General features: G+C 68.2%; 57 protein-coding genes and 1 pseudogene (1 of these 58 running past the window's edge). 22 read left to right on the forward strand and 36 right to left on the reverse strand.

The annotated features are described in order from the left end of the window. Nucleotides 1–214: 214 nt before the first annotated feature. The 4 genes from B2742_RS14920 to B2742_RS14935 form a co-directional block, all read right to left on the reverse strand. Nucleotides 215–517, reverse strand: a complete 303-nt coding sequence (locus tag B2742_RS14920; protein WP_292067846.1) for a DUF7662 domain-containing protein — start codon at nucleotides 515–517, stop codon at nucleotides 215–217. Between the two features lie 261 nt (nucleotides 518–778). Next, entirely contained in the window at nucleotides 779–925 is a 147-nt protein-coding gene (locus B2742_RS14925) for a hypothetical protein (RefSeq protein WP_292067848.1), read from the reverse strand. Between the two features lie 48 nt (nucleotides 926–973). After that, entirely contained in the window at nucleotides 974–1306 is a 333-nt protein-coding gene (locus tag B2742_RS14930; RefSeq protein ID WP_292067849.1) for a hypothetical protein, read from the reverse strand. A gap of 173 nt (nucleotides 1307–1479) precedes the next feature. Continuing rightward, nucleotides 1480–1977, reverse strand: coding sequence for an SRPBCC family protein (locus B2742_RS14935; protein ID WP_292068019.1), 498 nt, complete (start codon nucleotides 1975–1977; stop codon nucleotides 1480–1482). Between the two features lie 1003 nt (nucleotides 1978–2980). On the opposite strand from B2742_RS14935, the gene B2742_RS14940 reads away from it, so the two are divergent. Together B2742_RS14940 and B2742_RS14945 are read left to right on the forward strand one after the other, a co-directional pair. Next, on the forward strand, nucleotides 2981–3790 hold the full coding sequence (locus tag B2742_RS14940; RefSeq protein WP_292067851.1) for a universal stress protein: 810 nt from the start codon (nucleotides 2981–2983) through the stop codon (nucleotides 3788–3790). A gap of 785 nt (nucleotides 3791–4575) precedes the next feature. After that, nucleotides 4576–4734, forward strand: a complete 159-nt coding sequence (locus B2742_RS14945) for a hypothetical protein (RefSeq protein WP_292067853.1) — start codon at nucleotides 4576–4578, stop codon at nucleotides 4732–4734. A gap of 245 nt (nucleotides 4735–4979) precedes the next feature. On the opposite strand, the gene B2742_RS14950 is transcribed toward B2742_RS14945, so the two are convergent. Further along, nucleotides 4980–5426 (reverse strand): MerR family transcriptional regulator, encoded by a 447-nt coding sequence (locus B2742_RS14950; protein WP_292067855.1) that lies wholly within the window; start codon nucleotides 5424–5426, stop codon nucleotides 4980–4982. A gap of 98 nt (nucleotides 5427–5524) precedes the next feature. Between B2742_RS14950 and B2742_RS14955 the strand changes: the two genes are divergently transcribed. The 5 genes from B2742_RS14955 (at nucleotide 5525) to B2742_RS14975 (ending at nucleotide 8279) form a co-directional block, all read left to right on the forward strand. After that, the gene (locus tag B2742_RS14955; RefSeq protein WP_292067857.1) at nucleotides 5525–5872 is read left to right on the forward strand and encodes a hypothetical protein; all 348 of its coding nucleotides are present in this window, start codon (nucleotides 5525–5527) and stop codon (nucleotides 5870–5872) included. A 2-nt stretch (nucleotides 5873–5874) separates the two neighbouring features. Next, a complete protein-coding gene (locus tag B2742_RS14960; protein ID WP_292067859.1) occupies nucleotides 5875–6267 on the forward strand; it encodes a hypothetical protein in 393 nt (130 codons plus the stop codon). Continuing rightward, nucleotides 6264–6548, forward strand: a complete 285-nt coding sequence (locus tag B2742_RS14965; protein ID WP_292067861.1) for a hypothetical protein — start codon at nucleotides 6264–6266, stop codon at nucleotides 6546–6548. Before B2742_RS14960 ends, B2742_RS14965 begins: the two co-directional genes overlap by 4 nt. A gap of 53 nt (nucleotides 6549–6601) precedes the next feature. After that, nucleotides 6602–7591 carry an arsenic resistance protein gene (locus B2742_RS14970; RefSeq protein WP_292067863.1) on the forward strand — a complete coding sequence of 330 codons (990 nt, stop codon included), beginning with the start codon at nucleotides 6602–6604 and terminating at the stop codon, nucleotides 7589–7591. 259 nt (nucleotides 7592–7850) lie between these two features. Next, nucleotides 7851–8279, forward strand: coding sequence for a DUF411 domain-containing protein (locus B2742_RS14975; protein ID WP_292067865.1), 429 nt, complete (start codon nucleotides 7851–7853; stop codon nucleotides 8277–8279). A 32-nt stretch (nucleotides 8280–8311) separates the two neighbouring features. Here the strand turns inward: B2742_RS14975 and B2742_RS14980 are convergent, their stop codons facing one another. Further along, nucleotides 8312–10471: a heavy metal translocating P-type ATPase gene (locus tag B2742_RS14980; protein WP_292067867.1), complete on the reverse strand. Its 2160-nt coding sequence runs from the start codon at nucleotides 10469–10471 to the stop codon at nucleotides 8312–8314. A gap of 217 nt (nucleotides 10472–10688) precedes the next feature. On the opposite strand from B2742_RS14980, the gene B2742_RS14985 reads away from it, so the two are divergent. Beyond that, nucleotides 10689–11105, forward strand: coding sequence for a Fur family transcriptional regulator (locus B2742_RS14985; protein WP_292067869.1), 417 nt, complete (start codon nucleotides 10689–10691; stop codon nucleotides 11103–11105). A 23-nt stretch (nucleotides 11106–11128) separates the two neighbouring features. On the opposite strand, the gene B2742_RS14990 is transcribed toward B2742_RS14985, so the two are convergent. Further along, the gene (locus B2742_RS14990) at nucleotides 11129–12292 is read right to left on the reverse strand and encodes an acyltransferase family protein (RefSeq protein WP_292067872.1); all 1164 of its coding nucleotides are present in this window, start codon (nucleotides 12290–12292) and stop codon (nucleotides 11129–11131) included. Nucleotides 12293–12421: 129 nt separating this feature from the next. Between B2742_RS14990 and B2742_RS14995 the strand changes: the two genes are divergently transcribed. Continuing rightward, on the forward strand, nucleotides 12422–13045 hold the full coding sequence (locus B2742_RS14995) for a methyltransferase family protein (RefSeq protein ID WP_292067874.1): 624 nt from the start codon (nucleotides 12422–12424) through the stop codon (nucleotides 13043–13045). A gap of 96 nt (nucleotides 13046–13141) precedes the next feature. Here B2742_RS14995 and B2742_RS15000 read toward each other — a convergent pair whose 3' ends face one another. From B2742_RS15000 to B2742_RS15060, 13 genes are all read right to left on the reverse strand, one after another. Then, nucleotides 13142–13774 carry a DsbA family protein gene (locus B2742_RS15000; RefSeq protein WP_292067876.1) on the reverse strand — a complete coding sequence of 211 codons (633 nt, stop codon included), beginning with the start codon at nucleotides 13772–13774 and terminating at the stop codon, nucleotides 13142–13144. A gap of 4 nt (nucleotides 13775–13778) precedes the next feature. Beyond that, the gene (locus B2742_RS15005) at nucleotides 13779–14429 is read right to left on the reverse strand and encodes a DsbA family protein (protein WP_292067878.1); all 651 of its coding nucleotides are present in this window, start codon (nucleotides 14427–14429) and stop codon (nucleotides 13779–13781) included. A 570-nt stretch (nucleotides 14430–14999) separates the two neighbouring features. Beyond that, nucleotides 15000–16322 (reverse strand): peptidoglycan DD-metalloendopeptidase family protein, encoded by a 1323-nt coding sequence (locus B2742_RS15010; RefSeq protein WP_292067880.1) that lies wholly within the window; start codon nucleotides 16320–16322, stop codon nucleotides 15000–15002. Nucleotides 16323–16555: 233 nt separating this feature from the next. Next, the gene (gene copM / locus B2742_RS15015) at nucleotides 16556–16999 is read right to left on the reverse strand and encodes a CopM family metallochaperone (protein ID WP_349681137.1); all 444 of its coding nucleotides are present in this window, start codon (nucleotides 16997–16999) and stop codon (nucleotides 16556–16558) included. Beyond that, nucleotides 16996–19086, reverse strand: a complete 2091-nt coding sequence (locus tag B2742_RS15020) for a heavy metal translocating P-type ATPase (RefSeq protein ID WP_292067883.1) — start codon at nucleotides 19084–19086, stop codon at nucleotides 16996–16998. The genes copM and B2742_RS15020 overlap by 4 nt, the downstream gene beginning before the upstream one ends. Then, complete coding sequence (locus tag B2742_RS15025) at nucleotides 19083–19379, reverse strand: hypothetical protein (protein WP_292067886.1); 297 nt, start codon at nucleotides 19377–19379, stop codon at nucleotides 19083–19085. Before B2742_RS15025 ends, B2742_RS15020 begins: the two co-directional genes overlap by 4 nt. Next, entirely contained in the window at nucleotides 19339–20247 is a 909-nt protein-coding gene (locus B2742_RS15030; RefSeq protein ID WP_292067889.1) for a cation diffusion facilitator family transporter, read from the reverse strand. Before B2742_RS15030 ends, B2742_RS15025 begins: the two co-directional genes overlap by 41 nt. After that, entirely contained in the window at nucleotides 20244–21146 is a 903-nt protein-coding gene (locus B2742_RS15035; RefSeq protein ID WP_292067891.1) for a cation diffusion facilitator family transporter, read from the reverse strand. The genes B2742_RS15030 and B2742_RS15035 overlap by 4 nt, the downstream gene beginning before the upstream one ends. 47 nt (nucleotides 21147–21193) lie before the next feature. Beyond that, nucleotides 21194–21550 (reverse strand): DUF190 domain-containing protein, encoded by a 357-nt coding sequence (locus B2742_RS15040; RefSeq protein WP_292067893.1) that lies wholly within the window; start codon nucleotides 21548–21550, stop codon nucleotides 21194–21196. 65 nt (nucleotides 21551–21615) lie between these two features. After that, nucleotides 21616–24861: an efflux RND transporter permease subunit gene (locus B2742_RS15045; RefSeq protein WP_292067894.1), complete on the reverse strand. Its 3246-nt coding sequence runs from the start codon at nucleotides 24859–24861 to the stop codon at nucleotides 21616–21618. Between the two features lie 3 nt (nucleotides 24862–24864). Next, nucleotides 24865–26022 (reverse strand): efflux RND transporter periplasmic adaptor subunit, encoded by a 1158-nt coding sequence (locus B2742_RS15050; RefSeq protein ID WP_292067897.1) that lies wholly within the window; start codon nucleotides 26020–26022, stop codon nucleotides 24865–24867. Next, a complete protein-coding gene (locus B2742_RS15055) occupies nucleotides 26019–27275 on the reverse strand; it encodes a TolC family protein (protein ID WP_292067899.1) in 1257 nt (418 codons plus the stop codon). The genes B2742_RS15050 and B2742_RS15055 overlap by 4 nt, the downstream gene beginning before the upstream one ends. A 57-nt stretch (nucleotides 27276–27332) precedes the next feature. Beyond that, a complete protein-coding gene (locus B2742_RS15060; protein ID WP_292067903.1) occupies nucleotides 27333–27683 on the reverse strand; it encodes a hypothetical protein in 351 nt (116 codons plus the stop codon). 569 nt (nucleotides 27684–28252) lie between these two features. On the opposite strand from B2742_RS15060, the gene B2742_RS15065 reads away from it, so the two are divergent. Beyond that, entirely contained in the window at nucleotides 28253–28867 is a 615-nt protein-coding gene (locus B2742_RS15065; protein WP_292067905.1) for a cation transporter, read from the forward strand. A gap of 302 nt (nucleotides 28868–29169) precedes the next feature. Continuing rightward, a pseudogene (locus B2742_RS15070) lies at nucleotides 29170–29316 on the forward strand (signal peptidase II); the annotation flags it as partial. Between the two features lie 46 nt (nucleotides 29317–29362). On the opposite strand, the gene B2742_RS15075 reads toward B2742_RS15070, so the two are convergent. Both B2742_RS15075 and B2742_RS15080 read right to left on the reverse strand, forming a co-directional pair. After that, nucleotides 29363–30046 (reverse strand): class I SAM-dependent methyltransferase, encoded by a 684-nt coding sequence (locus tag B2742_RS15075; RefSeq protein WP_292067908.1) that lies wholly within the window; start codon nucleotides 30044–30046, stop codon nucleotides 29363–29365. After that, the gene (locus B2742_RS15080; protein ID WP_292067910.1) at nucleotides 30043–30177 is read right to left on the reverse strand and encodes a hypothetical protein; all 135 of its coding nucleotides are present in this window, start codon (nucleotides 30175–30177) and stop codon (nucleotides 30043–30045) included. Before B2742_RS15080 ends, B2742_RS15075 begins: the two co-directional genes overlap by 4 nt. A gap of 158 nt (nucleotides 30178–30335) precedes the next feature. Here B2742_RS15080 and lspA point away from each other — a divergent pair, with 158 nt between their 5' ends. From lspA to B2742_RS15110, 6 genes are all read left to right on the forward strand, one after another. Next, nucleotides 30336–30860, forward strand: coding sequence for a signal peptidase II (gene lspA, locus B2742_RS15085; RefSeq protein WP_292067913.1), 525 nt, complete (start codon nucleotides 30336–30338; stop codon nucleotides 30858–30860). Then, complete coding sequence (locus tag B2742_RS15090; RefSeq protein WP_292067915.1) at nucleotides 30857–31399, forward strand: MAPEG family protein; 543 nt, start codon at nucleotides 30857–30859, stop codon at nucleotides 31397–31399. Before lspA ends, B2742_RS15090 begins: the two co-directional genes overlap by 4 nt. An 85-nt stretch (nucleotides 31400–31484) precedes the next feature. Further along, nucleotides 31485–31889: a helix-turn-helix domain-containing protein gene (locus B2742_RS15095; protein ID WP_349681138.1), complete on the forward strand. Its 405-nt coding sequence runs from the start codon at nucleotides 31485–31487 to the stop codon at nucleotides 31887–31889. A 489-nt stretch (nucleotides 31890–32378) separates the two neighbouring features. Further along, the gene (gene lpdA, locus B2742_RS15100; protein WP_292068026.1) at nucleotides 32379–33779 is read left to right on the forward strand and encodes a dihydrolipoyl dehydrogenase; all 1401 of its coding nucleotides are present in this window, start codon (nucleotides 32379–32381) and stop codon (nucleotides 33777–33779) included. Between the two features lie 170 nt (nucleotides 33780–33949). After that, nucleotides 33950–35881 carry an FTR1 family protein gene (locus B2742_RS15105; protein WP_292067918.1) on the forward strand — a complete coding sequence of 644 codons (1932 nt, stop codon included), beginning with the start codon at nucleotides 33950–33952 and terminating at the stop codon, nucleotides 35879–35881. Between the two features lie 245 nt (nucleotides 35882–36126). Beyond that, entirely contained in the window at nucleotides 36127–37236 is a 1110-nt protein-coding gene (locus B2742_RS15110; RefSeq protein ID WP_292067921.1) for a Fic family protein, read from the forward strand. 269 nt (nucleotides 37237–37505) lie between these two features. On the opposite strand, the gene B2742_RS15115 is transcribed toward B2742_RS15110, so the two are convergent. From B2742_RS15115 to B2742_RS15130, 4 genes are all read right to left on the reverse strand, one after another. Continuing rightward, nucleotides 37506–37715 carry a hypothetical protein gene (locus tag B2742_RS15115; RefSeq protein WP_292067923.1) on the reverse strand — a complete coding sequence of 70 codons (210 nt, stop codon included), beginning with the start codon at nucleotides 37713–37715 and terminating at the stop codon, nucleotides 37506–37508. Between the two features lie 101 nt (nucleotides 37716–37816). Continuing rightward, nucleotides 37817–38413, reverse strand: a complete 597-nt coding sequence (locus tag B2742_RS15120; protein ID WP_292067926.1) for a DUF6088 family protein — start codon at nucleotides 38411–38413, stop codon at nucleotides 37817–37819. A gap of 450 nt (nucleotides 38414–38863) precedes the next feature. Next, nucleotides 38864–40192, reverse strand: a complete 1329-nt coding sequence (locus B2742_RS15125) for a type II toxin-antitoxin system HipA family toxin (RefSeq protein WP_292067928.1) — start codon at nucleotides 40190–40192, stop codon at nucleotides 38864–38866. Next, the gene (locus B2742_RS15130) at nucleotides 40192–40443 is read right to left on the reverse strand and encodes a helix-turn-helix domain-containing protein (RefSeq protein WP_291838469.1); all 252 of its coding nucleotides are present in this window, start codon (nucleotides 40441–40443) and stop codon (nucleotides 40192–40194) included. Before B2742_RS15130 ends, B2742_RS15125 begins: the two co-directional genes overlap by 1 nt. A 351-nt stretch (nucleotides 40444–40794) precedes the next feature. Here B2742_RS15130 and B2742_RS15135 point away from each other — a divergent pair, with 351 nt between their 5' ends. After that, complete coding sequence (locus B2742_RS15135; protein WP_292067930.1) at nucleotides 40795–41067, forward strand: helix-turn-helix transcriptional regulator; 273 nt, start codon at nucleotides 40795–40797, stop codon at nucleotides 41065–41067. Nucleotides 41068–41255: 188 nt separating this feature from the next. Here the strand turns inward: B2742_RS15135 and B2742_RS15140 are convergent, their stop codons facing one another. The 3 genes from B2742_RS15140 to B2742_RS15150 all read right to left on the reverse strand — a co-directional run bounded on the left by B2742_RS15140 (nucleotide 41256) and on the right by B2742_RS15150 (nucleotide 43749). Further along, complete coding sequence (locus tag B2742_RS15140) at nucleotides 41256–42779, reverse strand: tyrosine-type recombinase/integrase (protein ID WP_292067934.1); 1524 nt, start codon at nucleotides 42777–42779, stop codon at nucleotides 41256–41258. 194 nt (nucleotides 42780–42973) lie between these two features. Continuing rightward, complete coding sequence (locus B2742_RS15145; RefSeq protein ID WP_292067936.1) at nucleotides 42974–43399, reverse strand: pilus assembly protein TadG-related protein; 426 nt, start codon at nucleotides 43397–43399, stop codon at nucleotides 42974–42976. Then, nucleotides 43399–43749 (reverse strand): hypothetical protein, encoded by a 351-nt coding sequence (locus tag B2742_RS15150; RefSeq protein WP_292067937.1) that lies wholly within the window; start codon nucleotides 43747–43749, stop codon nucleotides 43399–43401. Before B2742_RS15150 ends, B2742_RS15145 begins: the two co-directional genes overlap by 1 nt. Nucleotides 43750–43943: 194 nt before the next feature. Here B2742_RS15150 and B2742_RS15155 point away from each other — a divergent pair, with 194 nt between their 5' ends. The 3 genes from B2742_RS15155 to alr all read left to right on the forward strand — a co-directional run bounded on the left by B2742_RS15155 (nucleotide 43944) and on the right by alr (nucleotide 48468). Further along, a complete protein-coding gene (locus B2742_RS15155) occupies nucleotides 43944–46178 on the forward strand; it encodes a DEAD/DEAH box helicase (protein ID WP_292067939.1) in 2235 nt (744 codons plus the stop codon). 123 nt (nucleotides 46179–46301) lie between these two features. Further along, on the forward strand, nucleotides 46302–47384 hold the full coding sequence (locus B2742_RS15160; protein WP_292067941.1) for an ABC transporter ATP-binding protein: 1083 nt from the start codon (nucleotides 46302–46304) through the stop codon (nucleotides 47382–47384). Nucleotides 47385–47430: 46 nt separating this feature from the next. Next, on the forward strand, nucleotides 47431–48468 hold the full coding sequence (gene alr / locus B2742_RS15165) for an alanine racemase (protein ID WP_292067943.1): 1038 nt from the start codon (nucleotides 47431–47433) through the stop codon (nucleotides 48466–48468). A 57-nt stretch (nucleotides 48469–48525) separates the two neighbouring features. Here alr and B2742_RS15170 read toward each other — a convergent pair whose 3' ends face one another. Continuing rightward, on the reverse strand, nucleotides 48526–49734 hold the full coding sequence (locus B2742_RS15170; RefSeq protein WP_292067946.1) for an acyl-CoA dehydrogenase family protein: 1209 nt from the start codon (nucleotides 49732–49734) through the stop codon (nucleotides 48526–48528). A 76-nt stretch (nucleotides 49735–49810) separates the two neighbouring features. After that, nucleotides 49811–50116 (reverse strand): SCP2 sterol-binding domain-containing protein, encoded by a 306-nt coding sequence (locus B2742_RS15175; RefSeq protein ID WP_292067948.1) that lies wholly within the window; start codon nucleotides 50114–50116, stop codon nucleotides 49811–49813. Nucleotides 50117–50467: 351 nt separating this feature from the next. Between B2742_RS15175 and B2742_RS15180 the strand changes: the two genes are divergently transcribed. Continuing rightward, nucleotides 50468–50992, forward strand: a complete 525-nt coding sequence (locus B2742_RS15180) for a hypothetical protein (RefSeq protein WP_292067950.1) — start codon at nucleotides 50468–50470, stop codon at nucleotides 50990–50992. A 114-nt stretch (nucleotides 50993–51106) separates the two neighbouring features. Here the strand turns inward: B2742_RS15180 and B2742_RS15185 are convergent, their stop codons facing one another. The 5 genes from B2742_RS15185 to gspL all read right to left on the reverse strand — a co-directional run. Then, nucleotides 51107–51661 carry a hypothetical protein gene (locus tag B2742_RS15185; RefSeq protein WP_292067952.1) on the reverse strand — a complete coding sequence of 185 codons (555 nt, stop codon included), beginning with the start codon at nucleotides 51659–51661 and terminating at the stop codon, nucleotides 51107–51109. Nucleotides 51662–51773: 112 nt separating this feature from the next. Then, nucleotides 51774–52229: a hypothetical protein gene (locus tag B2742_RS15190; protein WP_292067955.1), complete on the reverse strand. Its 456-nt coding sequence runs from the start codon at nucleotides 52227–52229 to the stop codon at nucleotides 51774–51776. Between the two features lie 578 nt (nucleotides 52230–52807). After that, complete coding sequence (locus B2742_RS15195; protein WP_292067959.1) at nucleotides 52808–53125, reverse strand: hypothetical protein; 318 nt, start codon at nucleotides 53123–53125, stop codon at nucleotides 52808–52810. 138 nt (nucleotides 53126–53263) lie between these two features. Continuing rightward, on the reverse strand, nucleotides 53264–53755 hold the full coding sequence (gspM, locus tag B2742_RS15200; protein WP_292067961.1) for a type II secretion system protein GspM: 492 nt from the start codon (nucleotides 53753–53755) through the stop codon (nucleotides 53264–53266). Then, nucleotides 53752–54802, reverse strand: partial view of a type II secretion system protein GspL gene (gene gspL / locus B2742_RS15205; protein WP_292067964.1) — the 3' portion only. It continues 53 nt past the right edge of the window; the window shows 1051 of its 1104 coding nt (coding positions 54–1104); its start codon lies beyond the right edge, outside the window; its stop codon occupies nucleotides 53752–53754. The genes gspM and gspL overlap by 4 nt, the downstream gene beginning before the upstream one ends.

Below are 54802 nucleotides of genomic sequence, written 5' to 3' on the forward strand. Positions count from 1 at the left end.
CTGGCCGCCGAAGGCTGCGAGTGCTGCAGGGACATGGCTGCGGCGCAGCCGTAAGCTGGTGCGACGAGATGAAGACCGACCCGGCCCCGGCCGAACCCGCTCCGCCAACCCCGGCTCCGTCGGGCACGCCCGCGCCTCAGGCTCCAGCTGACCACAACTGATCGCCCGGGTCTGGTCCGCCCCCGGTGAGTTTCTCGCCGGCGGCGAACCGGCGTCACTTCCCCGGCTCTCGTACGTCAGCATGCGCCCGCTCATCGGGGGACGGTGCGGCGGCCGCCACCCGGACAAAGCGGACGGTTTCGGCCTGGATTCTTGGTTCGGCGACGAACCCCGCCTTCGCGAACGCGACGTGTTGAGGCATTAGGGGTCTGGACGGATCCGCTCGCCACCATCCGTTCACAACCGCGGCTTTCGGCAGAATGCCGCCCACGATCCGTTCGATGTCCCGGAAGGTTAGATCCACTTCAATCCGCTTCTGGCGTCGAAGGAAGGATGCAAGGGGGTCGTATTTGGCCATCGGCGTGTTTTCCTCCCGCGACGTGACAGGTCAAGCCCAACGCAAAATCCGATCGGAGACGGACGGGTCGTCCGAACGCCGGGACATCCGGATCAGCCGCGGGTCGAGGAACACGGCGGAGCGCGGGCCGGGAGTTTCCAGCTCGAGAATGCGGGCGAGGCTCTGTCACGACGCGCCAGGGTGACGGCTCGAAAACAACGAACCCTTAGTCCGCGGCCGGCAGACGCCCGCGCTTTCGCGCGGGCGTCCCCCTTCAGCGGATCAGCAGCAGGGTCCGCCGTTGCAGCAGGCCGCGAGAAGCTCGCAGCAGGAGGCGGCGGCCTTGACCACCGAGTCGGGCGCAGCCGCGAAGGCAGCCGAGGCCGAGGTCAGCAGCCCGAGGGCCGCAAGCGAAAAGGCACGTTTCATTGTTGATCTCCATGGATCGGTTTTCTGAGAAAGGATGGTCGGTGGAGATCAGGCTCGAGGGGGCGGGTCCTCCGCTTCCGGATCGACCCCGGCGAGGGGATCGACCGGCGACCAGGGACGCGGGCCGGCGGCGGGCGTCACGGCCGGGATCGCGGCCGGCGTCGGAACGAGCCCGTGGCAGAGCACGGCGCACAGTCGGGCGCAGGTCATTTTCACGGGATCGCAGGGGCTGTCCGAGCCGGTGTCGTCGGCGGGCGCCATGGCCATCGCCATGGGCGCGGCCGGCGTCTGCCAGGCCATGACGGGGCTCGACGCGAACAGCAGGGCGAACACGGACAAAATGGCCGGCGCCCAGGCTGCGATTGTTCGACGTCCGGTCATGGCGTGCAAATCGTCCAGCGCAGCCCAAAGGTTACAACCGTCGCCGAGCGCACGCCAGCCATCATCTCTGCGCGCGACGCCATGCCTCGCGGGCCGGAGATCATATTTCCGGCCGAAACCGCACCGCCGGAGATACTGACAGAAATCCGGGGATCGGCATCCTCTCCGGCGGATCATCGGAAGCGGCGCCGCGGCTTGTTGATCCTCGACCTGGCGGGGGCATGCGGACGCGAGTGAACTTTGCCGCTCTCGGCCGCGCGTTTCAGATCGCGCAGCGTTCCCGCCATCGGATCCGCCACCAGCCGAGCGAGACGCCCCCGGGCGAAGGGAGCTGCGAGTCCCTTGATCCGCAAGCTGAACCGAACCCGGGTGTTCGGACCCTGTGGCTCGAGGTCGATCGCCATGTCGAGGCCGAGGACGCCGCCGACGCCCAGCCACCATGCGACCTGCTCAGGCTCGCGGAACGGACGCAGTTTTCCCGCCAGCCGCCATTGATGCGGCGTTCCCGCCCGGGTGGCGGCGGCGACGCCCAAGGTGACGAAATCCCGCCCTTCCTCGTCCAGGGTCAGTTGCATGGAGCGGTTCCACCGCGGATATCCTGGGATGTCGCTGAGGATCGCCCAGACATCTTGCGGGGACGCCTTGATTTCGATGTCGTGTTGAACGTCCATCCGTCGCAAATCCTGCCCGACCTCATCGGAGACCCATCCTTAGGCCAGTCGCGCCGTCAGTTGAATGGCCCCGCCCGGTTCTCGCAGTCGCACTCGCACCCACGGCGTCAGGCGCCGACCCGGCCTGGAAGAAGACGGCCAGGATCGCTACGCCGGCGCTGTTGCAGCGGGCCGAATCAGGACGTCAGAATGCGGCTTCACAGCTTTGAGCGTGGGCTCGTTTGCCCGGTCTGTCCCTCTTCGTTGTCGACGCCCCGTGCCGAGGTCCGCGTCCAGGACCGTGGGAGAAGTCAGCCTGATGATCGTGCGAGCCAGGCTGAACCTGATACTCCGCCGGGCTGGGGCCCGCCCGTCCTGTGGAGCTTCTGCCCCTCAGGGAGCGCGCCCGCGTCGGGGTCGCGTTCGACGCGAGTGCTCGCCGCATCGGATGCGGGGGTTTCCCGTGCAAGCGCCAGCGTATCGCTAATCTCGTCGCCGATGACCACTCCCTTGAATTGACGGCTGCGTGACTTGCGTCTTTCCGGCGTGATACGCAGCCGAAGGCATGATTGCCTGACCAGAGGCCCGGCCAAGGTCCGATCTCGTGTTTTTGAGTTGCGCAGTCCGCCGGCCGCCGATCTGCCACAAGCCCGGTGGGGCCATCCCGCAGCGCGTTCACAGATCGAGGCCGCGTCTGAGTTGATCGAGATCAACGCAGACGCATGAGAAGGCGCCTATTCTAGATTCTGATGAGCCAGGTTCGGAACGCCGAGCAGCCAGATCCGCGTGAAAACGCCTGCCGCCTGGCGAAAACGTCTTCAGATGACAGTATACCCTTCCTGAGTTTTCGAACGATCCTGCTTAGATCATAGGCCCAAGAGGTTTGAGTTTTCAGTCATTTTCACACGGCATACCGATTCCGCGCATTGACCCGTATATTAAGGACGGCAAATCATTGATTGGGTGTGATAGTGTGGCCTTGTCGCCAAGCTCTCGGAAAACTGCAGGAAGAGGACTTTATATCATGAGCTTTCGCGATATCGTTGTTGATGCGTGCCCAAAGAGCGACATACAGCGGACGCTGGAACTCTCGCGCCAAATGGCTATCGAGTTCGGAGCGAATCTGACCGTCGTTTCCTACGCCTGGCCGCGGACGTCCATTGTGGGCGACGTTTTGGCGGGGAACGCGCTCTCCGTCCAGGAGCAAACACGGGCGATGGAAGACGCTCTGGACGCCACGCGCAGGGCTTTCGACAGCGTGTTTGCGGCGAAACCGGCCGAGGTCGAGTGGTGCTCCGCCATTGTCGAGCCGACCGCGGCGCTGCTTGACCATCTACTCTCCGCAGATCTGTTCATCACCAGCGCGTCTCAGGAAAAAACCTGTGTCTCTCCGGATGCGGCTGAGCTTGCCTTGCGGTCAGGAACGCCCGTTCTTCGTCTTGGCCGGAACCTGACGACATGCCGCTTCCCCAGCGTCGTGGTGGCATGGAAGGACTGTTCGCAAGCTCGCCGGGCCTTGCATGATGCACTGCCCATTCTCAAGCGTGCTGATCGTGTGACGATCGTCGGGATTGGAGATGAGGTGTCCATCGACCGCCTTGAAGCGGTGGACGAACATTTGCGTCGTCATGAGGTGACCACGACCGGTCATCTGCATGTACCGCGGTCTGAAGGAGATATATGCGGCGATCTGCTCACCCAGGCACAGCGCGAGGGCGCAAGCCTGATTGTCGCCGGCGTTTATAGCCGTGGTCCCTTTGCGACGCGCGTGCTGGGCGGAATGACGCGCGAGATGCTGAAAAACACCGAGACATCCTGGTTCATGGCTCATTGATCGGGTCGTATCGAAACGGTGATATCGACGCTCGCGACTTCGTGCGCCTCCATCGCCTAGGCCTGTTCCAGTCGGCTCCGGGGGGATGCGGCCTGATATTCGCCGCGCCATCTCGAGCGAAGCCTGTCGCGAACACCGAAGACAAACACGCGCCGCTGAGGCTCCGAAACTCACAGTTGGAAACGACATCCGGAAGAAGTGTGATCCTTGAGAACCCGACTGCGCGAACCGCCTCGACTGAAGGCCGGCCGTTGCGGTCGCAGACACACCTTCGAAAAGGCAGTCCCCGCTTCGTCGACTGAGGCTGATCAAGACCTATGACGGCTTCCATGCCGCTCTCGACCTGCCCGCCCCTGCCCGGGCGAACCCTTTTCGTTGTGGTCTGCTGCCTGCCTGGATCCCTGTCCAGGACCGTGGGTGAAGTCAGCCTGGTGATCGTGGGAGCCATGCTGAGCCTGATACTCCGCCGGGCTGAGCCCCCTGCCCGTCATATGAAGCCTCGGCCCCTCAGGGGGCACGGAGGCGTCGCCGGGGTCGGATTCGACGGGAGGGCTCACCGCATCGGGCGCCCGGGTTTCGCCTCCAACCGGCGTATCGCGAATCTCGTCGCCCATGACCATTCCCCTGGAAATCGACTGCTGCCTGACCTGCGTCTTTCCGGCGCAATACGTAGGCGCGGGCATGGTTGCCTGACCAGAGGCCCGACCCACGTTCGATAGAGTGTTTTTGAGCTGCCGCGCCCGCCCGCAAGGCGTTGCTTCCCCGCTCTGAGGGCGAAGACTGTCATGATCGAGGCGGTGGAAATCAAAACGAACGCCGCCAAGCGTCGCGGAACCAAGATCGCGCGGGTCGCGCGAGACCTGGCCGGTTGCGGCTTCTATGTGAGGGACGCGCGGCTGCCCGACGACGTCCGCGCGGCGGCGAACCCTCGAGATCGCCCCTGAGGGCGCGCCGCCTTACCGGGAACGAGCCCCCGCGTGCAAGCTGGACGCTTGGGCGACTGGTCTCGATACGCGGTTGCTGCGTTTGACCTTGCCCGGGTTTGGCCACCCCCGGTCATCAAGCGGGTCATTTTGCGTACCTCTGAGCACACCGCTGCGGTTTATGAAGTGGGCGCTTAGCAAGATCATGAGCAACCGAGATGGCGTAACACGCGGAGGGGAACCTCAGCTTATGCCCGGGGTGCCCTTCAGGCGGCCTTGGGCCCGCAGCGGGAGCGCGCGCGGGTTTGGGTGAGATCCTCCAGGATCACGCAGTCAGGCCCCGGGCCGCCGACACAGGCGGCGTCGCAGTCATTCACCAGCTTGGCCAGATCGGCTTCCAGCGCCTTCAGTTCGGAGAGCTTGGTCTGGACGTCCTCCAGGTTCCGCCGCGCCAGATCGCGGGCGTCGAGGCAGGAGCGGTCGCCGTTCTCCAGCAGATCGACCAGGCTGCGCACCTGATCGATGGGAAAGCCCAGCTCGCGGCAGCGGCGGATGAAGGTCAGGCGTTTCAAGTCCGCGTCGGCATAGGTGCGATGCCCGCCGTCGCGGCGCTCGGCGCGGCGCACCAGACCGATCTCTTCGTAATAGCGGATCGTCGGCGGGTTGGTCCCGCTGCGCTTGGCGAGAGCTCCGATCGAGAGAGCACGGTCCATGTCGTCATCCGGAAAATAGGGCTTGAAGCTAAAGTTACTTGAAGTCCTACAAGGCGTCCAACGGGAACGACCTAACCGCCCGCGCAGGAGACTGAGACATGCTGTCGAAGGACGTTCCGATCGCCTGCACCCTCGGGGCCGGCGACTATCAGGCCCGGATGCGGTGGATCTCCGATCTCAACCAGCGCAGCCTTCAGAGCCATCGCCGGGACGACCTGACGCTGTCCGTCGACTATGAGGCCGGCGCGCTCGCCGATGTCGAAACCCTCGTCCGCCAGGAAGCCGCCTGCTGCGCCTTCCTGACCTTTGAGATCGAGCCGCGGCCCAAGTCGGTCCGTCTCGTCGTCACCGCGCCGGAAGACGCACGCCTCGCCGCCGACACCCTGTTCGAAGACTTTATCGCCTCGGGTCCGTCGATCCCGGCCCAAACCTGTGGATGCTGCTGATCATGACCTCCCTGAACCCCGGCGCGCCGTTGAACGCCGAGCCCGCCAAGGGCGACCCGAACCAGAAGGCGGTCGGCGTCGGCTCCATCGTCGCGACCTCGGGGGCGCTGCTCGGCTGCGCCGCCTGCTGTGTCGTGCCGCTGGCCTTCCCGGTGCTGGCCCTCGGCGCGTCCGGCGCGGTCCTGGCCTGGTTCGCGGGCGCCCATATGTGGATCAGCGGCCTCGCCTTTATGATCGTTCTGTCCGCCTGGGGCTGGCTGGCGTGGCGGACGTTCCGCCGCGGTCATCCGCTGGCGCGCTCGACCGTGATCATGATGACCGTCTCGACCCTCATGCTCGCCCTGGCGCTCGTCTGGCCCCGGATCGAACCCGATCTGATGGCGATGCTGCGATGACCCTCGAAACGACGCCGAAGAAGACGATCAGACCGCTCTGGGTCGTTCTCGGACTGGCGGGCGCCTGCGCGGTCTGCTGCGCCGTGCCGATCGCGGCGCTGGTGATGGGCGGGGCGACCCTGGCCGCCGCCGGCGTCGCCCTGAGCCAGAACTGGGACGCGATCGCCTGCGGGGCGCTGATGCTGATCGTTCTGGGCGCCGCCCTGGTGTTGATGCGGCCGAAGCGCCCGGCGCCGTCCTGCAGCGTGGACGGCGCTTGCGGCTGCAAGGAAAAGGCCTGAGACGTTCGGATGTCGGCGACCCCCCTCGGAGCGCCGCACGGCCGGGACCTGGGATGAGCACGTCTGAACTTCGCGACGGCCTCGAAGCACGACAGGTCTGGATCTACTTCGCCGCCGTGCTCGTCGCGGCCGTCGTCGGCCTCCTCATCCCGGGCACGGCGGTGCTGGAAGGAGCGATCAATCCGGCGCTGGCCCTGATGCTGTTCGTCACCTTCCTGCAGGTGCCGGTCGCGGCGCTCGGCCGGGCGCTTCGGGAACTGCGGTTCATGGGCGCCTTGCTGGCGGTGAACTTCATCGCCGTGCCCCTGCTGGTCCTGGGCCTGGTCCAGTTCCTGCCAGCCGATCCCCTGATCCGGCTCGGGGTGCTCATGGTGCTGCTCTGCCCCTGCATCGACTATGTCGTGACCTTCGCCCATCTGGGGAGGGCGGACGCCCGGTTGCTGCTCGCCTCGACGCCGGTCCTGCTGATCGCGCAGATGGCGCTGCTTCCAATCTATTTGCGCCTGTTCCTCGGCCCCGAGGCGGCGGCCTATGTTCAGCCGGGCCCGTTCATCCACGCCTTCGTCTGGCTGATCGCCGTCCCGTTCGCTCTGGCGGCGCTGGTCCAGACCTGGGCCGCCCGCAGCAAAACGGGCGAGCAGGTGTCGTCCGGCCTCGGTCTGGCCCCGGTGCCAGCGACGGCCCTGGTGCTGTTCATTGTCGTCGCCGCTGTCGTGCCGCAACTCGGGCAGACGCTCGACAGAACCCTGAGCGTCGTGCCGGTCTATGTCACCTTCGCCGTACTGGCGCCGCTCGTCGGATGGACCCTCTCGCGGCTCGCGCGTCTGACGTCCGAGGGCGGCCGCGCCGTGGCCTTCAGCGCCGGAACCCGCAACTCGCTCGTGGTTCTGCCGCTGGCCCTGGTCGTGCCCGGCGCCATCCCGCTGGTCCCGGCCATCATCGTCACCCAGACTCTGATCGAGCTTCTCGCTGAGCTCGCCTACATCCGGGTCATCCCCCGGTTAGGCGGTTCGGTTCCGATCAACGCGAAGGGCCAACGCTGACAGTCGCAGACGACCAACGACGCGGACCCCCCAAATCGGGAGTGTCGACACCTTATCTGGCCGTGGGCTCGCGGCCATCAATCGACACAGATGGCGGTCAAGCAGTGTCGTCCAAGGCCCTCGCCCCGGACAATCGACAGGCCTAGAGTGGAAAAGCGTAACCGTGAACTTTCAGCCGCAATCCACGAACTCATCGCGCCTCAACGAACGAGCGTCCGAAATGATTCAAACCCGCCCATCCCCGTCCCGCCGAGCCCTGATGCTCGCCCTTCCCGGCTTGGCCCTTCCCACCCTGGCCCTCGCCGCGCCGCCGAAGCGGATGACCGCCTACAAGACCCCCTGGTGCGGCTGCTGCGGCGGATGGATCGCCCACATGCGCCAGGCCGGCTGGACCGTCGAGGTCGTCGAGCGCGAGGACCTCGCGCCAATCCGGGCCCAGCACGGGATTCCTGACCGGCTCGCCTCCTGTCACACGGCGGTGGTCGGCGCCTACGCCATCGAGGGCCATGTTCCGGCCGGCGACGTCGACCGGCTGCTCAGCGAGCGCCCGGCCGCCCGGGCGTTGAGCGCGCCGGGCATGCCGGCGGGATCGCCGGGCATGGAGGCCGCCGGGCGCGAACCCTATACGACCGTCCTGATCCTCAACGACGGCTCCACCCGCGTGTTTGGCCGCCACAACGGCGCCTGATGAGGGGGGCCGCCGACCCGGCGCGGACATGGTCATGAAGGCGGATGACGCGGCGTCCAGCGCAGCAGCCGCATGGCGTTGGCGGTGACCAGAACCGTGGCCCCGGTGTCGGCGAGGATGGCGGGCCACAGGCCGGTCACGCCGATCACGGTGGTGACCAGGAAGACGGCCTTCAGCCCCAGGGCGATGGTGATGTTCTGGCGGATATTGCCCATCACGCCCTGCGACAAGGCGATCATGTCGGGGATGTCCCGCACGCGGCCGTGCAGAACCGCGGCGTCCGCCGTCTCCAGGGCCACGTCCGTTCCTCCGCCCATGGCGATGCCGACATCGGCCTGGGCCAGGGCCGGGGCGTCGTTGATGCCGTCGCCGACCTTGGCGACCACCAGACCCTCGGCCTGCAGGGCCTCGACGATGACCAGCTTGTCCTGCGGCAGCAGCTCGGCCCGGGGCTCGATGCCGAGTCCCGCGGCGACCGCCTCCGCCGTGCGGCGATTGTCGCCGGTCAGCATGATGGTGCGGACGCCCCGCGCTTTCAGGTCGGCCAGACCCTGGACCGCGTCGGGCCGCGCCTCGTCGCGCATGGCGAGGAACCCGGCCACCTCGCCCGCGGCGACCAGGACGGAGACCGTCTTGCCCTCGGCGTTCAGGGCGGCGATGGCCGCGTCCTGGGCCGGCGAGATCGGCGCACGGCGGGCCGCGGCCTGCGGCGAGCCGAGGAATATGCGTTCGCCGCCGACCTCGCCTTCGACGCCCTCCCCCGCAATGGCGTGGGTGGCTGAAGCCGGCGGCGCCACGATCGCGTCCGCGTCGGCACGCGCCAAGATGGCGAGGGCGAGCGGATGGCTCGATCCCGTCTCCAAGGCGGCCGCCAGCGTCAGCAGGGCCGAAGCGGTCCGCGTTCCGGCGACGACATCGGTGACGACGGGCTTGCCGGCCGTCAGGGTTCCGGTCTTGTCGAATGCGATCGCCGTGATCTTGCCGAGCGTTTCCAGCACGGCCCCGCCCTTCATGAGCAGACCGCGCCGGGCGCCCGCCGACAGGCCGGCGGCGATGGCGGCGGGGGTGGAGATGACGAGGGCGCAGGGACAGCCGATCAGAAGCACGGCGAGGCCCTTGTAGATCCATTCGCTCCACGCGCCGCCGAGCAGCAGTGGCGGCGCTGTCGCGACCAGGGCCCCGAACACGAGCACGCCGGGCGTATAAACCTTGGAGAAGCGGTCGATAAAGCGTTCGGTCGGCGACCTGGACTCCTGCGCCTCCTCGACCAGCCGCACGACCCGCGCGATGGTGTTGTCCGAGGCCGAGGCCGTCACGCGAACCCGCAGGACGCTGCCGCCGTTGATGGTGCCGGCGAACACGGGATCCCCGACCACCTTGCGCTTCGGCACGCTCTCGCCCGTCACGGGGGCCTCGTCGAGGTCCCCCGCGCCCTCGACGATCTCGCCGTCCGCCGGAACCCGGTCGCCCGGCCGGACCAGGATGATCGCGCCCACCTCCACGGCCTCGGCTGGGATTTCGCGGGTCACCCCCTCGATTTCGACGAAGGCGGTCTTGGGCACGAGGGCGGCGAGGCCCTGGATGCTCTGACGCGCGCGTCCGGCCGCCACCCCCTCCAGCATCTCGCCGATGAGGAACAGCAGGACGACGGCGGCGGCCTCCTCCTCCGCCCCGATGAAGACGGTGCCCACGGCGGCGATGGTCATTAGCATTTCGATGGAAAAGGGGGTGCCATGGCGCGCCGCCGAAAGCGCGCGCGACGCCACCGGGACCAGTCCCACGGCCAGGGCCGCCAGAAAGGCGTACCGTTCGATCGAGGGAAACAGGGTTCCCAGCCCGTAGGCGGCGAGCAGCGCCAGGCCGCAGAACGCCGTCAGACGCGCCTTCCCGGTCCACCACCACGGCCCGCCGCCGTCCCTGGCCACCCCCGGAGCTGGATCGGCCGGCGCCTGGACGGACCCTGCCGTGTGCCTGACGGCCTCCCCGTCATAGCCGAGGTTCCGGAGCTGCTGCAGGACCGCCTCGTCGGTGAGACCGCCCCCATGCCGAACCCTCAGCGCGCCCGTCTGGACCGCCACCGAGACATCCTCGACCCCCGGCAGCCTGCGGAGGGCCGTGTCGATCTTGCGGCCGCAGCCGGCGCAGTCCATGCCGCTGACCCGGTATCGGCTTTCGAGGGTTTCCGCGGTCATGGCTGCTCCTTGTGGTCGTGGACACCCATGGCTACCTCCTACAGTGACTGGAGATGCAAGCGAAAATGATCGGGTCATGACCACCAGCGGAAAGCCACGGGTCCCCTGGATCCGGGGGGGGCCGGACCGAGGTCTGATGACATCGCCTTGTCCCCATGACAGGAACGCTGAACCCTGGACGGCCCCGCAGGTCGAACGCGCGCTGGAGGCCGTCGCCGTGCGCCTGGCTGCTGCGGGAGAGCGGCTGACGGAGCCCAGACGCCGGGTGCTGGAGCTGCTGGTCTCGGCCGCCGGACCCGTGAAGGCCTATGACCTCGTGGCGAGATTTCACCCGGACCTTCGCGTCGCCAAGCCGGCGACGGTCTATCGGGCTTTGCAGTTCCTGGAGACGAAGGGCCTCGTCCATCGCCTTTCCACGATCAAATCCTATGTGTCGTGCGATCCCGATGGCCTCGCCCCGCCCGCGACCTTCCTTCTCTGCGAGTGTTGCGGCGCCTGCCGCCAGATCGCCTTGCCCCCGATGGCGTCTCTGAACGCGGCCGCCGCGGCCACGGGATATGCGGTCGAGCGGGTCACGCTGGAAGCTCAGGGACTCTGCGCGGCATGCCGTCCGCCGGAACCCGGCCAAGCCTGATCAGTCCGCCGCTCCGGGCAGCCTCAACGGGGGCCTTCCACCGGGACAGCGGCCCCGGCGGCCGCGCCGGAAAGAGCGTCCGACTCCCTGTTGAGCCGAAACAAGCCGGAGGGGTTGAGCCAGGTCTGAACGGGCCGGTCGAAGCCGTAGCGGAACACGGCCGCCGCAACGAAGGCGCCGAGGAAGCCGACCGCCCACAACGTCCAGCGGACGCCGGACGACGCGCCGTCCTGACCGACCGCCTCCAGAAGGCCGAACCAGACGATGCGGCTCACCTCATTGGTGAGGAACATGGCGAAGGACATCAGCGCAAGGTGCTCGACGAGGCGCGAGGGCCTCCGCACCGGCACGGCCCCCGCCGCCCAGATGATCACCGTCATCAGCCCCAGGGACACCAGGCTGAAGGGGCCGAACGCCTGGAGGCCGGCCAGGACGAAGGCGGCGGCGGCCCCGATCACCCCGGCCGTGCGCGGCGAGACATAGACGCGGGATCCATAAAACGCCGCCGCGACGCCCAGCAAGAAGAGCGGCAGGGCGCGCAGTATGCCGAACCACAGTGGCAGCCGGTAAAGGGGGTCGCCCAGCCACAGGATGGCGGCCTGATTGCCGACCACCAGCAGACCGATCGCGCCTAGCAGCGCCGTCAGGGGCGTCAGCCGCCACAGACCGCGGCAGATCCAGGGCAGCAGCAGGTAGCAGCCGATGAGAGCCGACAAGGTCCAGGTCGGCGCGTTCCAGCCCTGCCCGCCGGGCACGCCATAGGCCTGAACCAGCAGCACCTGAGCGGGCAGTTGCGACCAGTCGAACCACTGCGGATTGCTGGGCGCGACGCCCGCGAGCGCCGCGCCGCCGACGATCGCCACGAGGACGAGGATGACCATCAGATGAGCGGGAACGACGCGCAGGAGACGCTGGCGTGAATAGGCCCGAATGGACGCCTTCCCGGCCGCGAGCCGGTCTCCGTAGATGCGGGCCAGGACGTAGCCGGAATCGAGAATGAAAAAGTCGGTGAGCAGATAGCCCCGGTCGAACACCGGATGCAGCTGCCCCAGGGGCACCGGCGCGGCCTCGCGGAAATGATACAGGATGATCATCGCCCCGACGATGAACCGCAATGCGTCGAGCCAGCCGCCGCGAGCGATCCGCGGCGGCGTCGGGCCGGTCGAAGCGGTCGGCGCGCGGCTCATGCCAAAACCTATCCCGCGTTCGGGCAAGAAAACGTTACCGGAGCCGACGCCCACGTCCAGGTCCGGCCGTGAGAAGCGTTGCCTTTTAGGTTCTGACTTTCCACAATCCGCTTCCCCCGGAGGACGCCCATGCATCAGACCGTCGCGCCCGACCTTTTCCGCGTGCAGCGAATCCGCAAGGGGGTCTTGCTGATCGGAATCGTCGTCGCCGTCGGAGTCGCAGGGGTGAGCCGGACCATCGGCGGCCACACGCCTTTTCACGAATATCTTGAGGATTTCGGTCTGGCCGCGATCACCGTCTGCATCGTCGGCCGGGCCTGGTGCTCCCTCTATATCGGCGGCCGCAAGAAGGCGGAGATCGTCGATCGCGGACCTTATTCGATCAGCCGCAACCCGCTTTACATGTTCAGCTTCATGGGGGCGTTCGGCATTGGCGCGCGCACAGGCTCCATTGCCCTGGCTTGCGCCTGTCTGCTGATCGCGGTGATCGTGTTCCGGTCGACCGTGAGCCGGGAGGAGCGCTGGCTTCGCGCGACCTTTGGTGAGATCTACGCGGCCTATGCAGCCCGCACGCCCCGCTTCTGGCCGAACGTCTCCCGGTGGCGCGATCCGGATGTCCTGGAAGTGCGGCCCGGCTTCTTCCTGACCACGCTTCGCGACGGTCTGGTCTTCCTGCTGGCCGTCCCGGTCTTTGAATCGGTGGAATACGCCCAGACCGCAGGCTGGGTCGCGGCCCTGATCCGCCTGCCCTGATCGGGGCCCCTCCTTTCTTGCCGGCCCGCCACGAAGCGCGCCCGCCGGCCGCAGGACGCGGACGGCGGTTGGGAGCAGCGGCGGTCCGCCTGACGCCTATCGCGCGGCGGGCAGGAGGCCGGAGATCATGTTGGAGAGGCCCTCGAGGCTGCTGTCTTCGGCAAGCCGGCCGTTGACGAGAAACATCGGGGTCCCGGTGACGCCGCCCGCCACCGCCGCCTCGACGCCGGCGTTCAATGCAGACTGGGTGGCGGCGTCGTTCATGCAGGTTTGCAACTCGGCCGCCGGCCGCCCGGCTTTCGCCGCGCCCTGACTCAGCCAGACGTTGGGGTCGCCGCCGGCGCGCAAGGCCGGCTGACCGTCCATCAGCGCCTGGGCCACGTCGAAATAGGCCTCCGGGACCGCGCAGCGCGCCATGGCCGCCGCGGGGACGGAGAGTCCCTCGGGCGACGTCGGCAGATCGCGGAACACCAGCCTCACCTGGCCGGTGTCGATGAAGCGGGCTTTCAGGGCCGGGAGCACGGTCTGGTGCCAAGCGGCGCAGTGCGGGCAGGTGAAAGAGGCGTATTCGATCACCGTGACCGGCGCGTCGGACCGGCCGAGAACGCGGTCCTGGGTCTGGACGACCGCAAGCGCCGCCCGCGCCTGTTCGGGCGCGGCTTGCGCCCATGCCGCCGGCGCGGTGAACATCAGGAGGCCAAACGCGATCAGAATGGGACGAATGGTCATGGGCTCAGCCCTCCAGCAGGGGGTCGATGGCGGCGGACAGCGCCTCCAGCGATGAATCGGCGATCTTGTCGCCATTGACGAAGAAGGTCGGCGTGCCGGTCACGCCCGCGTCGAGCCCGGCCTTGATGCGCTGCTCCATGGCGGCGATGGCCTCGGGGTCGCTGATGCAGGCCTTGAACTGCTGCTGGTCAAGCCCGGCGGAGGTGGCGATCCGCTGAAGACTTTGACTGGGAGGCGTGCCGGCCTGCCATTCCGTCTGACTGGCCATGACCTCGTCGATCACGTCGAAATACTGCCCCTCGCCGGCGCATCGCGCGATCAGGAACCCCGCGACGGCGACCGCCTGGGGCGCGGTCGGGAATTCGCGGAAGACGTACCGGACCTTGTTGGTGTCGACGTATTTCGCCTTGAACCGAGGCCAGACCTCCTTCTGCCAGGCGGCGCAGTGACCGCAGGTCACCGAGGCATATTCGACCACGGTGACCTTGGCGCCCTCGGCGGCGCCGAGGGCCATGTCGCCTTGCGCAGGCGTGATCCCGGCGGAACCGCCGCAGGCGGACAGGGAAAGGGGCAGGGTCAGGGCGGCCCCGGCCGCGGTCAGGCCGAGCGCGCGCCGGCTGAGGCCCGACGACAGGACGGCTTTCAGCTTGAGCATTGTTTGTCTCCTCACGGACAGGGTCAGGGCCGGGGATCCGGCACGACCCGATGATGGGAACCTGGCCCGACGCCGCGAACCTGCCGCGGCAGGGGCGTCCGGGTGCGAAAGACGCCGCCCTCGGGAGCGAGCGTCCATTGTCCGCGGGTCAGAGACGGGGCGGCGGGTCTTCGGCGTCGGTTCGGGACGCCAGGGGGGCGTCATCGACCAGGCCGTAGCGCGTCTCGTTCGGTCTGGCGGGGATCAAAGGGTCGGGCCCCGCCGGCGGGAGGGTCTGGCAATGGATGACGCAGGATCGGAGGCAATGCGGCTCAGCGGCTTCCGGTGCCGGCGCGACAGGAGCGGACACCTCCGCGCGCGCGCCGATCCGATCACAGGCCGAGGCGGTCTCCCTGGCGGTAGCCGCACCGGACGCGAACAGCACCGCGAACACCGCCAGGAGGACGGCGCCGGCCAGGACCAGGCGGCGATAAGCGCTCATCCCGCATCCATACGCTCTCGTCGCGCGGAATGTTACGCCCTTTCGGCCGCCTCGCCTGCCCGGTCCAACGGTCTGGCGCGCGGCCGGGGTCATGTGGCGGCGCGACCGGACGACGCGGTCGGACGGCGCTCGCCGCCGGCGGCGAGGATGCGGTCGATCCGGGCTTTTTCGACGCGGAAGGCGGCGAGGTCGGAGGCGGCCAGACCGGGACGACGATTCGAGGTGACGCCTGCCGGGTCCACCCGCTGGCCCCGTTTCCAGACTTCATAGTGTAGATGCGGCCCCGTCGATGCGCCTGTCGAGCCCACGTAGGCGACCACCTGGCCCTGGCGCACCCTCTGACCCGCGCGCAGGCCGGGCGCGAAACGGGACAGGTGCGCATAGCCCGACTCCAGGCCGCTGGGATGCCGGATGCGAACCCAGTTGCCGTAACCACCCCAGCGCCGCGCCTCGACCACGACACCGTCGGCGGGGGCGCGCACGGGCGTTCCCATGCCAGCGGCCAGATCGGTGCCTTCATGTCTCTTGCCGATGCCCGAGATCGGATGGCGCCGCGGTCCGAAGGCGGAACTGACCCGCATCCTGTCCAGCGGCGCGCGCATGACATCGGTTCGCACATTCATGCCGGCGGCGTCGAAATAGCCCGCCTCGCGCGCGCCCGCGGGCTTGAACCGATAGAGGGCCCGGCCCTTCATCGCTACATACAGCAGCTCGCCCGTCTCGATCGTGCGCCCGCCATCCGTCACCGTCCGGTCGAACGCCAGGGCGAAGCGGTCTCCGGCCTTCACGCCACCGGGGGTCCCGATCAGTTCGGCGACGGCGCGAGAAACCTGAGCACTGGCGCCCGTCGCGCGAAGGGACGACGCCAGGGATCCCTCGACCTCGCCCCTGGCGACCCGCGTCTCCCGCATGACGGTTTCCTCGAGCGACCGAAGGCGCAGCGCCCCGTCGAAGGTCCGCGAGACCGTCAATTGGCTCACCGGGCCGGTTCGAAGCGTCAGACCGATGAGGTGGCGATCGCCGCGCGGGGTGCGATGCCGCGAGATGGCCGTCTCGAAGCGTTGACCGGGCCGGAGGTCGCGCACGTCCAGAGCGCGCCCAAGGGTGTCGATCAGCGTTCGCGTTTCTCCCGCCCCGATCCCTGTGCGCTGCACCGCCTGTTCGAACGTCTCACCCTTGCGGATCTCCACGGGAACCGATTCCGGAATCGTCAGTCCGGCCGGCGCACCCGCGCTCGCCAAGGCCTTGGCCTCGAGAACCCTTGCCTGTGCAGGCGACAGCGTGACCGCGGCCTCGGCCGTCACCGGCGGCTGGACCCGTCCCGCCAACAGCGCCACGGTCATCGCCGCCGCGGCGGTCAGGACGTACGGCGCGAAGCGCGCTGGCCGAGTGCGGGGATCGAATTGAGACATGGATTCCAGGGCGGCGGCGACGCGGCGACGCGTCCGGAAACTTGCAGGGCCGGGGCTCCGAGGCGCAGCGCGCGCGATCAGCGCAACGTCATCGCGGCCTGACTGAGCCAACCCCAAACAATATTGCCCCGGACCGCTTGTCATTCAAGCACTTGCGGGTGCAGGGCCGGGGGCCACATCGTCGCACCATGCGCCCTCGGCGGCGGACCTGGACCGTTTGCCGGCCACAGGCGTCAGGACCTGACGTCCGTTTGCGTGGCGTCCTCGTGGCGCGCGAGCAAGATCCTCATCCGGATGATCTCGGCTTCCTGGGCGGCGATGATTTCGCGGGCGAGGCTTTGCACGTCCGCGGCCTCGCCGTGCTCGACGGCGATTTTCGCCATGGCTACGGCGCCTTCATGGTGTGCGATCATGCCGCGAAGGAAATCAACGTCGGCGTCGCCCGTATAGGCGATGGCCATGCCCTGGTGCATCCGGTCGCTCGCTTCCCGATAGGCCTGCGTCGAGGGAGCCTCCCCCGGCGTCGCGCCCTGGGGCGGATGAGCAGCGACATCCCGGGCCGATGACGGGGGCGCCGCCTCTGACGCAGTCCGCGACCGTCCCGACAACATGCCAAAGGCGAAGGCCGACAGCGCGAGGAAGATTGCGATGACGGAAACCCAGCCGATCCGCTTCATGACGTTTTTCCCTTCGGCTCTGGATCTGGGGCGGCGGCCACGCGGTCCAGGGAGCCGGCGCGGCGGGTCGGGTTGCGGTAGCCGAGGAGCCTGAGGGCATTGAACACGACCAGAAGGGTCGAGCCCTCGTGCATCGCCACGGCGGGTCCGATGCCAAGTCCGAAGATGGTGGCGGGCACGAGGAAGGCCACCACCCCAAGGCTGACGACGAGGTTCTGCAGAATGATGCCGCGAGTCCTGCGGCTCAGACCCACAGCGAACGGCAACTGCGCCAGATCGTCAGACATCAGGGCGACGTCGGCGGTCTCCAGGGCGACATCGGAACCGGCCGCGCCCATGGCGATGCCCACGGTTGCGGTGGCCATGGCGGGCGCGTCGTTCACGCCGTCCCCGACCATGGCGATCTTGCCCTCGGCGCGCAGTCGTTTGATGGCCTCTACCTTGTCCTCAGGCATGAGGTCGCCCCAGGCTTCGGACAGGCCGACCTGGCTGGCGATCGCCTGGGCCGCCTTCTGGTGGTCTCCGGAGATCATGATCATCCGCGACACGCCCAGGGCGCGCAGGGCCTCGAGCGTGGTGCGCGCCGCCGCTCTCGGCGTGTCCAGCAGGCCGATCACGCCAAGGTCGCGTTCGCCCCGGCGCACGACCATCAACGTGCGGCCCTCCAGCCGGAGCCGCGTCACGGCCGCCTCCGCCTCCTTGCCGAGGGGAGCAACGCCGTCGACGCCGAACATCTCGGGCTTGCCTATGAGGATCGTCGCGCGCTCGAGCCGAGCCGTGACCCCCTTCCCGGTCAGGCTCTTCAACTCCGACGCCGCAGGGATCGCCGCGCCCTTGAGACGCTCCACGCCGTCGCGCACGATGGCTTCCGCCAGGGGATGGTCGCTCAGCCGTTCCACGGCGACGGCGGTCATCAGCACATCTGTTTCGCTTGCGCCGCCCGAGGGCACGATGTCCGTAATGCGGGGTCGCCCTTCCGTCAGGGTGCCGGTCTTGTCGAAGGCGATGGCGTTGAGCGAGCCGAGGTTCTCAAGCGGCGCGCCGCCCTTGATCAGGACGCCCGCCCGGGCCGCCCGCGCAACGCCGGAGAGGACGGCGCTGGGCGTGGCGATGGCGAGGGCGCACGGGCTGGCCGCCACCAGAACCGCCATGGCCCGGTAGAAACTGTCGCGGAACGGCTCGTCGACCACGACCCAGGCGAAGAGCAGGACGAAGGCGAGGCCGAGGACCAGGGGGACGAAGATGCGTTCGAAGCGGTCGGTGAACCGCTGGGTCGGGGATTTCTGGGTCTCCGCCTCGCTGACCATGCGAACGACCTTTGCCAGGGTCGTGTCGGTGGACTTGCGCGTCGTCTCGATTTCGATCGAACCTGCTCCATTGATGGTGCCGGCGAAGACGATGGAGGCAGAGCCGATCTGGGCGGGTCGCGCCCGGGCCGCAGCGGCGTCGGGGACCGGCTGCTTGTCGACCGGCATGCTTTCGCCGGTGACCGGGGCCTGGTTGATGCTTGTCGCCCCGACCACGACGAACCCGTCCGCCGGCAGCCTTTCGTTTGGCCGGACGACGACCGTGTCGCCGACATCGAGCGCCTCGACCGGCAGTTCCACAACCTTGTCGCCGCGGCGTACATGGGCCGTGCGGGGCGCGAGGTCGGCCAGGGCCTCGATCGCGCGTTTTGCGCGACCCATGGCGTAGTTCTCAAGGGCGTGGCCGATGCTGAACAGGAAGAGGAGCAGCGCGCCCTCCGCCCATGCTCCGAGCGCCGCCGCGCCGGCGGCGGCCACAAGCATCAGCGTGTCGATCTCGAAGCGCTTGTTGCGCAGGTTTTCCAAGGCCTCGCGGAGCGTGAAAAAGCCGCCGAAGCCGTAGGCAAGCACATAGAGCGCGAGAGGCAGCCAGGGCGGGAGGCCGGAAGCGAGCTTCTCCAGTCCGAAACCCAGCGCCAGCGCTCCGCCGCTCGCCAGGGCGAAGATCACCTCGGTGTTCGGCCCGAAAACGCCGCCATGCGCATGGGGATCGGCGCCCGCCTTCTCGCTCGAATGGTCGTGGCCGTCGCCGGCTTGATGGTCTGTACCTGACGGGATCATTGGACCAGCTCCTCATTGTCTTCGGTGCGAGCACCGTCTCGCAGGATTTCCACCCCGTCCCCGACTGCGATGGCCGCTGCGCGGACGTCGAAATTCACGCTCGCCGCGACCGGTGCAAACAGCGGGCACGCGCGGCCGCGACAGGATCGGCCCTGTCGGCGGCGGCGGGAAGAGCCGAACGTCGCGGCAGCGCGCACATCGACGCCGCCGTGCTTCCGGAGAGAACTCACGATGAGGATCCTGCGCTGGCGATCAGCGATGTCCTTTTGCGGCATCGCCCGTTCCTCGGGCATCCTTGGCCCCTCCTTCTTCGATCTGCACTGTGGCGTGATCGATGCCATGGACAGCCTTCATCTGTTCGAGAACGCTCAGGCGCACCGTTTCAAAGACCTGACCCTCCATCAGCGACACGTGGACGGACCCGTTCACATCGTCGCTGCCGGTTCCCCACAGGTGGAGGTCGTGAACCTCGGCCACCCCGGGCACGCCGGCGATGGTCGCTCGCACCGCTGGAAGCGACAGCCCCTTGGGCACGCCCTCAAGCAGGATATGCGTCGTGTTTCTCAGCAGGACCCAGGTCCGCGGCAGAACCCACAGCCCGATCCCGATCGCCACGACAGGGTCAACCCATGTCCAGCCCATCAGCATGATCAGGACGGCTCCCCCAATCACGCCGACGGAGCCCAGCATATCGGCCCAGACCTCCAGATAGGCGCCTTTCATGTTCAGGCTTTTCGCCGCGCCTGAGGCCAGCAGGCGCATGGAGATCAGATTCACCACCAGGCCGAGCGACGCCACCACCAGCATCCCGAAGGAGCCCACCGGCTCCGGGTTCAAGAGACGCAGCACCCCTTCATAGAGGACGTATCCCGCTACGAGGAACAGCAGCACCGCGTTGAAGGCAGCGGCGAGGATCTCGAAGCGACGGTATCCGAATGTGCGAAGATCGTCGGCTGGACGCTCCCCGATCTTGATAGCGGCAAGCGCGATGGCCAGCGCAGCGACGTCGGTGAGCATATGCGCCGCGTCCGAGAGCAGGGCGAGGCTCTTGAACACCACCGCGCCCACGACCTCGGCGACCAGAAACGTCCCCGTCAGGACCAGGGCCCAGGTCAGCCGTCGGCTGCTGGCGCCTGCGCCATGCTCGTGACCTTTGCTCATGCCTCGTCTCCATGAGAATGGCTGTGATCGTGGTTTTTCCCGGCGTGGGCCCTGACCGATGCGGGGTCGCTGTCAGCGCCGCCCGTGCAAGGTTCAAGCGTGGCGTGGGCGATCGTAAAGTCAGTTTTCAACATGGCCCGAATACGGGTCTTGGTCTCTTCGAAGGCCGCTATCGATCCCGTGTCGGGGACGATGTGCGCCTCCAGTGACCGGGTGTGTTCATCCAGACTCCAGACGTGAACATGGTGGAGACTTTTGACGCCGGAAACGGCGGCGACAGCCGCCACGATCCGATCATATTCAAGGTCGTCGGGCGTCGCGCCCATCAGGATGCGGATCGTCTTCGGCAAAAGCGAAAAACCCTGCCAGAGCACATAGGCGGAGATCACCAGGGTGATGATGAGGTCGGCGACATAGAGATCGTACAAGAGGATCAGCACCCCGGCGACGATCACCCCCAGCGAAGCCAGGGCGTCCGAAACATTGTGCAGGAAGGCGGCCTTGATGTTCAGGCTGTTCTTCGAGCCGGCGTGGACCAGAACCGCGGTCGCGACATCGATCACCAGAGCGATTCCGGCCACCCAGATGACGATCCAGCCGTCGATGGGTTGGGGATTGATGAAGCGCGAGACCGCCTCGTAGACCAGGTACAGGCCGACGATGATCAAGGTCGTCAAGTTGATCAGGGCGGCGACAACCTCGGCCCGGCCGTAGCCGAAAGTCATCAGCTTGTCGGCGGGCCGCCGCCCGATCTTGCGTGCAAACAGAGCGAGCGCGAGGGACGCGGCGTCGTTGAGATTGTGAAGGGCGTCGGCGATGAGGGACAGCGAGCCCGAGACCACCCCACCTATAATCTGGGCGACCGTGAGAAGGACGTTGACCGCCACGGCGGCGATCAACCGGCCGTCAGGCAGGTTTTCCGCGCCGTGGTCGTGTCCCTGCCCCATCAGGCCTCTCCATGCGGCTCGGCGGCCTCCGGGGCTCTGGCCGCAGGCCAATGCAAAACCTCGATCTCCTGAAGGGTCATGGGGCCGAGATGTTCCAGGTCGGACAGGGAGGCCACGAAGGCGCGCAGCTTGCTCTCTTCGTCGAGGATTTCGATAACCACCGACTGGTCGTCGTTGAGGACGTGGCGGCGATGTTCGTGGGGCGTATGGCCGAAGCCGAGGAGCGCCTTGACCACGGTTGCGCCCGCGACCTGCGCCGCCCGCGCCCGCGTCGCGACGACCTCGAACACCTTGTGATCGCCGAAATAGGCGGATTCGTCCGTATAGATTTTCAGCACTTTGATGGCGACGGGCATGGGATTTTCCTTTCCCTGAAAAAGAAAGACCCGCGCCGCCGGAGGCCGGCGGCGCGGGTTCGGCGTCACTCCGCCGGCAGGGGGTCCGGCAGGGTGTCGTCAACGGGCGCGAGGGTCTTCTTCTCCGTCAGCCCCAGAACCAGCCGGCTCATCGCCGGCAGCACGAGGAGCGTCAGGATGGTGGCGGTGATCAGTCCGCCGATCACCACCATGGCCAGAGGCTTCTGCACCTCGGCGCCAGTGCCATGGGCCAGGGCCATGGGCACGAAGCCGATGGCCGGGACCAGGCCGGTCATGATGACCGGCCGTACCCGCTCCATGCAGCCCTCGATGATCGAGCGGGACAGCTCCATGCCGTCATCGAGCCGTTGCCGGATCGAGGACATGACGACCAGGCCGTTCAGCACCGCCACCCCGGCCAGGCAGATGAAGCCCACCGCCGCCGACACCGAGAAGGAGATGCCGGTCAGGGCCAGGGCGAACACCCCGCCGGCCAGGCCGAGGGGTACGGTGAGGAACACCGCCACCGCTCGGCCGAAGGTCCCCACGGCGAGGAACAGCACCGCGAAGATGGCCAGGAAGCAGATGGGAACCACGAGCGCGAGACGATCGGACGCCGCCTTGAGGTTCTGGAACTGCCCGCCCCATTCGATCCATGACCCCGCCGGCAGGGCGACGGCCTCGACCTTGGGCGTCGCCTCGGTGACGAAGGAACCGACGTCGCGGCCGCGGACGTTGGCCTGGATGACCACGCGCCGCTTGCCGTTCTCGCGGCTGATCTGGTTCAGTCCCTCAGTGAAGCGGAACGAAGCGACCTGCCGCAGGGGCACGGAGGCGCGGACGCGCCCCTCCTGCTCCGGCAACATCACCGGGATGGCCCCCAAGGCGTCGAGGTCGTTGCGGCTCGCCCCCGGCACCCGCACCACGACGTCGAAACGCCGGTCGCCCTCGAACAGCTGACCGGCTTCGCGCCCGCCCATGGCGGCGGCGACCGTGTCGGCGACCTCCTCCACGGTCAGGCCGAACCGCGCAATGGCGGCCCGGTCGAAGGTGACGTCCAAGGCAGGGGCGCCGCTCGTCTGCTCGACCTTGACGTCGGCCGCGCCCGGCGTGGCATTGAGCTGCGCCGCGATCTGGTTGGCGGTCGCCGTCAGCTTGTCGAGATCGTCGCCATAGAGCTTGATGGCCACGTCCCCGCGGACGCCTGCGATCAGTTCGTTGAAGCGCAGCTCGATCGGCTGGCTGAGCTCATAGCCCTGGCCGACCTGGGCGTTGGCGGCCGCCTCGACCCGTTCGATCACGTCTTCCTTGGTGTTCACTCCGTCCGGCCATTCGTCCTGCGGCTTGAGGATGATGAAACCGTCCGAGATGTTGGGCGGCATGGGATCGGTGGCCACCTCGGCCGTGCCCGTCTTGGAGAACATCAACTCGACCTCGGGAAGGTCGACGATGGCGTTTTCCACCCCCTTCTGCATCCGTACGGATTGTTCGACGGCGGTGGAGGGCACGCGCTGGGAGGCCATGGCCAGGTTGCGCTCGTCCAGGGTCGGGATGAACTCCTGGCCGAGCATGGTGAAGACCACGCCCGCCACGGCGAACAGGGCCAGACCGCCGCCGACGAAGGGCCACGGCCGCGCCACCGCCTGACGCAGGACGGGCTCGTATTTTTCCTTGATCCAGCGGATGACGAAGACGTCCTTTTCCGAGACCTTGTTGCGCATGAGGATCGCGACCATCGCCGGAATGAAGGTGATGGACAGGATGAAGGCGGCGACGAGGGCCAGCATCAGGGTGATGGCCATGGGCGAGAAGGTCTTGCCCTCGACGCCCTGGAAGGTCAGCAGGGGCGCGAAGACCAGCAGGATGATGGCCTGGCCGTAGACGGTCGGCTTGATCATCTCCTGGGTGGCGATGGTGGTCTCTTCCAGCCGCTCGCGAAGGGTCAGAAGACGACCCTCATGATGCTGGCGCTCGGACAGGCGTCTGAGGCAGTTCTCGATGATGATGACGGAGCCGTCGACGATGAGGCCGAAGTCGAGCGCCCCGAGGCTCATCAGATTTCCCGACACCCCCAGATAGTTCATGCCGATGGCGGTCATGAAGAAGGAGATCGGGATGATCGCCACGGCGATCAGGGCGGCGCGAACATTCCCCAGCAGCAGGAACAGGGCGATGGCGACGAGGATGGCGCCTTCGATCAGGTTGCGCTGGACCGTCGAGATGGTGGCGTTGACCAGTTTGGACCGGTCGAGGATGGGCGTGACCTTGATGCCGGGCGGCAGGGAACGGGTCGTGACCTCCAACTGCTCGCCCACGGCGCTGGCCACGGTGCGGCTGTTCTCGCCGATGAGCATCAGGGTGGTGCCGATGACGACGTCGTGGCCGTTCATGGTCGCCGCGCCGGTGCGCAGATCGCCGCCGAGACGAACCGCAGCCACATCGCGGACCGCGACCGGCACGCCGCCGCGCGTGGCGATGATGGCTTCCTCGATCTGCGACAGACTGCGGATGCGCGCATCGGCGCGCACCAGATAGGCCTCGCCGCCGCGCTCGACGAAATTGGCCCCGACGGACAGGTTGGCCGCCTCAAGACCTTCGGCGAGTTCGGTGAACGAGACGCCGTACTGGGCCAGACGGGTCGGGTCCGGCTCGACGACGTACTGCTTCTCGAAGCCGCCGATGGTGTCCACGCCGGCGACGCCGTTCACCGACCGCAGCTGCGGCGCGATGATCCAGTCCTGCACCGTCCTGAGGTAGGCGGCGCGGGACACCTCGTCCGCCAGCCGATCGCCCTCGGGCGTGAGGAACGAACCGTCGGACTGCCAGCCGGGCTGGCCGTTGCGCACGGTCGCGCCCCGGCCGCCCGGGTTCTCGTAGTCGATGGCGTACATGAAGACCTCGCCCAGGCCGGTGGTGACCGGCCCGATCTGGGGCTGCACGCCTTCCGGCAGGCTGTCCTGGGCCTGGACGAGCCGTTCGCTGACCTGCTGTCGCGCGAAATAGAGGTCGACGTTCTCCTCGAAGATCACCGTGACCTGCGAGAATCCGTTGCGGGACAGCGACCGGGTCTGCTGCAGGCCGGGGATGCCGGCCATGGCGGTCTCGACCGGGAAGGTGACGCGTTTCTCGATCTCGACGGGCGAGAGCGAGGCGTCCTGGGTGTTGATCTGCACCTGGTTGTTGGTGATGTCGGGGACGGCGTCGATCGGCAGTCGGGTCAGCTGCCAGGCGCCGTAGGTGGAGACAATCAGCACGAGGGCGATGATCATCCATCGCGCCCGCACCGACAGGGCCATGAGGTTGGCGATCATGGCCTAGTGCTCCACTTCGCCTGCGCCCAGCGCGGCCTTGAGCAGGAAGGCGTTGCGGGTGGCGATGGTCTGTCCTGCCCGCACGCCTGAGGTGATCTGGGCCCGGCCGCCGCTCCGCTGTCCCACGATGACCGGCGCCGCCTGGAAACCGGTGGCGGTCCGCACGAAGACGACGTCGCGGCCCTCGACCGTCTGGATGGCTTCTTCCGGCACCGAAACGCCGCCGGCCGTCCGCGCGTCGCGGGTGTAGATCCGCGCCGATACGGCCTGGCCCGGCCGCAGACCGCCTGTGCCCGACACACTGAGGAGCACCGTGGCGGATCGGCTCTCGACATCGACGCCGGGGGTGATCGACCGCACCGTGGTCTGCACCTCGCCCTCGGGCAGGGTGATGCTGGCGCGGTCGCCCGGAAGGATGCGAGCCGCGTCCTCGGCCGAGACCGAGGCCTCGATCTCGATCTGGTTCGCATTGGCCACGCGGAAGAGTTCCGTGCCGGCCGTTACGAAGGCGCCGAGCGTGGCGTCCGCGGCCGTCACCCGGCCGCTGATCGGGCTGACGACGCCCGTGCTGCGCCCGTCTCCGGAGACGCGCGCCGCCGACGCCGCGGAGGTCGTGCGTCGCGACTCGGCCTGGGCCTCGGCGAGCACGGTCTGCGCCGCCTCAAGGTCCTGACGGGACGTGATCTGCGCGTCGAACAGCCGTTGCTCCCGGGCGAGCGCCTGGCGCGCGGCGGTGAGCCGGGCCTGGGCCGCCGAGCGCTCGGCGGCGATCGTCGAGGCCTCGCGGCTCTCGATCAGCGCCACGGTCTGGCCGGCGCGCACACTGTCGCCGAGCCTCAGCGACACGCGGCTGATCACGCCGTCGGCGCGAGCGGCGAGAACCGCTTCGCCCTGGGGCGTGCCGACGACGGTGCCCTGGGCCACGATCTCCGAACTGAGCGATCCGCTCGCCACCGGGGCCAGGATGATCCCCGCGGCCTGAATGCGTGCGGCGTCCATCTCCAGGGCCTCGCCGGCGCCATGGGCTTCCTCGGCCTCCGCCTCGGGGGCCGCTTCCGGCGCCTGCGTCATGTTGAGGACGGCAAGGCCGCCGCCGACGATGACCACGGCCGCGACCGCGCCGCCGATCATCAGTCGCTTCCTGTCTTGTGGCATTCTCATTGTGACGATCCTTCGGTCTCGGTCGCGCGCGTCAGGGCAGCGATGGCCTGGGCGCGATCCAGTTGTGCGGTGATGAGTTCTGACTGGACCGTGTTGAGCGCCTCTTCGGCGTCCAGCACGTCCAGAAGCGTGAAGCGTCCGGCCGAGAAGCCTTCGCGGGCGATGCGGACCGCCTCGATGGCTTCCGGCTCCGCCCGCGTCTCAAGGAAGGCCAGGCGCGCTTCAGCGGTCCGCAGCGCCGCCTGGGCGTCCCGGGTCCGCCGGATGGCGCCGGCGAGGGCCGCGTTGCGGCGCGCCTCCGCCCCGGTGCGCTCGGCGTTGGCCGCGGCGATATTGCCCTGATTGCGGTCGAAGATTCCGAGGGGCAGCGAGGCGCCCACGACGAGGGCTGTGTCGTCGGAACCCCGGAACTGACGGGCGCCGACGCTGACCGTCACGTCCGGCCGGGACAGGGTGCGCTCCCGGGCCACGACGGCGACGGACGAGGCGACCTCGGCCTCCGCCAGTCGGACATCCAGGGCCTCGGCGGGATCCACGGTCGCGGCGGGGACCGCCTCATCGGTTGGCGCGACGGGTTCGGGCAGGTCGTCCGCGCCGCCCCACAGGGCGGCCAGGGCCCGCTGCGCCTCGGCGTATTCCGCCTCCGCAGCCCGAACTCCGGCGACCGCCGCGAGGGCCGCCGTACGGGCTCTCAGCGCTCGAAGGGGCGGCTCGCGCCCGGCGTCGACGAGTTCGGTGGCGATCGTCTGTAGATTTTCGGCGCGTACAAACTGCTCGCGGGCCAGCTCGACCCGGCGGCCGTCTGCGAAGGCTTCCGCGTAGGCGTCCCTCACCTCCCTCAGAAGATCGGCGCGCGCGACCGCGAGACGCAGACGCGCGGCCTCGATTTCGGCCTCGGCGGCTCTTTGGCGCGCCGACCGCTTGCCGCCGAGTTCGAACCGCTGGCCGACCGAGACGGTGGTCTCAGCGTCGCGCAGGCCGGTGAAGGCTCCGGTGCCGGCGAAATTCTCGACTTCCACGCCCAGTTCGGGATTGGGCCGGAAGCCGGCCTGTTGCGCCCGCCCCTGGGCGGCGGCGACATCGGCCTCGGCGGCCGCCAGGGTCGGCGACGAGGCGGCCGCGCGGGCCAGCGCTTCAGCCAGGGTGATGGGTTCGGCCGCCGCGGCGGTCGCCAGTACGCTTAACGCGGACGCAACTACGGTTGCGGCGCAGCCCGCCGCGAAACGCGGCAGACGATATCTTGTGGATGGCATGAAATGGTGTCCCAGAGGTTCCAGACGGCGATGACGCGCGCGGCGGCGCGAGATCGGTCAGGCTCGGGGAGGACGTTCCAGGCCGCCGGGCGCGCAGGACGCCAGGGGATCGGCGGACGGCCGCAAAGGGCTCGCCTGCACGGCCGGGCCGACGACGACGGGTTGCGGCGTCGACGGCAGGGTTACGCCGCTGTGGTGGCAATGGCCGTGGGAGCACAGCGCCTGGCCGTCGTCGTTCACGGGATCGCCGTGATCCTGGACGGGCTCCGAAAGCACCACGGTGGCGCAACGCCCGCCGCTGGGGAAATCACAGGTCGCCGCCTCGGCCGAAGGGGTCAGGGCGAGCATGGTGACGACCAGCGCGAACAGCGCCGTGATCATCCAGTGTCTGGCCGAAAGAAAGCCCATGCGGCCCTCTACCACGAAACGCACCCTTGGCAAGGAATGTAACGTCGCAGCGACGCGCTGGCGCGGGACGGGCCCAGGTTCGGCGGTCGCCAGAGGCGGGCGCCTCTCCCGGCCATATGTCCCGCCTGCGGAACAGACGGCCGGAGAGCGCCTTCTTTCAACGAAAGCGAGGAAACCATGCAAGACCGGGAAACTGTAACTGTCGACGAGACCGCGGGCGAGCGGTCGCCAGAAGTCGCTGGGCCGGGTTTGGGAACGGAGGTTCGGGAGGAGACGCCCGACGCGCCGGAACCGCCTGACCCTGAAGCTGCCGAGCCCTCCGCCATGGTCGAGGAAGGCGAACGGCCCGCGCCTGACCGCGGGTCGGTGGAAGCGCCGACGTCCACGGACCGCTCCGGGGGCATGATCGGCGAGGGCTAGCGAGCGTCGATGGCGCGGCCCCTGATCCGGCGCCGGGCCGGACGGTCTCAAGCCGCACGGCGATCGACAGCGCTTGATCCTCCAGTGGCTAAAGCAAGTAAAAGCGCCTTGAACCGGCGCGTTTCCGCATCGGTCGGATAGAGGCCCACATGTCCGAAACGGTTAACGCCACGAATGCACGTCAGCGCAGGATCCTGCTGCTCGTCCTGTTGCTCAATGTCGCCCTGTTCGCCGGGCTCGGACTCGCCGGCTGGCTCGCAGATTCGAGCGCCCTGTTGGCCAATGCGGTGGATAACGGGGCCGACGGCGCGGTCTATCTGATCAGCCTTCTGGCCATCGGCCGGTCAATCAGGTGGAAGGCCGGCGCGGCGACCGCGTCCGGGGTCCTGCTGCTGCTGTTCGCCGCGGGCCTGCTCGCCGACGTCGCCCGTCGATGGATTGCAGGCGCCGAACCGATCGGCCCCGCCATGATGATCATGGCCCTGGTCGCCGCAGGGGTGAACCTGTGGTGCCTTGTCCTGCTGCGGAAGATCAAGGACGACGACGTCAATATGCGGGCGGCCCAGACGTTCAGCCTCAATGATTTCGTGTCGAACGGCGGCGTCCTCGTGGCCGGCGGCCTTGTCCTGTGGCTCGACCAGGCCTGGCCCGACATCGTCGTGGGGGCCCTGGTCGCCCTGATCGCCGCCAAGGGCGGCCTCGAAATCCTCGGCGATGTCCGCAGGGACGTCCGGGAGACCCGTGAGGGAACCGGAGCGACATGATGATCGCACGCGCCTTCTGTTCGGGCCCGGACAGGCGATCCGCAGCCCCAAGGGGGCCCGGGCGCATCCGTCCAGCCCGTCGATCCCGCTCCGGTGTTGAGCCTGAGGCTCGGCTTCAATCCGGGATCACGTTCGGCCTTCCGCAGGCTGACGGCGGCGCGAGCCGTTTGCTGCCAGTCGCCGTGACCGGCGTTGTCGCCGCGCCGCGCCTATCGGCATGTGACGAGCGCGCCGGACGGCGCTGATCGCAGGGGCGCTCCCACGCAACTCGCGGACCGGGTGCTCCAAGGCGGGTCACGGACTTCATCGACGCTCACCTGAGAGACGTCCATTGGCCGACCTTCCACCTCGCCGATGTCGCGATCGTGGCTATCGTGGGCCTGCTTCCCGCACTGCCGGCGCGCAAGCCTGTCCCGCGTCACCTCCACCCGACCCGCGATCAGACGTGACGCCGCCAGCCCCCCCGTACAACGCGGCGTCGCAACATCGATCGTCTCATCGTCCCATCGCTGTTCCTGGAGCGTTCGGACCCGCACGCTTCGCGCGGTAAAAGGATATCGATCCGGTGGGGGTCGGCAGGACATGAACTTCCCGGACGTCGATGAAGCCCGCCTCCGCGATCAGATCCGGAAGGACGCCATCGGCGTTGGGCTGGGTGTTCTCGTAACCGTCGAGCGACTGAACGATGCGGAACAGGGTGCGCATCGCGCCCCGCTGACGCCCATAGTCGGCGATATGAAGCGCCCCCCCGGGCTTGAGCGCGCGCCAGCTCGCCGCCAGGCCCCGGCGCTTCTCCTCCATCGGCAGTTGATGGAAGACCAGGCTGGACACGACCGTGTCGGCGACGCCCTCGCCCACGAGCGCGGCCACATCGCGGGCGAATCCCTGGAGGAAGCGGACGCTCTGGCCGGCGGCCTCCGCCTTCCTGGCCGCGCGCGCGAGGATGTCGCCGTCAGGATCGAGTCCGACGACGCGCGCGCCCGGCGCGCGCCGCGCGAGGGAAACGGCGAAGGATCCGGTGCCGCAGCCGAGGTCGACGATGGTCTCGCCAGCACGCGGCTCCACCTGGTCGAGCAGCCGGGCGCGCCACACCCGCTCCCGCGTCAACAGGGCGATGGCGGGATCGTAGAGGCCGCTCAGGGCGGCGTGACCGAGCGCGGGGGTGAAGCTCGCGGTCATGCCGCGGCCTTCGCTTCATCGCGCGACGGCTTCAGGATCGGTCCGGCCGACTGCAGGACAATTACCGTCAGGGATGCGCCGCGGCCGCAGCCGGACGCCGTCGGTCCGGAGGAAGAGAAGCGTTCGGTCATGGGTCGGCACCTTTCACCGCCAGGATGCATCCTCCAGTCACTCGAGGATCAAGACGAAAAATGCAGCCGCCGCTGAACGGGCGACCGTCCTGGACGCCAGGCCTTGATCCTCTAGTGGCTAGAGGGTCTACAAGAAGGCGAGACCCACAGGAGACGTCATGATCACAGTGCTCCCCACGCGGCGTGGCCCCGGCCGCCTGCAGGCCGCAGCGTTCGGGCTGGCGGCGACGATCGCGATTCTTGATCAGGCCGCCAAGGCGTTCGCCCGCGCCCGCCTTGAGACCGCTGTGGATATCACCCCCTTCCTGGCGCTGCGTCTGGGTTTCAATCCCGGCGTCACCTTCGGGCTGTTCGCCGGCTCCGGCGCCTTGGGGCGCTGGGCCCTGAGCGCCGTGGCGTTGCTGATCATCGGCGCATTGCTGGCGTGGATCTGGCGCACGCGGAGCGCCATGACGGCGGCCGCCGCTGGCCTCATCGCCGGTGGAGCGCTCGGGAACCTGCTCGACCGTCTGCGCTTCGGCGCGGTCACCGATTTCGTCGATCTTCATTGGGGCGACGCGCACTGGCCGACCTTCAACCTCGCGGATGCGGCCATCGTTTGCGGCGTGGCGCTGCTCCTCCTGACCATCCGGCGCTCGGACAGCCGCCCGGCGTCCTCGACCCTGGGACGGGCGGCGCGATGACCTTTTCCGCCGAACAGAAGGCGATCGCCGTCCGCTCGGCGCTGGCGATTCTCATCACCGCCGCGGCGGTGGCGTCGGCCTGGCTATGGCTTTCGCCGCGTCTCCTGGGCGCCGCGCCGGACATGGCGACGGCCGATCGGCTGGCCTATGCACTGAAGGCGGACCTCCTTGTTTTCCTGTGGCTCGCCGGTTGTTTGAGGGCCGTGGCCAGCATCCGGTTCCGGTCCGACGCCGACCGGCCGGGCTCCGCCTACGGGGCGCCCAGCTCCAGGCTCGCCGTGCCTGCCGCCGTGCTTCAGAATTCCCTCGAGCAGACGGTCCTGGCGGTGGGCGCCCACCTGGTCCTCGCCACGGTGCTGCGCGGCGAGGAGATGGTCGTGCTGCCGGTGCTGGTCGCCCTCTATCTGATCGGCCGGGTGTTGTTCGCCCGTGGCTACGCCCGGGGCGCGGCGGCGCGGGCCTTCGGCATGGCCCTCACCGGCGCCTCCACGATCGCCGCCCTCGGCGCCGCCATCGTCCTCATGGGCCTGGGCCGATGATCCCTCCCCCGCCCTGCGCCTTCCGCCCTTCAGCCCACCGCTGCGAGACGATGCGATGACCCTGCCCTCCCCGGCCTCGTCCGGCCTGCGCCCCATCGGCAAGCTCGCCGCGGCCACCGGCGTCAAGGTCCCGACCATCCGCTTTTATGAAGAGATCGGGCTGCTTCCCGCCCCGCCGCGCACCGCCAGCGACCGGCGGATGTATGACGATGCGGCGGAACGCCGTCTGTCGTTCATCCGGCATGCGCGCCAGTTGGGCTTCGATCTGGACTCCATCCGCTCCCTGCTGGATCTGTCCGATCACCCCGACCGGCCCTGCGCCGAAGCCAACACTCTGGCCGAACGCCACCTGGCCGAGGTGACGCAGAAGATCGCCAAGCTCCGGGCCCTGCAGGGGGAGCTCTCGCGGATGACAGCGGAATGCGCCGGCGGCCGGGTGTCCGCCTGCAAGGTGATCGAAGCCCTGCACGACCCCTCGACGCCGGTTTGACGGGCGAGCCCCGATCCGGTTGGCACGGCTCTCCTCAGCCTCTCCGTGCAGGTCGCCCTCCTGAAGGTCAAGACGGGCCTGGAACGATGCAGGAGCCATTGGGTGACGGCGACGTTTGAGTGGACCCGCGGCCCTCGTCGCGCTCCCTTCGTCCATGGAGGACTTCGATGGCGCACCGATCGACACAGCGACACGCCGGCCAGACCCTCGCCCTGTTGACGGACCTGTACAGGCGCCTCTCCCGCCTGTTGGAGCAGGGCGGCACGGACGCCGTCGAGACCCGCCTGGCGCTGATGGAGACGGCCTGTCTGAGGGCGCGCGAAGCGGCTCAGGTGTTCTACGACGAGACCCGCATCTCGCGCGGGCGCCATGCCGGCGCCTGTCCGGCGCCCGCTGCTCGGCGAGGGCGGCGTCTGATGTTGGCTCCCGCAGGTGGCCGGCGCCCTCTTCCCTCTTTCACTCACAGCGAAGGCTGACGCGATGGCTTCGATGACGTCCTATGATCTGGTGATAATCGGCGGGGGGCCGGGCGGGTACCCCTGCGCCATCCGGGCGAGCCAGCTCGGCATGTCGGTGGCGGTCATCGACGACCGGGAACTTCTCGGAGGAACCTGCCTGAATATCGGCTGCATTCCGTCCAAGGCGCTGCTGCAGGCCACCGAGCGACTGGAAATGGCGCGCAACCTCGAAGCTTTCGGCGTCATGGTCGACAATGTGCGGGCCGACCTTGCCGGTGTGATGCGGCACAAGGCCAAGGTCGTGACCGAGCTGGGCGATGGGGTCGCCTACCTCCTGCGCAAGAACAAGGTCGTTCGTCTCCAAGGTCGCGGGCGCCTGCTGGCGCGCGACCGCGTGGAAGTGAGCGCCGCCGACGGCAGCTTCGAGGTGTTGGCGCGCAAGGCGGTCGTCCTCGCCAGCGGATCGGAAGCGGCGACACTTCCCGGCCTTCCCATCGACGAGCACCGGATCGTCACCTCGGCCGGCGCGCTGAGCCTGATGGCGGCGCCGCGTCATCTGGCGGTGATCGGCGGCGGTTATGTCGGTCTTGAGCTGGGCTCCGTCTGGCGCCGGCTCGGCAGCGAGGTCACGGTCATCGAGGTGCTCGACCGTATCGCATCCGGCGTTGATTCAGAGATGTCGACGGCACTGCAGAAGGTGCTCGAGGCGCAGGGCTTCCAGTTTCGTCTCGCTCACAAGGTGGTCGGCTCCCGCATCGAGGGCGAGGAAGTGGTCCTCGACTTCGAGCCCGTGGGGGATGGCGCGCGAGGCACGATCAGGGCCGATGTCGTGCTGGTTTCCATTGGCCGCCGCCCCGCCACCGCCGGACTAGATCTGGAGACCGTCGGCATCGAGCCCGATCGCAGGGGCTATATTCCGGTGGACGAAGGTTTCCGGACCAGCGCGGAAGGGGTCTACGCCATCGGCGATGTCATCGGCGGCGCCATGCTGGCTCACAAGGCGGAGGAGGAAGGGATCGCCCTCGCAGAATGCCTGGCCGGGGGCGCCGGCCACGTGGATTACGGGACGATCCCCGCGGTCGTCTACACTTGGCCGGAGCTGGCTTCGGTCGGCCGCACCGAGGAGGATCTCAAGGCGGCCGGGGTGGACTACCGCGTCGGGCGGTTCCCCTTCTCCGCGAACGCCATGGCCAAGGCGCGTCTGGAGAAGAACGGTCTGGTGAAGGTATTGGCAGACGCCGCGACGGACAAGATTCTCGGCGTGCACATCCTGGGTCCCGAGGCCGGCGGTTTGATCCATGAAGCGGTCGCGGCCATGCAGTTCGGCGCCGCGGCCGAAGATCTGGCGCGGACAAGCCACGCGCATCCGACCCTCCCGGAAGCCCTGCGCGAAGCCTGCCTGGCGGTGGCCGACCGCACGATCCACCTTTGATGGTCGCGCGCCGTGTGGTCTGACCCCGGCCGGCCCGGCCGGCGCCGAGCCACCCCGGCGAGGTGAGCGGCGGTCGCGGGCGCCCCTGCGCGCCCAGCCCGCTCCGCGATTAAAGCGCGACAGCGTCGCCGCCCGAATGCTAATGCGAGCCGTTCACATCTGGATTGATCATGCGTCCTCTGCTCCGTCTGCTCGCCCTGCTGTTCGCGATGGGGCTGGCCGCTCCCGCCCTGTCCCAGACGCCGTCCGCCTCGGAGGCGCAGGTCGCCTGGCGGCTGCTGGACTATGTCGCGGTCGACTACGCGGGCGCCGTGGCCGACGGCCAGGTGACCAATCCGGCCGAATACGGCGAGATGATCGAGTTCGGCAGCCAGATCCGGACGCGCCTGGACGCCCTGCCCGCCCATCCCGCCAAGGCTGGCCTCGTTCGCGACGCCGAGGCCTTGCAGGCCGCCATCCGGGACAAGGCCGACCCGCGCGTCGTCGGCGACCGAGCGAAGGCGCTGGCCGGCGCCGTGCTGACGGCCTATCCGAGCCCGCTGGCGCCGTCGTTTCCGCCCGATCTGGCCCGCGGCGCCGCCCTCTATGCCGAGCAATGCGCGGTTTGCCACGGCGCGACCGGGCGGGCTGACGGCCCGGGCGCCGAGGGGCTCGACCCGCCGGCGATCGCCTTCGCCGACGTAGAGCGCGCGCGTCAGCGTAGCGTGTTCGGCCTCTATCAGGTGATCGATCAGGGGCTGGAGGGCACGGCCATGGCCAGCTTCGCCCATCTGCCCGCCGAGGATCGCTGGGCCCTGGCCTTCTATGTGGGCCGGTTCGCCTTCACCGACGCGGAGGCCGCCGAAGGCGAGCGCCTCTGGAAGGCCGAGCCGGCGATCCGCGCCGCCTATCCCGATCTGGCCGCCATCACCCAGGCGACGCCCGCCGAATTGGCGAGCCGGATCGGCGAGACGAAGGCGCGGGCTGTCACGGCCTATCTGCGACGTCATCCCGAGGCGGCGGCGCGCCCGGCCGGATCGACGCTGACCCTGGCGCGGACGCGTCTGGCTGAGAGCGAGGCGGCCTACCGCCGCGGCGACCGCAAGGCCGCCACCGACCTGGCGCTGTCCGCCTATCTCGACGGCGTCGAACCGATTGAGCCGGCGCTCGGCGCCCGCGACGGCGCCCTGTTGCGCCGGGTCGAAGGCGCGATGACCGAGCTGCGCATTTCGATCAGCCGTGGCGCGCCCGCCCAGGAGGTCGCGGACCGGGTCGCGCGTGCGAACGCCCTGCTGGACACGGCCGAGCGCGCCCTCGCGCCCCAGGAGGCGGACAATGTGGCCAGCTTCCTCGGGGCCTTCACCATCCTGCTGCGCGAGGGGCTGGAAGCCCTGCTCATCGTGGTGGCGATGATCGCCTTCCTCAGAAAGGCCGAACGGCCCGAGGTGCTGCGCTACGTCCACGGCGGCTGGGTGGCCGCGCTGGTCGCCGGCGGCGCCACCTGGGCGGCCGCGACCTTCTTCATCTCCATCAGCGGCGCCAGTCGGGAACTGACCGAAGGGTTCGGCTCGCTGCTCGCGGCGGTCGTGCTCGTCTCGGTCGGCATCTGGATGCATGGCAAGTCGCACGCCGACGCCTGGCAGACCTATATCCGGGACAAGCTCTCCCACGCGCTGTCGAAGCGATCGGCCTGGTTCCTGTTCCTGCTCGCCTTCGTCGTGGTCTACCGGGAGGTGTTCGAGACCATCCTGTTCTATGCGGCGATCTGGAGCCAGGGCGGCCACTTCGGCATGCTGGCCGGTGCCCTGACCGCCGTGGCGTTCCTGGCCGTGGTGGCCTGGGCCTTGCTGGCCTACAGCAAGCGCCTGCCGATCGGCCGCTTCTTCTCCCTGAGCTCGATCCTCATGGCCGTTCTGTCGGTCATCCTTGTGGGCAAGGGGGTGGCGGCGCTGCAGGAGGCCGGCTGGCTCGATGTCCATCCGCTCGCCTGGATCCCCCGTATCGAGATCCTCGGTCTCTATCCGACCGTTGAAGGCGTCGCCGTTCAGCTGCTGACGATCGCCATCCTCGTGGTCGGCTTCTCCCGGCACGCGGCGCCGAAGGGCGCGCAGCCGGCCCCTTGAGCGGTCGTCTCCGTCTTCGGCCCTGAGACTGCGGCCCGCAGCGGGTTTCGGAGCCGCCTGGGCACGACGGCGCCGACGCCCGAACGGCGGCGGATACCGGACGTGCGGCGGCTGCAGCCGATAGCGTGCGGGAGCCCCGGCCGCGGTGTGCGGAGATTAAACGCGCTATTCTCCGCACTCTTTGCGGAGAATAGCCTTGCTCTTGCGGCGAATAACGCCCATATTCTCCGCAAGGAGTGCGGGGAATGGCGGAATACATCCACGAAATCGAAGGCTGGCCGCGTCTGGACTGGCGCGCGGACGCGCTCGCCGATCGGCTCGCCGCCGTCCGTCACCGCCAGGGCCTGCTGCTCGGCCGGATGCACACGCTCCGCTTCGACCTGCGCGCCGAAGCGGTTCTCGAAACCCTCACCGAAGACGTCCTGAAATCCAGCGAAATCGAAGGCGAGTTGCTCGACAAGGATCAGGTGCGATCCTCGATCGCTCGCCGCCTCGGCATGGATATCGGGACCCTCCCCCCCGCGGATCGCAACGTCGACGGCGTGGTCGAGATGATGCTCGACGCGACCCAGAACTTTGCGTCTCCGCTCACCGAGGAACGGCTGTTCGCCTGGCACGCCGCCCTGTTTCCGACCGGGCGCAGCGGCATGACGAAGATCGTCGTCGGCGCCTGGCGCAACGAGAGCTCCGGCCCGATGCAGGTCGTCTCGGGCCCTTTCGGACGGGAGCGCGTGCACTATGAAGCGCCCTCCGCCGCCCGTTTGCAGGACGAGATGCGGGCGTTCCTCGACTGGTTCAACGGCGAGCCGCGGACGGACCCGGTCCTCAAGGCCGCGATCGCCCACCTGTGGTTCGTGACCATCCACCCGTTCGACGACGGGAACGGCCGGATCGCACGGGCGATCGCCGACATGGCGCTCGCCCGCTCCGAGAAAAGCGCGCAGCGCTTCTACAGCATGTCCGCCCAGATCCGGCTGGAGCGCAAAGACTACTACGCCACCCTGGAGACGACCCAGAAAGGCGCGCTCGATGTGACCCTCTGGCTGGACTGGTTCCTCGGCTGCCTCGATCGCGCGTTCGACGGTGCGGAAGCCACCCTGACCCATGTGATGCGCAAGGCGCGCTTCTGGGAGGCGCTCGCAGGTCAGACGTTGAGCGAGCGCCAGAGCACGGTCATCAACCGGCTGCTCGACGGCTTCGAAGGCAAGCTCACCTCGACCAAATGGGCGGCGCTGACGAAGTCCTCGCCCGACACGGCCTTGCGCGACATCAACGATCTGGTCGACCGAGGCATCCTCGTGAAGGATGACGGCGGCGGGCGCAGCACCAGCTACTCCCTGGTCGATCGAGGATAGGCGGCTCCACATCGCGTCGGCGGAGCCACCACGTCGGGCGGCTCCACCCGAGCGGGCGCGTCTCAACAGGGATGATCGCAGTTCGCCAGTTCTGGCGAGTTACCGCCGAAAACCTGCTTATTTCGCCAGAAGTGGCGAGTTACGACCTTCGCAAACCTCGCGACGCCTCAGGGCGCCGCGGCCGAGCGCGTCAGGTCAGTGTCCGTCGCAAGTCGGAAAGCCCCTGAACATCAATGCGAGGCGCGATTGCTCGTCTGCTCAAGGCGACGTCAGGCCTGACGGGCGCCCGCGTGGCCGGCGGCGACCTCAGTCCGGCAGGTGCCGGGCGGCGATGCGAAAGGGCACTGGAACCGCAGGTCGTCGAACTCCAGCACCAGCGGCCCGTCCGCCGACGCCTGATACTCGCATCGTCCCCCGGTAATGCTGCGCGCGGCGATGACCTGCTGCTCGTTCCGCGCGCCGCGCATCTCCCGCTGCAAGGAACGTCCGCCGATCTGCGAGCGCGCCTGCCTCAAAAGACCGGCTCTCGGATGTCTTTCACCGCTCGAAGCAGTCGCTTTAGGGCGCCTTCGGCAGGGCGTCAGTCGCGAGTAGGGAATTGACTGAGCGCGCGGGCCAGCCAGTCCGGTAGATGCGGCCTGACTGAAATCAGTTCTCCGAACGCCGAAGGCCCCAGCTTTCGCTCCAGCGGCCCGACTGCTGTCTGAGCCTTCTCGGGACCCAGCCAGGCCAGCGCCCGAACTGCATCGCCGGCTGGCCGGTCAGCGAGTAAAAGTTGCCATGCGGGTGCATGCTTGAACTCGACGATCTGACCGTCGACACGGAGTTGCCGGCTCGGCCCGTTGGTCAGATAGATTGTGCGGATCGGCACCTGGGTCGTTAGACCCAGGGAGTTCGCCGCCGCCGCGCCGTGGGTGACGATGATCTCTCCTCGTCGCTGGCTGATGGCGCGAGCGACCTTCTCGACCGACGGTGCTCTCAGGCCGAAGCGGGTTTCCAACGGGCACACGTAGAGCCCTCGACCGACGCGTAACAAACTGCCGCGGCGCGCCAGCCGCGATAGCGCCCTATGCACCGCCGGACGGCCTCCCAGGTGCAGGAGCGAGCCGGTGGTGATCGACGAGCCTTCGGGCAGCGCTCCGACGCTCTTCATGATCTGCTCGGCCAAAGCTCGCATGCCCACCGCTCTCCGACGCATCATGAGGGCCCCATTGGGAGCGGATGGAACCTTCGAGCAGCCTCAGCGGTAGGTCTGACAGGATCATTCGAACCAACAGCGGGGGCGGGGTCGCCGAGGCTATCACTAGGCGCCCACGCCACGGTCGGGCAGATAAGCCAGTGCGTCGGCCAACGCATAGACGGTCTGTAGCTCGAGCCCTTCTCGACTGCGCCGTCGACGGCGGCTGGGCAACCCGTCCATACCTCATGGACGGTCCAGCCCTCTTCATTCGGCCGAATGTCGTAACGTGAGCTTCGGGAGAACCATGCCTCGGCAGCGCCGAGAACTCAATTGCCGACGTGGGGTGCCACATAGAAGGAAAGCAGATTGTTCGACCGGCGACTAAGCCCTTGGGCATGCCGCGAAGCTCAGGCATTTCGCGTAGCCACGACGCCAGAGCCCCTCGCTTCATATCGCTTCGAAAGCCGTTTCCAGTTGCCGCAGGCGTCCGGTCATCGCGTTCACGACCGATGTGTGGATGTCGACATGGAAGTCTGCCGGCATGCGGCCAAGGGCACGTTCCGCCGCCGGGAGGGCATCACGGCGGATCTCATCCAGAACCTGTCTGATGATCGCCTGACCGAGTCCGGCTTCCTTTGCTGTCTCGACAAAATGACGACCGTGCACGTCGAGGATTTTGTAATGGCAGTTCGCTCCAACCGACATTGCCAGCTTGTATTTGTTGTGCGGGATTCGCCTTGCATCGAAGGCTGGCTGCGCACTTAGAACGTCATAAAACGGCGTCAGCTCGAAGCGGCCGCCGGGACGGATAAAGACGCTGAAGTTCTTGCCATGCCCGTCGGTGGCGCCGATCAGCCAGAAGATCATCTGACTCTTGAGGAAGGCGGCCTGATCCCTGAGCGGCTCATCGCTTCCCTGAAGCAGCGTCATGATATCGACCGCGCTCGGGCCCTGCTGATTTTGATACTTCCGGCTCGAAGGAATCGACAGCGCCTGACAGCAATCCTCCTGCGGAAGGCGCAGGAGTTGCCTATCGCCTCGCCAGCGCCGATCAAAGCGCTCGACGACGAGAACACGGCGCGCGCCGAACGTCGCCATTTCTGTCTGAGCGACCTGGAGGCCGAACCCTTCGAGAAGTTTCAAGCAGTAGTGTTCATTCTCGACGCTGTTTGACAGATCGATCATGCCCCAAGGCGTCGGGATTTCTCCCAGCTGGGGTTTGAGGATGTGGGTCGTCGGCGTCGTGCCGATCGGGCGTTTCCAACGGCCCTCATGAAACAGCAACGCCGTTTTTTCCTGAGCGCCCGCCACCGAAATCCGAAACTCCTGTTCGATATCGATGCCGAGCGGCGCGCGCGCGAGGTTAGCGAGGATCGCCTCGATCTCTTCGTCGCTGACCGGCTCGCCTTCAATCGGCTGGAATGCGTCGATCACCATTCCGTCGGGCAGGAACTGCATGGCCCCCACGCAGTCGCGGCCGATCTGCTCCAACAGACTGTAGGAATCCGTGCCTTGCGCGCCCGTCTTCTCAGCTACGAGGCGGCGAACCGTCGGATTGTCCGGCAGAAGGTTGTCGAAAACCGCGACAACCCGCTCGCCCCGGAAGGGGGCCTTCCTTGGCGGCAGCGACAACGAGATCGGGAAGTGCGGCGGCCAGTCCAGCCAGCTCTGATCGTACTGAAACGCGATTGCGCCACCTGGCTCTTTCTCCAATCGCCCGACCAGACGATTGTTGATGAGCACATTGAGCGGCGCATGGGTCTTGCGACGCCCCATCAGAAGATGTCCTCGATATCGGTGGATGAGCTTTTCGATCGGGGACCGATTGTCATTTCCAGATCGAGCGCCGCGAGCAGATCACAGATCGATGAGATTTTTGCGCCGTTGTGGCCGCTTTCGATCTTGGAAATCAGCTCCTGGCGCATGCCTGATCGTTCGGCGAGTTCTGTCTGACTCATCCCCTTCAGCTTTCTGAATCGCTGTATGAGGTTGCCGACTTGGCCGGGGGAACGAGCTATCCGGTTCATGGGAGTCTCCTTCCCAGTGTTATGCGGGAAATCGCATAATATGGCAATATGTGATTTAACACATAGAATGGAACTATGCGCAAAGTGACATAAATCCATTCTATGCGCGTTTTCGCATAGAGACCGCTATACTCAACCCTGAACTGCCGCTCGGCGATCCGCGGGGGAGTGGCGTCGGGAGGGCTGATCGCGATAGTAGAGCGGAGGGGTGGCGCAGCAGGCGCGATCATAGAGCCCGCGGTTGTCGGAATCGGTCAGTCAGAAGGCCTCGTTGCCGCGGATCGCCGGCCCGCCGCTAGTCCTATGCGCAACTTTCGATTACGACCGGCCTTTTCGGGGGATCAAATCACAATGGCCGATCAAGGCGCAGCGCGCATCAGGCGCATGATCAAGAAGACGGAACTACGCCGGATGGTGCCGCTCGCCGACAGCACCATCTGGGAGATGGAACAGCGCGGCCAGTTTCCGCGGCGGTTCGCGCTCACGCCGCGCTGCGTAGTCTGGGATCTCGCCGAGGTCGAAGCGTGGCTCATGCTCCGGCGGGAAAATCCCATCCAGCGGGCGCCGCATCCCGACGTCCGCAAGCGCGTCGCCCGGCCGGTGAAGTTGGTCAACAAGGACTGACGGGCTGACCGCCGCGTCGACGGGCGCCGCACGGGCGCGGTTCGCACGGCCTTCGTCCGCCACGGCAGGCGTGTGGTTCCCATGCGGGAGTCGGTCGAGATCGTTGGTGAAAGCCGCCAAGCGTCCATGCCCGCCAATGTCCGTGAAAATCCCTTAAGGTTGGATTTTGTCTACTCCTCTCTCAGGGGCTATCGAAACCCGCTGATCCAGTCTTCGACCTGCGCGCGGGAGCCGGCCGCGGCGCGTTCGAGACCGACCTTCCCGAGGATCGACAGATGCGAGCTGGCGGTGTCCGGATGGCGCGACAGGTCCATGCAGATCGATAGCACCGCCTCGTGCAGCTCGCCCTTCTGACACAAGGCGAGCGCCCTCGCCTTCGCCTCGCCGACATGGGCGTCAACTGCCGGGGTCGAAGCGGGCTTGCGGGGGGCGGTCGCGCGGCCGGGCCGAACGAGATGGCTCGCCCAGAGCTCCAGCGCCGCCCGCTTCTCCGGCACATAGGTGTGCCGATCGTAGACGCTGGTGACGGCCGCGCCTTCATTGGGCGTGTGTCCGAGCACCAGGCCGACCACGAAGCGGCTAACCCCGTAGCGCCCCGTGAGCGTGGTCGCGCCTGACCGCCTGACATCATGGGGCGAGCCGACCGCGAGCTTTCTGCGCGTACAGGTCCGGGCGAACGCGCGGGTGATGGCGTGCGGATCGAGATGCTGGCCCGGAGATCGGGCGGATGGAAAGAGATAGGGGCTGCCTGGATCAAGGGCCCAGGCGACCTCCAGCACCTCGAGCGCGTCGTCTCCCAGCGGCACGACGTGCTGATGTTTGGCCTTCGCCCGCTCCGACGGAATGGTCCAGATCTTCGCCGTCCGGTCGAACTCCGTCTTCCGGGCTCCAGCAACCTCGTTGCGGCGGGTCAGGGTCAGCATCAACAGCTGGACAGCCAGCCCCATGGCCGGCTCGAGACGCGCATGGATCCCGGCTGTCTTCTCGCCCGGCGCCCTCGGCACGGACGCCTCGGACGCGGCTGCCCAAAGCGTCCTCAAGGCCGCGTCGTCGAACATGCGCTCGCGCGCGGTGAGCGCCAGCGGTCGAGCCAGGCCGAGCGCGGGATTGGACTCGATCCGCTCCTCGAGGACGGCGAATCCCAGGACCGCGTGCAGCAGCGCGCCGATCGACGCCACGCTGGCGGCGGCCAACCCGCTCTCGGTCACCAGCGTCCGCATGAAGATCTTGATGTCCGCACGCCGGATTTCCGTGAAAGGCCGCGCGCCAAGACGCGCCTGGATGTGGTTGCGCCACATCTGGCGTTCGTTGCCGAGGGTGACCTCCCGCTTCGGCCGGCGGCGTCCTCCGTGGAGTCCAACCGTCGCCGCCTGCCAGTACGCCTCGGCCAGCTCGTCGAGGGTTTCTCCGGTTCGCGCCCGTTCACGGGCGGCGGTCTTTTCCGCGACGGGATCTGCGCCGTCCACGACCGCGATCCGCAATCCGGCGACCTTGGACCGGGCCTCGGCGAGCGACAGGTCGGGATAGGCGCCCAGGCAAAGACGCCGCCTCGTTCCGTTCGCCGCGACATAACGGAATTCAAACTGCCTCAGCCCGGTAGGGAAGACGCGAACCCCCAGCCCGCGGCTCCCCCCGACACCGATCTCATAGACCTTGTCAGCGGGTTTCAGGGCCGCCACCTGGCGATCTGTGCTAAGCTGAAGGCGGGCCACAACGCGCTCTCCTCGCGCCTGCGCTGCAAATCAAACGCCACCCAAACTAGCATTTTGTGGGGCGCTAGTGGGGCGCCAAATGCAGGATTCTGTGAAAAAGCAAGAAAAATGCTGAAAAATTAAAACGCATTATTTCAGTTATTTCCAGACTTATGCACAGTCCTGAAATGCCCTGGAATTGCCTTCGAGGCCCTTCACACCGAGGGGGTCACAGGTTCAATCCCTGTCGCATCCACCATTTCAGCGCCCGCCGCCGAGCTCGCGTCGCCGATGAAATGCCAGCCCCCGGGCGGCAGCATGTTGGCGAGGAAGGACGGGCGGTGCCCGAGCAGCACGACCCGCAGCGCCCTCCGGCCCGCCTGGTCGACGATCACATATTTCGCCTCATAGGCCGGCGCGTCCGGCCACTGACGCATTTCGGCGGCGACGAAGGCCGCCGCGCGCCCCCGGGCCGCAGCGGCGTCCGTTCCCGGCGCCAGCGCGCCGGCCGCGGCGGCGCCGTCGGCGATGACCTGCAGCCGCTCCTGCGACCGGTTCACCGCCAGCAGATCGACGCCACCGACCGCCAGCAGAAAGACCGCCGGGCCGACGAAGGCGAATTTGAGTGCGATGTTTCCCACTACAGCTCCTCGAGCGCCACGCCCTTGTCCGTCAAATATTTCGTGCCGATGTAGGCGGTCGCCAGCCACAGCGCCGACCACAGGCTCCAGGCCACGGTGGCGGACTCGAGGCTGAGGTCGACGTCGACGGCGGTGCGGAACTGGCTGATGGCGCCGACAATGGCCGCCGCCACCGCCGATGACAGCACCACGATCCGCGACCACGGCTGGGCCGCCAGCAGGGCGAAGCCGCCGATGGCCAGCAGGACGGCCGACAACAGCCACGGCAGCTCCTGCCGGTTCAGGCCGAAGGCGGCGTTGAACAGGGCGTAGATCAGGAGCGTTGAGCCGGCGGCGCGGAGGACGAACATGGGGGAAGCCTGTCTGACGTCGCCCACTATGCCCCGTCAGGCTCTCCAATTCGTAAAGCCGATATCGGGCGCCGGGACAGGTCAGCCTTAATTTGGCGGCTTTCACCATTCCGCCGTTATTCCCCGTCATAGGCCCGCGTCCGCCGCCTTCCGCGCCGACCGTTCGCGCGCTGAATCGTGCTATTGGACCGCCCATGCCCTTCCCCGCCAGTCATCCCGCGCTTGACCGCGCCCTTTCCGAACGCGGCTATGCCGAGCCCACGCCGGTGCAATCCGCCGTGCTGGAGGCCGAACAGGGCCGCGACCTTCTCGTCTCGGCCCAGACCGGTTCCGGCAAGACCGTGGCCTTCGGCCTGGCCCTCGCCCCCACCCTGCTGGGCGAGGCCGAGAAATTCGCCGAGTTCGGCGCGCCGGTGGCCCTGGTCATCGCGCCGACGCGCGAACTGGCCCTGCAGGTCTCCAACGAGCTGCAGTGGCTGTATGCCCAGACCGGGGCGCGCATCGTCTCCTGCGTCGGCGGCATGGATCCCAAGGTCGAGCGCCAGGCGCTGAACCGCGGCTGTCACATCGTGGTCGGCACGCCCGGCCGTCTGCGCGATCACCTTGAGCGCGGCTCGCTGGACCTGACCACGCTGAAGGCCGTCGTGCTGGATGAAGCCGACGAAATGCTGGACATGGGCTTCCACGAGGACCTGACCTTCATCCTCGAGACCGCGCCGGCCGAACGGCGCACCCTGATGTTCTCGGCGACCCTGGCGCGCGACATCGTGCAGCTGGCCAAGACCTATCAGAAGGACGCCCTGCGCATCGATACGGTCGCGGGCAACGCCTCGCACGCCGACATCGAATACAAGGCCATCCGCGTCGCCCCGAACGAGGTCGAGCTCGCGGTCGTCAATGTGCTGCGCTATTTCGAGGCCCCCGGGGCGCTGGTGTTCGCCAATACGCGCGAGCGAGTGAAGCACCTGACGTCGAGCCTTCGCGAGCGCGGCTTCTCGGTCGTCGGCCTGTCCGGCGAACTGACCCAGAGCCAGCGTTCGGAAGCGCTGCAGGCCCTGCGCGACGGTCACGCCCGGGTCTGCGTCGCCACGGACGTCGCCGCCCGCGGCCTCGACCTGCCCGATCTGGGTCTGGTCATCCATGCCGAGATCCCGGTCAACAAGGCCGGCCTGCTGCACCGTTCGGGCCGCACCGGCCGCGCCGGCAAGAAGGGCGTCTCCGTCCTGCTGGTCAGCTATACGCGCCGCCGCAAGGTCGAGCTGATGCTGCAATCGGCCTCGATCAAGGCCGAATGGAGCGGCCCGCCCTCGGCCGAGATGATCCTCGCCAACGACCATGTCCGCATGCTGGCTGATCCGGTGCTGATCGCGCCGGTCGAGGACGAAGCCGTGCTGGCGCTGGGCAAGCAGCTGCTCGAGAAGACCACGCCCGAACAGGTCGCCGCCGCCCTGATCCGCCTCTACCAGCAGAAGCTGCCCGCCCCGGAAGACGTCTATGACGACGACCGGATGAAGCGCCAGCAGGAGACCGGCAAGAACGACAAGGGCCAGGCCGACGTTCCGTACACGGACTTCGCCCGCGGCGGCGACATGACCTGGTACCGGATCAATATCGGCCGCGACAAGAACGCCGATCCGAAATGGCTGATGCCGACCATCTGCCGTCTGGGCCATGTGACCAAGCGCGACATCGGCTCGATCAAGATCTTTGAGCGCGAGACCAAGTTCGAGATCACCCAGGAGATGCAGGCCAAGTTCGAGGCCGCCATCGCCCTGGGCCTCGAGGACGGCGTCAAGATCGACCCGGCCGTCAAACCCGGTCCGTCCGAGAAGCCCGTCAGCCGCTGGGACAAGAAGCCCGGCGCGGGCGGCGACCGACCCGAGAAGAAGCCGTGGAAGGCCCGCGAGGACGGCGGCGACAAGCCGGCCTGGAAGCCGCGCGAGGATCGTCCCGAAGGTGCGAAGAAGCCTTGGGTCAAACGCGAAGACAGCGCGCCGGCGGAGAAGAAGCCGTGGGTGAAGCGCGACGATGCGGGCCCGGCCGCCGAGGGCAAGAAGCCCTGGGTCAAGCGCGAGGAGACGGGCGACAAGCCGGCGTGGAAGGCCCGCGAGGACCGTCCGCAGGGCGACAAGAAGCCGTGGGTGAAACGCGACGACGCCGCCCCGGCCGCAGAAGGCAAGAAGCCGTGGGTCAAGCGCACGCCGAACGACCCGACGCCGGAAGGCAAGAAGCCGTGGGTGAAGAAGCCCGCCGCCGAGGGCAAGACGCCTTGGACCCCGCGCTCCGACGCCGAAGCCGCTCCGGCGGCCGCGGGCGACAAGCCATGGAAGGGCAAGCCCAAGGGCGGCGACCGTCCGTGGGCGTCCAAGGACGCGCGCGGCAAGCCGGCGGCGCCGAGAGCGCCGTATAAGGCCAAGGGGCCTCGCTAGCCCCGCCTGGCGTCTCATCGCGAGGATTGATCCCGCCATGTAACCGTTTACGGTGACCGCAAAATCCGGCCTCAAGTAGCGCGAAGCGCGGTAGGCCCAACAAGAAGCTGCGGGCAGGAAAACATGGCGGACGTCCGGCTGACCGGCGTGACCAAGAGCTTCGGGACCACCGAGGTCCTGAAGGGCATCGACCTGGAAATCGCCGACGGCGAGTTCGTGGTCTTCGTCGGCCCGTCCGGCTGCGGCAAGTCCACCCTGCTGCGCACCATCGCCGGTCTGGAAGAGGCGACCGGGGGCGACATCGCCATCGGCGGCAAGGTCGTCAACGACCTGGGCCCGTCCGACCGGGGCATCGCCATGGTGTTCCAGTCCTACGCCCTCTATCCGCACATGAGCGTCTACGAGAACATGGCCTTCGGCCTGAAACTGGCCAAGGCGGACAAGGCCGAGATCGACCGGCGGGTGCGCGGCGCGGCCGAGACGCTCAACATCACCGACCTGCTGCACCGCAAGCCCAAGGCCCTTTCTGGCGGACAGCGGCAGCGGGTCGCCATCGGCCGGGCCATCGTGCGCGAGCCGCAGGTGTTCCTGTTCGACGAACCCCTCTCCAACCTCGACGCCGCCCTGCGGGTGCGGATGCGCTATGAGTTCGCCAGCCTGCACGAGCGGCTGAAGACCACCATGGTCTATGTCACCCACGACCAGGTCGAGGCCATGACCCTGGCCGACCGGATCGTGGTCCTGCATGGCGGGATTGTCGAACAGGTCGGCAAGCCGATGGATCTGTACGAGCGGCCCCGCAACCTGTTCGTGGCCGAGTTCATCGGCAGTCCGAAGATGAACCTGCTGCCGGCGGAGATCGTCACGGCGACGGCAAAGGGCGCCACCGTACGGACCAGCGCGGGCGAAACCCTGAAGGTCGCCGTCGACGCCGGGCGGGCCAGGGCGGGCGACAAGGTCACCCTCGGCGTCCGGCCCGAGCATCTGACCCTCGCCGGCAAGGGCGATACGGTGTCGGCCCGGGTGACCTTCGTCGAGACCCTGGGCCACGCCACCTACGCCTATCTGACGGCGGGCGAGGAACCGGTGACGGTGCTGTTGCCCGGCGATGTGCGGCCCTCCACCGGCGAGACGCTGAGCCTGCGCGTGCCGGCCGACCAGGCCCATCTGTTCGACGCGGCGGGCGAAGCTTTCGCGCGCCTGTAGGCCAACGCGTGTTGCGTCGCACAACGCAACGCTTCTAGATGACCGGATGCCCGCCCCGGCCACGCTCACCGTCGATCTGAACGCGCTCGCCGCCAATTTCCGCACGCTGGAGGCGGTCGGCGGCGTTCCCGTGCATCCGGTGGTCAAGGCCGACAGCTATGGCCTCGGCGCCGAAGCCTGTTCGCGGCGGCTGATGGCGGAAGGGGCGCGCACCTTCTTCGTGGCCCGGACTTCCGAGGGCGAACGGCTGCGCGCGGCCCTCGGCGCCGAACCGGCCATCTATGTGCTGGACGGCTGCCTTACAGGACGGGCCGCGCGGCTGCGCGCCGCCGGCCTGCGTCCGGTGCTGAACGCCGGCGCCCAGGTGGCCGAATGGCGGGCGGCGGGGGGCGGTCCCTGCGGCCTGCAGATCGACACCGGGATGAACCGGCTGGGTTTCCGCGCCGCGGCCGCGCCGGAGCCGTTCGATGGCCTCGACCTCGTGCTCAGCCACCTCGCCTGCGCCGACGATCCGGCCGAGGCCATGAACGCGCGTCAGCGCGACGCCTTCGCCGCGGCCGTGGCGCGGTATCCGGGCGTGGTGCGGTCCTTCGCCAATTCCGGCGGCGTCTTCCTCGGCCCCGACTACGCCTTCGACGCGACGCGGCCGGGCATCTGCCTGTACGGCGGCGGGCCAGAGGGCCGCCCCGACCCTCGCATCCAGCCCGTCGCGACGCTGACGGCCGAGGTGCTTCAGCTGCTCGACGTGCCGGCCGGCGAGACCGTGGGCTATTCGCGGACCTTCACCGCCACGGGGCCGACCCGGATCGCCACCTGCGCGGCCGGATATGCCGACGGCGTGCTGCGCAGCTACAGCCCCCGGGGACAGGTCTTTGTGGCCGGCGAACTACGGCCGATCGTCGGGCGGGTGTCGATGGACGCCTGCGCCGTCGAGGTGACCGGCCTGAATGTCGCCGTCGGCGACCGGGTCGAGCTGTTCGGCGCCAACCGGATGCTGGACGACGCCGGAACGGCGGCCGGTACGATCGGCTATGAGTTGCTGAGCGCCATTACCGCCCGGGTTCCGCGGGTCTACGTCGGCTGACGCAGCCTCCAGCCCCGCGCGGTTCTCCCTCCCCCGAAGCGGGGAGGGAGAACCGCCCTACCCGCCCCGGCCCCCGTGTTTCGCATACTCCAGCCGCGCCACCGTCCGGTTATGCACCTCGTCCGGGCCGTCGGCGATGCGCAGGGTGCGGACCATGGCGTACATCTCGGCCAGGGGCGTGTCGGCCGAGACGCCGGCCCCGCCATAGGCCTGGATGGCGTCGTCGATGACCTGCAGCGCCATGCGCGGGGCGGCGACCTTGATCTGGGCGATCTCGGACTTGGCGTTCTTGGCCCCCGCCTCGTCCATCATCCAGGCGGCCTTGAGCACCAGCAGGCGGCACATCTCGATATTGGTGCGGGCCTCGCCGACGCGCTGCTCCCAGACCGAATGCTCGGCCAGCGACTTGCGGAAGGCGGTGCGCGACAGCAGGCGCTGGACCATCAGCTCCAGAGCCCGTTCGGTCATGCCGATGACGCGCATGCAGTGGTGGATGCGGCCGGGCCCGAGGCGGCCCTGGGCGATCTCGAAGCCCCGGCCCTCGCCGGCGATCAGGTTCTCGACCGGGACGCGGACATTCTCGAGCACCACCTCGGCGTGGCCGATCGGCAGTTCGTCATAGCCGAACACCGACAGCATCCGCTCGACCCGGAAACCCGGCGTGTCGACGGGGACGATGATCTGGGACTGCTGGGTGTGGACCGAGGCGTCGGGGTCGGTCTTGCCCATGACGATGGTCACCGCGACGTTCGGGTGCGCCATGTTGGTCGACCACCATTTGCGGCCGTTGATCACATAGTGGTCGCCGTCGCGCTCGATCCGGGTCTGGATGTTGGTGGCGTCGGAGGAGGCGACCTCGGGCTCGGTCATCAGGAAGGCCGAGCGGATCTCGCCGGCCATCAGAGGCTTGAGCCAGCGCGCCTGCTGGGCCTCGTTCCCGTACATATGGAGCACTTCCATATTGCCGGTGTCGGGGGCGTTGCAGTTGAACACCTCGGCCGACCAGAGATGGCGGCCCATCAGCTCGGCCAGCGGGGCGTATTCGAGATTGGTCAGGCCGGCGCCGTGATCGCCGGGCAGGAACATGTTCCACAGACCGGCCTCGCGCGCCTTCGCCTTCATCTCCTCCATGGCCGGCGGCTGGCGCTTCGGGTTCTCGCGGACCTGGGCGCGGTATTCCTCTTCGCGCGGCAGGACATGGTCGTCGAGGAAGCGCTTGAGCCGATCCTGCCAGTGCAGGGCCCTGTCGCTGTGGCGGAATTCCATGGTCTTGCTCCGGAAAAGGAAACGGCGCGATCCCTGTGGAGGACCGCGCCGCGGAATGCCTTGTTTCAGATCACACTCAGCGCTTCAGCAGCGGGGCCAGCTTCTGGGCGATCATCATGTCGCCGGCGATCTTCAGCTTGCCCTGCATGAAGGCCATCATCGGGTCGAGCTGGCCGTTGGACAGGGCCATGAAGTCGTCCCAGCTGATCGACACCGTGGCGTCGGCGGGCTTGTCCTCATTGGTGACGCTGTTGGGCGTCGAGGCGCCGTCGATATAGATCTTGCCGACATCGCCCAGGTCGATCTTCACGGTCTTGCCCAGACCGGAGTTGTCGCCCACGGCGCCGCGGATGTGTTCGGTGACTTGAGCCAGGTCGGCCATGAGCGCTTCTCCCGTAAAGCTCGATCCCCGGACGGCCGGAGATCGGATTGCGCACCGACCTAGACCGGGTGCGGGCGGCTGCCAAGATCACGCGGGGTCAAGTTGCACACGCAATCGCGGAAGCGGGCATGGTCAGGGGCGAATTCGCCGCGCCAGAGCTGAGTTTTTCGCCTGAAAAGCGAATAACTCGCCCAACCGGCGCAAGAGTCGCAGCCCCCGCCACAATCCGGTCCGCGTTGAGCAACCGTCGCCTTGCCAAGCGGTTAAGGTTACCATAACGATGATACTTCGGTCCCTGGCTGTGGGGTTGTTCAGGGCCTTAACCGAGGACTGGATTTTGGGGAGCTTCAAGTGAAACACATAGTCATCGCCGCCGCCGGCGCTCTGCTGGCCCTGGCCGGAAGCGCCGGAACGTCAGCCGCCCAGGACCGGGGCTACGGACCGCCGCCGCCGCCGCCGCCGCCGCCCCCGACGTATTGCTGCGACAATCCCCCGCCTCCGTGCCGCGACGGAGGCCCTCGCGACGCCTACGGAGTCTGCCTGTGCGACTACGAGGTGAGTTGGTACAATACCCCGAGGCCGTGGCACGTCGTCCGCGCCGGCGGGCCGGGTGTCCGCATCCGCGGTCGGCCGGTCACCATCGAGTCGGGCCGCATCGATATCCAGGGCCCCCCGATCTATGTCGAGGCCCCGCCCATCCGTATTCGGGCCCCGCAGATCTATCTGCGCGCGCCTGAAGTTCACATCCGCCCGTCCGACGTCACCGTCGAGCCGCCGGAAATCCACTTCTCCGACTGCGAAGGCGTGATCGAGTGCGAGCCCGTCACGCACGGCGGCAACACGGCGCCGCGCAGCTACGACGGCGAGCGCGGCTAGGACCGTCAGGACCAACCCCGGCCGGACGCGCTCCGGCCGGGGTCTCGCTTCAAGGAACGACAGGCCCGCGCCGCAAGGCGTCGGGCCTGTTTGTCATCCGGAGCTATGGCGCCGTCAGTTCGGGACGACCGCGGCCTCCGCCGTTGCCTCGGTCCCGACCTCGGGGGTCTGCGGCGCACAAAAATTCTGGCTCCGGACTTCCACGGCCAGGGCTATGTCGCCCCCGGCCAGGGCGGTCCGTATGGCGTCTTCGCAGCGATCCTCGCTCAGCAACCGGCTGACGTCCGCCCTGAGCGCTGCGCGGGCGTTGGCCGCATCCCGCAAGGCCCGGGCCTCGCGTCGATCGTCCGGAAGGCACAGTGAAAGCCATGAGGCGTCGGCGCAGCGCGCGATCAGCCGCGCCTGCCGGTCCGCCTCGGCCGAGCTGATCTCAGCCGGCGGGGCCAGGGTCGACACCGTCGGCGGCACCGGAACGGCGATGGCCGGCGGATCGGACATGACCACGGATCCGGGCGGGGCGCCGCGCAGGATCACCGCCGGCATCTGATAGTTGCAGACCCAGCCTTGGGGCGTCATCTCGCAGGACTGCAGCATCGCCTGCGCTTCCTGCGAGGCCGGAGCGGCCGGAGGGACCTGACCGAGGGATAGTGCGAACAGCAGTGAAATCATGGCCAATCCCGACGCCTGTCGTCACGATAGCGCAGCATACTCCCGAACGGGCATCATGTATCCCTGTTCCGCAAGGTTGGCGGGGAAGACGCTCAGGCGGCGCGGGGAAGGGTCAGTCCCGGCCGTCAGGCGGCGGGGCGTCATCCCCGCGACCAGACCACGACCGGTCCCCTTCCCGCTCATCGACAGGCCGACCGTCCGACCGATACCAGCGGCGCTCGCGGCCCGCGCGCTCCCGCTCGATCCGCGCCTCGCGCCGCGCCCGTCGGGCCTCACGTTCGGCCCGGTAGTCGCGCTCGGGCCCGTCGAAGCCGAACCAGCGGGCGACGCGGCCCTCACGTCCCGACGGCTCGGCGGGTTCGGGAGGCGGCGGGGCGCGAACGAAGGCGTCATCGACATATCGCTTCGGCGGAGGCGGCGGCTCCGGGGCCTCGAACGCGCCGTCCGCCGGCGCATAGGCGGCGGGCTCCACCATGGCGTAGGCCGGGGGCGCCGACTCAAGCGTGTCAACGAGTTCGCCGACCTCCATCACCGGACCGGCCGTGATCTCGGGTTCGACCGGCGCCACGACCTGTATCCGGAGGCGCTCACTGTCGAGCACCGGTCGCGGCACGGGCAGCACAACGGTCCGGACTCCCGCCAGCCCGATCCCGACAACGGCCACCGCCAGAGCCCATGCGAAATGACGCGGCCGGGCCCTGGCCGCGAGACGGCCGGCAAACCGGTTCAACCGGTCGAGATAAGGCGAAATTCGAGGCATGCAGGGCGCCGGAAGCAACGGGACACCCACCGCAACCCGTCAGACCCGGTCCGGTTCACGAACAGGGGTCGGCCGCCTCCCTCCGCCACCGAAACTGTGAGCAACCCGGAACTTTCCCCATGGGAAAGCTTTTCCCGGGCCTTCCGGACCTCTAGGGTCGCGAACCAGACGGCCCCGGCCGGAAGGAAACAGTACGACGATGCTTAAATGGGTTCGCAGGCTGGTCAGGAAGTTGAAATGCAGACGCCATCGCTGGCGACCCGACCGACGCCGGCCCGACAGCGAATTCTGCGACCTCTGCGGAGCCCGGAAACAGGTGAGCCGGGTGTGAAGGCGTCCCGAACCAGCTCCAGGACGATCCCGTCCGCGTCGCGCCGCGGTGACCCCTAGCGAACAGCCGCGTAGGTCGTGGACGCCTCGCGATAGCGGGCGTGCTCGCGGGCGGTCATGCAGCGGGGCGTGCTCCAGGCGGGGTCCGAGGTCCGCACCGACAGGGCCTCCCGGGCGGTGACAAAGACCGGCGCAGCGCCATGCTCGCGGGTGAAGGCCCGGCGGGTCGCCGCGTCTGTGCCGCAGATCAGAACCACCCGCGCCTCGGATCGCGCGGACGCCTGTGTGACGTCCCCGGCGCTCGCAATACCGGCCGGAAGGATCGCCGAGGCGGCCAGGGCCGCAAGGCCGGCAAGGCTGGTGAAAGTGCGCATCTCAGTCTCTCCCGAACGCCTGAAACAGTCAGGACCCGGAGCGATAATGCGCCATTCGCAGCGAATGTAAATGTTATGCGACGCTTTGAAGTATGAAATTTGACATCCGGTCGTCACAGAGCGGGCGATAGCCCTGACTCAACCCGCGCAGGCTGCCACAGAGAATGCGCCCTCCACATTCAGGGTGGCGTCGGTGTTCTCGACGACGCCGAGGCTGCAAATCGGGAGGCGGTGATCCGTCTCCAGCGCCGCGAGCCACGCGAACAACGGCCCCGACGGGACGCGCGACAGCCGGAAGCCCAGCTGCCCCGAAGCGCTCATGGCGGTGACGACGTCCAGACCCGCCGCCTCGGCGGTGCGACGGATCAGGGGTTCCAGCCCCTCCGCGGGCGCTGCGGCCGGGGCGCGCGAGGGCCCGAGCGAGGCGACGGCTGTGCGCACGTCCGCAAGCGTGGCCGAGGCCGCCTCGGCCCGTTCGGCGGCGGCCGTCCTCCACTCCAGAACCGGTCTCACCACGCCCAGCCAGGCCGCCGTGGCCAGAAGCAGGGCCGCCATGACCATCAGCATGCGGCGCTCGCGCACCGTGCGGCCGCTCCACCAGACCCCGGCGTTGTTCAGCAGCCGGGTCATCGGCCGCTCCCGATCGTGATGTCGCTGACGATGCGGCCGCGGTCGTCGAGCGTGCCGGTTTCGGTGACCTCCAGGCCGTTGGCGCGCATGGCCCGGGCGATCACCTGCATGTCCTGATAGTCGGCATGAGTGACGCTGGCCTTCATGCCGGCGGCGGGATCGACGATCAGCAGGTCCAGCTCCGCCCCCTCCACGCTTTCGACGGCGGCGAACAGCGCGGCCGTCGCGCCGATGACACCGCCGGGCGGCGGGGCGGCGCGGACCCGCTGGCGCAGGGCCTCGACCGGATCGGGCCGGGCAGCGAGATCGGGAGCGACGCGGGCGATCTCGGCCCGGGCCTGTTCAAGGCCGTTGCGGGCGTCGATGTCGTCCCGGGCCGCGGCGGCGGCGACCAGCACGAGCGGCGAGATCAGCAGCAGGCCGGCGAGAGCCGAGGCCACGGCCCAGCCGCGTCGGGTGGTCACGCTTCTGCGGTCCTGAGAGGACAGGAGGTTGACGGGCGGTGACAGGGCGGCGTCGATCAGGGCGCGCTCGACGGCGTCGCTGTCCTCGACAGGCACGACGCGGCGGGCGCCGGCGACCAGCTCGACCAGGTCGGGCTGGACGCTGGCGGCGAAATCCCGGCCCCGCAACGCCATCGCCGGCCCGAAGGCGACGGCGTTGAGCCGGTCGTCTTCGTCCGGCTCGGGCACGGCCAGGGCGTCGGGCACGATGGCGTCCGCCCGCACGCCGAGCGCGTCGAGATAGTCGGTCCAGGCCTGCAATAGGGACAGGCCGACGACGGCGACAAGGCGGGGCCGGCCCGCCGCCGGCACAGGGCCCAGCGCCACAGCCAGCCGGTCGGCCGGAGCGGCCAGCGAGTCCTTCAGCATCCACAGGGCGGCGGCGCGCTGCTGGGCGGGGCCGCCGGCCGGCAGGTCGAGCCAGCGCAGGGTGACGTCGGCGCCGGGGGCGACAGCGACGGTGCGCATCGGCCCGGGCCGCTCGACGGCGTCCAGCGCCAGCAGGCCGCGCTCGCTGACCTGTCCATCGGCGATGACCAGATAG

Origin of the sequence: Brevundimonas sp. UBA7664, assembly GCF_002483305.1 — a bacterium.
Classification (GTDB): Bacteria; Pseudomonadota; Alphaproteobacteria; order Caulobacterales; family Caulobacteraceae; genus Brevundimonas.

Coding starts and splice junctions, on each gene's coding strand:
- B2742_RS15045 (WP_292067894.1), bottom strand. CDS start 24,861: ATGATCGCCAACCTCATGGCCCTGTCGGTGCGGGCGCGATGGATGATC.
- B2742_RS15075 (WP_292067908.1), bottom strand. CDS start 30,046: ATGACCGCGAGCTTCACCCCCGCGCTCGGTCACGCCGCCCTGAGCGGC.
- B2742_RS15030 (WP_292067889.1), bottom strand. CDS start 20,247: ATGAGCAAAGGTCACGAGCATGGCGCAGGCGCCAGCAGCCGACGGCTG.
- B2742_RS15000 (WP_292067876.1), bottom strand. CDS start 13,774: ATGACCATTCGTCCCATTCTGATCGCGTTTGGCCTCCTGATGTTCACC.
- B2742_RS15060 (WP_292067903.1), bottom strand. CDS start 27,683: ATGGGCTTTCTTTCGGCCAGACACTGGATGATCACGGCGCTGTTCGCG.
- B2742_RS15110 (WP_292067921.1), top strand. CDS start 36,127: ATGGCGGAATACATCCACGAAATCGAAGGCTGGCCGCGTCTGGACTGG.
- B2742_RS14980 (WP_292067867.1), bottom strand. CDS start 10,471: ATGACCGCGGAAACCCTCGAAAGCCGATACCGGGTCAGCGGCATGGAC.
- B2742_RS14965 (WP_292067861.1), top strand. CDS start 6,264: ATGACCCTCGAAACGACGCCGAAGAAGACGATCAGACCGCTCTGGGTC.
- B2742_RS15010 (WP_292067880.1), bottom strand. CDS start 16,322: ATGTCTCAATTCGATCCCCGCACTCGGCCAGCGCGCTTCGCGCCGTAC.
- B2742_RS15055 (WP_292067899.1), bottom strand. CDS start 27,275: ATGCCATCCACAAGATATCGTCTGCCGCGTTTCGCGGCGGGCTGCGCC.
- B2742_RS14925 (WP_292067848.1), bottom strand. CDS start 925: ATGAAACGTGCCTTTTCGCTTGCGGCCCTCGGGCTGCTGACCTCGGCC.
- B2742_RS15105 (WP_292067918.1), top strand. CDS start 33,950: ATGCGTCCTCTGCTCCGTCTGCTCGCCCTGCTGTTCGCGATGGGGCTG.
- B2742_RS15155 (WP_292067939.1), top strand. CDS start 43,944: ATGCCCTTCCCCGCCAGTCATCCCGCGCTTGACCGCGCCCTTTCCGAA.
- B2742_RS14935 (WP_292068019.1), bottom strand. CDS start 1,977: ATGGACGTTCAACACGACATCGAAATCAAGGCGTCCCCGCAAGATGTC.
- B2742_RS15175 (WP_292067948.1), bottom strand. CDS start 50,116: ATGGCCGACCTGGCTCAAGTCACCGAACACATCCGCGGCGCCGTGGGC.
- B2742_RS14950 (WP_292067855.1), bottom strand. CDS start 5,426: ATGGACCGTGCTCTCTCGATCGGAGCTCTCGCCAAGCGCAGCGGGACC.
- B2742_RS15020 (WP_292067883.1), bottom strand. CDS start 19,086: ATGATCCCGTCAGGTACAGACCATCAAGCCGGCGACGGCCACGACCAT.
- B2742_RS15050 (WP_292067897.1), bottom strand. CDS start 26,022: ATGAGAATGCCACAAGACAGGAAGCGACTGATGATCGGCGGCGCGGTC.
- lspA (WP_292067913.1), top strand. CDS start 30,336: ATGATCACAGTGCTCCCCACGCGGCGTGGCCCCGGCCGCCTGCAGGCC.
- B2742_RS15120 (WP_292067926.1), bottom strand. CDS start 38,413: ATGCGAGCTTTGGCCGAGCAGATCATGAAGAGCGTCGGAGCGCTGCCC.
- B2742_RS15080 (WP_292067910.1), bottom strand. CDS start 30,177: ATGACCGAACGCTTCTCTTCCTCCGGACCGACGGCGTCCGGCTGCGGC.
- B2742_RS14940 (WP_292067851.1), top strand. CDS start 2,981: ATGAGCTTTCGCGATATCGTTGTTGATGCGTGCCCAAAGAGCGACATA.
- B2742_RS14955 (WP_292067857.1), top strand. CDS start 5,525: ATGCTGTCGAAGGACGTTCCGATCGCCTGCACCCTCGGGGCCGGCGAC.
- gspM (WP_292067961.1), bottom strand. CDS start 53,755: ATGACCCGGCTGCTGAACAACGCCGGGGTCTGGTGGAGCGGCCGCACG.
- B2742_RS15170 (WP_292067946.1), bottom strand. CDS start 49,734: ATGGAATTCCGCCACAGCGACAGGGCCCTGCACTGGCAGGATCGGCTC.
- B2742_RS15125 (WP_292067928.1), bottom strand. CDS start 40,192: ATGGGGCGTCGCAAGACCCATGCGCCGCTCAATGTGCTCATCAACAAT.
- B2742_RS15160 (WP_292067941.1), top strand. CDS start 46,302: ATGGCGGACGTCCGGCTGACCGGCGTGACCAAGAGCTTCGGGACCACC.
- B2742_RS14990 (WP_292067872.1), bottom strand. CDS start 12,292: ATGAGCCGCGCGCCGACCGCTTCGACCGGCCCGACGCCGCCGCGGATC.
- copM (WP_349681137.1), bottom strand. CDS start 16,999: ATGAAGCGGATCGGCTGGGTTTCCGTCATCGCAATCTTCCTCGCGCTG.
- B2742_RS14945 (WP_292067853.1), top strand. CDS start 4,576: ATGATCGAGGCGGTGGAAATCAAAACGAACGCCGCCAAGCGTCGCGGA.
- B2742_RS15090 (WP_292067915.1), top strand. CDS start 30,857: ATGACCTTTTCCGCCGAACAGAAGGCGATCGCCGTCCGCTCGGCGCTG.
- B2742_RS15195 (WP_292067959.1), bottom strand. CDS start 53,125: ATGCGCACTTTCACCAGCCTTGCCGGCCTTGCGGCCCTGGCCGCCTCG.
- B2742_RS14920 (WP_292067846.1), bottom strand. CDS start 517: ATGGCCAAATACGACCCCCTTGCATCCTTCCTTCGACGCCAGAAGCGG.
- B2742_RS15005 (WP_292067878.1), bottom strand. CDS start 14,429: ATGCTCAAGCTGAAAGCCGTCCTGTCGTCGGGCCTCAGCCGGCGCGCG.
- B2742_RS14975 (WP_292067865.1), top strand. CDS start 7,851: ATGCTCGCCCTTCCCGGCTTGGCCCTTCCCACCCTGGCCCTCGCCGCG.
- B2742_RS14960 (WP_292067859.1), top strand. CDS start 5,875: ATGACCTCCCTGAACCCCGGCGCGCCGTTGAACGCCGAGCCCGCCAAG.
- B2742_RS15040 (WP_292067893.1), bottom strand. CDS start 21,550: ATGCCCGTCGCCATCAAAGTGCTGAAAATCTATACGGACGAATCCGCC.
- B2742_RS14930 (WP_292067849.1), bottom strand. CDS start 1,306: ATGACCGGACGTCGAACAATCGCAGCCTGGGCGCCGGCCATTTTGTCC.
- lpdA (WP_292068026.1), top strand. CDS start 32,379: ATGACGTCCTATGATCTGGTGATAATCGGCGGGGGGCCGGGCGGGTAC.
- B2742_RS15135 (WP_292067930.1), top strand. CDS start 40,795: ATGGCCGATCAAGGCGCAGCGCGCATCAGGCGCATGATCAAGAAGACG.
- alr (WP_292067943.1), top strand. CDS start 47,431: ATGCCCGCCCCGGCCACGCTCACCGTCGATCTGAACGCGCTCGCCGCC.
- B2742_RS15025 (WP_292067886.1), bottom strand. CDS start 19,379: ATGCCCGAGGAACGGGCGATGCCGCAAAAGGACATCGCTGATCGCCAG.
- B2742_RS14970 (WP_292067863.1), top strand. CDS start 6,602: ATGAGCACGTCTGAACTTCGCGACGGCCTCGAAGCACGACAGGTCTGG.
- B2742_RS15130 (WP_291838469.1), bottom strand. CDS start 40,443: ATGAACCGGATAGCTCGTTCCCCCGGCCAAGTCGGCAACCTCATACAG.
- B2742_RS15150 (WP_292067937.1), bottom strand. CDS start 43,749: ATGTTCGTCCTCCGCGCCGCCGGCTCAACGCTCCTGATCTACGCCCTG.
- B2742_RS14995 (WP_292067874.1), top strand. CDS start 12,422: ATGCATCAGACCGTCGCGCCCGACCTTTTCCGCGTGCAGCGAATCCGC.
- B2742_RS15065 (WP_292067905.1), top strand. CDS start 28,253: ATGTCCGAAACGGTTAACGCCACGAATGCACGTCAGCGCAGGATCCTG.
- B2742_RS15185 (WP_292067952.1), bottom strand. CDS start 51,661: ATGATTTCACTGCTGTTCGCACTATCCCTCGGTCAGGTCCCTCCGGCC.